This window comes from Candidatus Sericytochromatia bacterium, from assembly GCA_035285325.1.
Lineage (GTDB): Bacteria > Cyanobacteriota > Sericytochromatia > S15B-MN24 > JAQBPE01 > JAYKJB01.
The window spans coordinates 114,937-161,931 of sequence record JAYKJB010000021.1 but is presented as its reverse complement, the minus strand read 5'-3'; the positions used below and the strand labels follow the sequence as shown (position 1 = coordinate 161,931).

The following is a 46,995-nucleotide window of genomic DNA, read 5'->3' as shown; positions in this document are numbered from 1 at the left end:
TAGCGCGCGGAAAGCTTGGGATGGGCCGCTACCGCCCGCTTCACGAGGCGTTCCGGGTGCACGGCCGGTGCGAGGCCGAAACATTCGGCCAGCCACGTCACGAACTGCGTGTGGCCTGCGCTGGGTTTGTGCGGGCGCTTGGCCTCGTCGTAGTACATGCCGAGGTCGGTCACATCCAGGGCCAGCAGCGAGAGGAATTCCTCCAAGCTGTCTGCCAGCACGGTGCTGCCGCTGTGGCCCACGTTCAGGTAGACGATCGGCGCGTTGGCCGGGGTGCGCCCGTCGTAGAGCCAAAAGCCGTACTGGGAGCCGTCCGCATCGTGGCCGAAGAGGGCGAAATCGCCGGCCATTTCGGAACTGCCCAGCCAGCCGCTGGCATCCTCCGGCGCCAGCTTGAAGCGGCCGCTGAAGTAGCCCTTGATGTCGGCGGCAAACTCGCCGAGGTCATCGAGCAGTTGCGGCACGGGATGGGCGCCGAAAGCGGGGCGGAAGTCAGGTTTGGCCAAGGTGATTCCTCGGGCGCGCCCGTTGGGCTGCTCAGTAGAGGTTGACGTCGCCGTCGGTCGATTCCACCACTCGGCCGTAAAACGGGAACCAGCCCGGGGGGCCGAAATTCGATTTGCCGACGAATTCGATCATACACCCTTCTGGAAGGTCCAGATTCACGCTGTTGTTGACGACGGCTCCCTGCGAAAACAGGGTGCTTTGCCCGAAGAGTCGCACGCCCACTTCGGTCATCGGAGGCGCCGCCGGGTTGAGCAAACACTTGTGTTTCCCGACGCTGTCGCAACCGGCGGGCACAGGTGCCCCCCCACCACCGGAAGCGGGTGGCGGAGTCGGCGTAGGGGTGGGCGTGGGCGTGGGAGTTGGTGTGGGGGTCGGGGTTGGCGTGGGGGCTGCCGCGCTGGGAAGCACCACAGGGGCCTTGGTGGCCGCAGGGGCACTGGGGGCCCCGGCCACCTGGCTGGCCCCGGGCTGAGGCGTGTTGTTTGGGCCGAGTGGCGTCGCGCCTGGCGCCGCGGGGACCACCGGCGTGCTCGCCCCCGCCGTGGGCAGGGCGCCCGGTTGCTTCAAGGCGTCGAGCGAGGACTTGATCTCGGCCAGGTCCTTGCGCAGATCGAGCAGCAGGCTGCGCAGCTCTGCCACCGCCTTCACCAGTTCCTCCATGCGCGCCTTGATCGCCAGCGTATCGGTGAAGTCCGGCAGCTTGTCATTGGTCAGGTTGCGATCGGTGGCTTCCACCGCGGTCTGGAATTTGCTGGGGTTGAATTCGCCCAGTGCGCCGCCCGGCAGGCCTTCCAGCACGTTGAAGCTGACCAGCGTGCTGGCGGCATCCACGACGGTCGAGGCGCCGTACTTGCCGACCTTCACGACGGTCCGCAGCTGGGCGGTCTTGCCGGTCGAGGTGGGAATCTCCGCCACGATCACGAAGGTCTCATCAGCCGGCACCTGGTCCAGCGAGAATTTGGCCCCGCCATCGGTCTTGACGTCCGGGATGTCTGGGATGGGTCGACCGGCCGAATCGGCCAGGTAGACGCGCACGCCCTCGACCACGCCGCTGTCGACCGCTTGCAGGCGACGGGTGGCTTGGAGACTCAGGGCCCCGTTCGACACGATGCCCCCCGCATGGTTGGCGATCAGGGCGTTGCTCCGGTCGCTGATCAGTTTGACGCTGCTGCCGAGCGAGATGTTCCTGGGCACGCGGACCTCGCCCAGCACCTTCACGCGGCCCGGCAGGGCAGCGGCGGCGATCGCCGCACTCGGGGCTGCGGTGGGCGTCGGGGGTGTTGCTGCCGGTTGGCTACAGGCCACGAGCAGCACCCCCAGGGTCAGGACGGCGGAAAGTTGGCGCACGAACAACCTCGTTCCAGAACAGAAGGCATCACGTATCCTGCTTCCTACCCGTCCAACCGACCGCCGTCACGACCATCAGGCGGGCCAGGCCACGGGCTGGCGACGAGAACACCGGGAAACGCGCCTCAGGCGCGCCGAGGGAGCACGTCCTGACCAGCCGCAGGCCCGGACGTCCGGAGCTGCGGCCCATCATCCCGGGGAAAGGTCAAAACATGCCCGCTTCGAGGCTTTCGAGACTGGCCTCCAACTTGCGCACCACCGCCTCGCCCAGCGGTTCGAAGCGTTTCAGCAGGTCGCTTCGCTCCTCTGGCGGCCGGTCCGCTTCGTCCAGTGCCAGGCCGTGGAGCAAGCCCTCCACCACCGCCGGTCCAATCTCCAGGTTTTCCAGCAGCGGAGCCACCTGACGCAGCCATCCACCCGTGACCAGGCTGCCCCCCAACACCGGCACGTCGGTGCGTCCGGGCATCCAGGCCGACAGGGTGGCGCCTGGGTGGGCTTCCACGAGGCGACGCACCACAGGGCCCGCGGCCTCGTCGCCCACGGGCAATTCGAACCAGCGGGCCAGCAACAGGGCTTCTTCGGGGTCGCGTTCAGCCACGTGGTGAAGGCCCTCCACCCAGTCCGGTGACCACCAACTCCCGTGGTATAGCCCCTCCTCCGCCACGCCGACGGCCAGGGGCGGCGGGCTCTCGCCACTCAGGGGAAACCGCCAGACCGCCGCATTGCCCTCCTCCGCCACGGCCCAGAGCCGATCGATGCCGCCATCGTGTCGCCAGACGACGACCTCGTGCTGGGACGCGTCGAACCCGATCGCGCCTGCCAGATGCAGACGGGCAAAATCCTCTCCGGGTTGGGGCAAGGTCAGGCCGCTGACGAAGCCGGCCCGCCTGACCTGGGAGGTGTCGCCAGGCTTGGCCGCCTGCACCGGCTCCGGCAGCAGGCGCGGGCCGGAACGAAGGCCTTCCTCGCGCAGGCGGTGAAGGTCGTCGCGTAGCAAACGCAGGCTTTCACGTAGTTCCTCGTGGGCCTGGCGGAGCTGGCCCTGCTCGCCTTCGAGGCTCTGGTGGTGAGTCTCGAAGGCCTGTAGCAGCAGCTGGAGCGCGCCGCTGGTATCGTGGACCGACTTGAGCCCCTGGCGTAGCTTTTGCTGTTCGTCGCGGAGCACCTTGAAGGCCTGACGAAAGGCCTGATTCTCCTCGTGCAGACGCCGCAGCCCACGGAGGGTGGTCTGTCGCTCCTCCTGCAACGTCAGCAGGCTTTTCTGGGCCGATTGATGCGCTTCCTGCAAACGTTGGAAGCCTTGGAGCAGCGTCTGGGTCTCGTCGCGTTGCTTGCCCTGGGCCGCTTGCTCGATTTGTCGCTCCGCGCGCAGCGCCTCCAGCGCCTGTCGCAAGGCGTCCTGTTGGTCCGTCAACGATTTGAAACCATCCTGAAGTTGCTTCAGACCCTCCTGAACGGCCGGCGGCATCGGCCACTGACCAGATGGTTCCTGAGCGGGGCGCGCCCGGGCGTCTCGCAGTGACGCCACGTCGCGCAGAAGGGCATCGAGCGTCTCTTTCAGCCCTTCGGCGGGCTGCACCGGTGCGACTGGCTGGGGCGGCGCCGGGGGACGGGCCGCCATGTCGGCGATCGCCTGCTGTAGCCCCGCTGCCTGCTGTCGCAGACGCGCCACCTCCTGCTCCAGGGCAACGGTCTGGGGCGTCGGTCCGGCGGCAGCACTGGCCGGCGCGGGGGGCGGGACGGGGAATGGAATCGCGACGGGCGGGGATGCAGGACCGGCGACAGGGGCGCTGGCCGACGCGGGGGTTGGGAAGCCAGGTGGGAAGCCGGCCGTTGCGGGCGGAGCAGCGGTGGTGAGCGGGCTGACCGGGGCGAAGGGGGGAGCTGCTCCAGGCGGTGGGACAGCGACCGAGCCTGCCCCCGGGGAGGTGGGCATCGGGGAGTCACCGAGGTCGATGATGAACGCGTCGGATTCATCAAACGGCAATCCCGCCAGGTCGGGGGCTGCGAGCGCTGAAGGGCTGGGCGAGGCCAGGGACGGCTGCAACGGCGCGTTCAGGAAGTCCGGGATCGCGTCCTCGTCGGCTCCCTGGGCGGAGTTGAACAGGGCGAAGGGGTCCGCCGCTCCACTGGGCGCTTGCGGGCCCGTCGGCGGGGCAGCCTCCAGAGCCGCGAACAGGGCAAACGGGTCCAGCTCGGCGGGGCTCCCACCGGACGAGGCGTTCGGCGCGCTGGGCATCGCCGGAATGACGCTGGCAAACTCGGAAAAGGGATCGTTGGGTGTTGCCGTGGGCAGCGCGGTTGGGCTGGTCGACCAGCTGGCCAGGGGCGTGTCACCCCGAGGCGGCTCCGCCTCGGCCCCCCAGCTTTCCGGCAGGGCAAGCGTGGCCAGGGCGGCCAGTGTTGGACGGCTTGCCGGAGTGCCGCGCGTGCTTTCCAGCAGGACGAGCGTGTCGCGCAGGGACGGGGGGAAGCCCGTTTGCGCGAGCGGCTCGGGCAGACCCGGCGGATCGAAGCCCGAGAAACTTCGCCAGAGGGTCATGGCCAGGCCGAACACATCCGCCGACGGATGTCCGTCCTGTCCGGTCAGCAATTCGGGCGGGGTGTAATTCGGGGCGAACAGTTCGGCCGGACCTCCCAGCACCCGCCCGAGTTGATAGCGGGCCACCCCACCACCCAGCAGCCAGACCTGATTGTCTTGCGTGAGAAAGATGCTGCGCGGCGCCACATCCAGGTGGGGGATCTGAGCGTCCGCGGCCACTTGGAGTTTCTCCAGCAATCTGACGGCCAGGTCGGCGAGTCGTTCCGGGCTGAGCCGTCGCACGCGCGAAAGATGGGTCTGCAGCGGTTCTCCCTCGGCAAACTGAAGCAGCAGGTAGGCGGTGTTGTTTGCCTGGCAGTGGTGCAGGAGGGGCGGCCCCAGGGGAACGGGCAGGCGCGCCCGCAGGTAGGCCTCCTGCAGGAATTCGTCACGGGCTGCCTCGAACCGGGTGTGCCCCAAGCCTGGAGGCGGAATGACGGCGAGACCGTTGCGAGAGGAGCCGTGCGGAAAGAATTCCTTGACCACGTAGGAGCGACGCTGGGCATCCGCCACCAGGTAGGTGATGCTGGTGGGGCCCTGTCCCAGCGTGGGCCCCACCAGCAGGTTCAATCCCTCGAGGATGGTGCCTCGCGGGAGAATGTTGAAGTTGGTCTGGTGGGGGTCGAAGGTCATGCGGCGCCCTGGTGCTGTGCCCAGAGTACCCGTCCAGCGCGGCTTGGAAACCTCCCGGCGATCCTGACGCCATGTCGTTAGAAGGGAGCAATCACGGGGAACGCCATGGGGGATTGTGTCGAACCTGCAGACGACCGGTGCGGGTTCCTGTGCGCCGAGGTGTCCGGGCTTGTTGGCATACGAGGATCAGTTCCTGGGGGCGGGGCCTTTGGCAACCGGTCAACTCGTTCGCGCCCTGGACGGTGACTGGGGCGTTGGTCAGGTGGCTGGCGTGCAGGGCAGTCGGGTCGAGGTGCGCTACATGGCGGCCCTCGACGTCGAGTGGACTCATTTTCACGACCTTCGCCACGTGGTTCGTGTTCGCCTGGCGGCCGGCACCCCCTGCCTGATTCCGGACGAGGGGCAACGGGGGTGGCGGGCTGGCTGGATACGGGCCTGGCGCGAGGATGCCTACGAGGTGGCGGCGCCGGAGGGGGGGCTCGAACGCCTCGAGGAGTCGAACCTACGGGTCCTGTGCGCGCGTCTGATGGATCGCCCGCAGCAACTGTTGGCCTTGCGTGGGCACGGCAACCCGCTGGCCACCGAACGGAGGCGGGAACTGGTGCGTCAGCTGGTCGCCTGGCGCGGCAGCAGCCGTGGACTCTGGGGCCTGCTGTCCGCCAAGGTCCCGCTGGAACCTCATCATGTCGAGATCGTGCGTCGGGTGCTGGAGGATCCGGTTCCCCGCTACTGGCTGGCGGACGCGGACTGGACCGACCGGGCCTTCGAGGCAGCGGCGGTGATTCGTCAGCACTGCCTGGAAGAGGCCCGCACCCAGGTGGTCTTGCTGGCACCCGAGGGCCTGCTCGCTCGCTGGCGCGCCCTCTTGATGGGACCTTTTCGCCTGGAGTCCTTGGTGGACCGCCTGCTGCTCCACGCGCTGGAGCAGCCTCTTGCCCCGGCGATGCTGCGTGACTGCACCCTGCTGGTTCTTGATGAGCCGCTCACCCTGCTGGAGGCCTCCGAACGGGAGGGGGGAGGGCGGCACGATTTTGAGCGCCTGCGCCAGCTCGCCCATCAGGTTCCAGGGCTCTTGCTGATGGAGGCGCGTGCGCAGGAAGTCGGGGACTCCGCCAGTCAGGCTCTCCTTCACTTGCTGGATCCGTCTCGTCACTCGTGGCCCTTGGGCCCAGACCTTCCTCCCTCACGCCTCGCCGACGGGCCCTTGCCCGCTGCGTCGGCAGGTCGACGTCTGGAAACCTCCTTTCAGGCCTTGCAGCATCATCGCCTGGTTCACCTGCTGCAACCTTCGCACGCCTCGGAGCCGCTGTGCTGCTGGGACGAGCTGACCTCCGCGGGAAACCTGGGTTTGCTGCTGGAAGCCTGGCGAGAAGCGGCCCAGCGTCACGCCGCCAGCGGGGGGGGCGACGCGCTCGCTGGTTTGGCCGCGCTGTGGCGTCGGATGGTGCAGGCGGCAGCCGTCTCCCCGACCCTGCTGCGGAGCCTGGTCCGGGCGCGGCTGCGGGGGCGATCGCCCGCTCCACTCCCACAGGACTGGCCGGCAGAACCGCTGCTCGGCGTCCCTGACGCGGCCCCCTTTCCTGGTGAAGCAGACCTGCTCCAGGCCCTCGAGGCCGCCCTGGGCACACACGACCGAGATGGCCTGAATGGGCTGTGTGACCGACTGATCGAACTGGCGGTGTCCGGTAAGGTGGTCGTTTTCAGCTCACATCCCGCCGTGGCTCTGGCGTTGTATCAGCGGTGCGCCACCGAGATGGGGTTGACTGCCGTGGCCTTTCACATTCACCCCTCGCCTCCGGGCGAGCGGGAAGAGGAGCGGCGGCGTTTCGATGAAAACGAGTCGTGTCGCGTGATGGTCTGTGACCCCGCCTCCGAGGGAGCCTTGGGGCTGCTTGAGGCGACGTGGTTCGTCCACGCGGACCTCAGCGGTTCGCTGGCTCAGGTGGTGCCCCGCCTGGCTGGCCGTGCGCGCCTGGCTCAGCGCGCCCGTGCCCGTCATCTGGTTTTCCTGGGCGCCACGGCCACGCTCGCCTATCAACGGGCCCTGCTCCAGGCCCTCCACCGCCATCTCGACGTGTTTGCCGGGGAGTCCCCCTTGTCGGGTGCGCTGCTGAACGAGCTGGAGAGCGTTCTTCAGTGCTTGTTTCTGAGCGGAGAGCCGGACCTGCCGGAACGTTTGGGCCAGGCCATCCTTGGCGCGAAGGAGCGAGCAGAGGCGGCACGTCAGGCCAACCCGGTGGGCGACGGCTGTATTCACCTGGACGATGGGGTGCGTCAGCGTTACGAGGCGTTGATGGCCTCGGAACAGGCTTCAGAGGCTTTTCGGGCCGCCTTTGAAGGCTGGATGTTCGACGTCTTGAGGATCCCCTTCAGCGTGGCAGGCTGCGCCCCCGAACGACCGGTCGGGATGGCCGCCTGGTTCTGGCAACGGTTGGCCGGCGTGCTCCAGACCACCGGCACCTTTGACCGCGCAGAGGCGCTGAGCCGGCCCGACCTCGCCCTGTTCCGTCCGGGCGATCCGCTGGTGGATCAGGTCCTGCAGACGCTGCGCTGGAACCAGCGGGGACAGGCTTCGGCGCTTTGGCGCCAGACAGGCGCCTGGTCGAGCGAGCCGGGGCAAGAATGGCTGGGCTTGCGCGTGGAGGTGGTGGTCGAGGCGGATGATGAGCCATTCACTCGCCTGGCTCAGGCGGCCCAGTGGCGAGAGGCTGACATGGCCTGGGTCCGCCGCCGGGCTGACGCTCACTGCCCGCCGCGCGTGGAACAGGTGTTTCTAGGCGCGGACCTCCGCGAGGTGACGGCGCCCGAGTTGAAGGCGATCCTGGAAGCCCCCTATTCGGAGGAACCAGGGGGGCATCAGGATTGGCCGCTCGTGCGCGATCTGCTGGCCTCGGGCTATGACGTGTTGCCCGTCCAGAACTGGTCAACCTTCGTGGAGCGCGGCAGCGAGGCCGCCCGCGGCTTGATTGCCGCCCGTTGGGAGGTTCAAGACCACCTGGCGCGCCAGCTCGCTTTGCCTGAAGGCGAGTTGGAGTCGCCCGAGGTTCGTGAGGGGGAGTTGGCCTGGACGCCTGCCCCGCCAGCAGAGAACACGTGGTTGCTACAGGAAGCCTTGCTCGAGGCCGTGCGTCATCCACGCCTGCGCATCGACTCCATCACCCTGATGGTGGTGTCCGGCCGAGCGCCGCGCGGGGTCAACCACAAGACCATGCCAGAGGGGCCGCGGCACTTGAATCGCCAGCGGCCGGCCTTGGCGCCGTTGGCCGCCAGTGAAGTGGCGCTGCGCGTGGCGCGTCGCGAGGCGCGGGGATTGAGCATCCGGGCTCTGGCCAACCTGACGGGGGTGGCGCTCGAGCGTTTGGCGGCCTTCGAGGCCCGGGGCACCACGCTACCGCAGGACGCCCTCGCCCGCTTGGATCGCACCTTGGAGGTCCTGGCCGAGGTGGCCACGGAGGACGCTCGGGATGCGCGCGTACCCGCCGATGGCCGCCTGACGATGCGTCGCCAGGCAGCCGGTTTCAGTCAGGCTGATTTGGCGGCGCGATTACGCGTGCCTTTGGGCGTCGTCTCGGCCCTGGAAATGGGCAAGGTTTCCCCGTCGCGGGTCTTTCTGACGGAGCTCGAGCTTGCCCTCGGCCAGACGCCACGCACACCGGCGCCGCCCGCCCCGGCTCCCGAGGTCGAGAGTCCGCCGGCGCCGCCCGCCCCGGCCGCCGAGGTTGTGAGTCCGCCGGCGCCGCCCGCCCCGGCCACCGAGGTCGTGAGTCCGCCGGCGCCGCCCGCCCCGGCTCCCGAGGTCGTGAGTCCGCCGGTGCCGGCCGCCCCGGCTCCCGAGATCACGCGCCCGCCGGCGCCGTCGGCCGCTCAGGCGCCGCTGGATCCTCGCACCCTGCGCAAGCAAAAGGGGGTATCCCAGCGGGAACTGGCCGATATGCTGGGCATCTCGACGGCGGCGCTGTCCTTTCACGAACGTGGCACCAAATCGCTGGCTCCTGACAAGGCCGAAGGCCTGACGCGGATCCTGCACTGCCTGGCCGATGTCTCCAGCGTGGATTTTCTGGGCGATCGCCTGGCCCGCCGCCTGGCCGAGCGGGGCTGGGACGCGGCGGTGCTGGCCGAGCGCTCCGGGGTGGCGCTGGACACCATTGCCGCCCTGCTAGCCAAAGGCTTCGACAACGCCGCCCGAGAGGACCTCCGCCGCATGGCGGCTGCCCTGGGGAGCCAGGACACCCCGTGGCATCAGACGGCGCACGGCTGGCAGGGCCCAACCCCCGAGCAGCTGGCCGAGCTGGGGGTGCCGCTGGCTTTGTTGACGCATTTCAGAGCGGGCACCATGATGCCGGCCCCCGATCTGCTGAGACGCCTTCAATCCTTAAGGTCAGGCGACGCCTGAACACGCGCTCTCCCCGCTGTCGTTGCCCCTGGCGCGGCCACGCGCGCGGGGGGCGTGAACGCCTGTTCGCTGCCGCAGGGCTGCCGGGTGGCTTCCCTCCACGGGCACTGTCAAGGGCGCGGGGTGTTCGTTCGCACCGGTGAAGGGAGAGCGTTCGTTGGGGGCGGCACCGGAGCGACGGCCGCCGTGGCGATCGCCTCGGCCTGGAGGACCAGCGGGAAGGCCGGGGTGTCGGATTCCCCCTCCTGCTGCAAGCGCAAGACGCCCAGGTCCACCTGGAATCCGCCTCCCTCTGCAGAGGGGGGGGCTGCCCCCTGAGGGGAGGGGGCGTGCGTCACGCGGCGCTTGTTGTCGAGCATCAACGGGACGATCACGGGCCGGTAACCACCGGCCGATACGGTGAGCGTGTACTCTCCCGGCAACATCCGGTCCAACGTGAAGACACCTTGGGCGTCGGAAAATTGGTTCTCCGTGACCGGCGGTTCGCACTGGGCCAGGGCGCCGTCGATCGGTTGGCCCCGCTCGTCGCGCACCTCGGCCGTGACCTTGCCGAAATAGGTGACCAGGCTGCCCAGACGGGTGCTGCCGACCTCGACGGGAGGGCCCTCATTCAAGCTCACGCCGCGCCGGGGCGGAAGGTGGTGGAAGGCCCGGAAAATCTGCAGCGAGTAGTCGGCGGGTGGCAGGTCGCTGATCTCGTAGCGCCCTTGCGGGTCGGTCACCACCGTGACCGGCTCGCTCTCCGTTTCCGCATCGAGCAGACGCAGGCGGGGTTGCGGGAAAATTGAGACGGAGGCCCCGACCAGCGGTTTGCCGTCGCTGCCGAGGGCCGTCCCTCGACAGCCGGCCAAAGCCGATGGGGCAGGGCTCAGGACGATGGGCTGGTCCAGCAAGATGGCCCCGCCCGGCTTGACCATCACCCCGCGGATGCGCTGCCGACGGTATCCCGGCTTCGACACCACCACCGTCCAGCTACCCTCCGGGACGTGGGCCAGCGCAAACCGCCCGGTCTCGCTCACCTTGGCGGCCACGATGCCTCCACCGCCCAGACATACGTCCGCGCCTTCAGAGCGATCGCCGGCACGGGGGTTGCCGAGGTCCACGCGGCCCTGAATCGTGCCCGTCTTTCGCGTGACCAGGTCGCGCACCTCCACCACGGGCGGTAGCTTGGCGGCCGGCACGGTGATCGGAAGGGGGGTGATGGCCTTGGTCACGCCGCCCCTGCCGTCCGGTACGGTCGCCTCCAGCGTGTAGGTCGCGCCGGTGGGCACCTTGGCGCTGTAGGTGCCGGTTGAACTGAGTTCGACCTGGCTGGTGTGGCTGGCGCTGCGGCAAACCAGCGTGCCACCACTGGCGGGTGTGGCACCTGGCTCCTTGCCGGCCGGCTGTCCTCCGGCGCTTGGCGCCTGCTCGACCAGGACCTGCCCCGTGAGCGTGCCGGTGCTGGCCAGAGGCACGGCGGGTGACGAGCCACGGTCGCCCAGGATGCCCCGCAGGGCCTCGCAGCCGGCGAGGGTCAGAAGGGCTGCGGTCAAGCCGCTGGCGAGCAAGGTGGGGCGCCCCATGGATTCTCCCAACCGCACACCGTCCTGGGCGGACGCGGCGGGACCATCGTACCCGATCTTGCCTCGGCCGTCTGGTGCGTTGCCGCGGTCGCTGCCGGCCTGGCCGACGCCGTGGTGTTCAGCTCTGCGCCCCGCTGGTCTCGCGATAGGCCGCGTGACAGCGCGTGATGTAGGCCTTCGCGTGGGCGGCGTCGAACCAGCCATCGACGGCTGGCAGCGAGTGGTCGAGCATCTTGTAGGTTTTGAAGAAATGCTCGATCTCGGCGAGCTTGTGCGGCGAGACGTCCGACAGGTCGCGGGCGCCCGCATAGCGCTTGTCGTGAACCGGGACGGCCAGAATTTTGAAGTCCTCGCCTGCGTCCTCCATCTTCATCATGCCGATCGGTCGCGCGAGCAGCAGGCAGCCGGTGAAAGTGGGCTCCTCCATCAGCACCAGAGCGTCAGCCGGATCGCCATCGCCCGCCAGCGTCTGCGGCATGAAACCGTAGTCGGCCGCATAAACCATCGAACTCGAAAGCACCCGATCAAGTTCGAAAACGCCCAGTGCGGCGTTGTACTCGTACTTGTTGCGGCTGCCCTTCGGAATCTCGACCACGACGTGGACCTCGTCGGGGGCGAGCGGGCCGAGTGGAAGGTGGTAATGATGGAGCAAGCCGGTTTCTCCTCGACACGGCCGCCAGCGGGCGGCGGGCACGCGATTGAACCGTGCCGGCTCGAAGCCGGTCAAGGGGCGGCCGATCGGGTGCCTGGGTTAAATCAATCTTAGTCTTGTCGACAAGACTTGGAACCCGGATGCATGCGTCCAAGGCGACAATCCGTCATCACGTCATGTGCCCACCCGCTCCGTGTCCGGATCGGCTTCCCTGCAGGACATTGCCCGCCCATGAAAGTCGCCATTTCATCCATCCTGGCACCGGTCCGGAGGCTGTTGCGCCGCGCCGACCAGCCCCGGCGTCTGGCCGGGATGGCGCAAGACCAGTGGCTTCGAACCGCGCGGGGAGCCGTCGAGGTACGCCCACTGGGCAGTCTGGCGGAGTATCGCCGCCTGCTGGCCCGGCAGGCGGCTGGCGACGCGATCGATATGAATCGGGTGGTTCGGCCTGGCATCGTGGGCTATGCCGCCTCGGCGCGTCAGCCTTGGGGGGTGGTGCAGGGGGCTGGCCGCTACGAGAAGCTGCCAGGCAATGGCTACTTCGACGCTTTCATCGACGCGGCGGCTCCGCTGCCCCCTGGGGCCATCGTCGTCGCGCAGGGGGTTCCGGGCGAACTGGTGGCCGCGGCCAACACGCTGTCGAGTCGCGGAGCCAGTGGGGCCAACCCCGAACTGGTGGAAATCTTGACCGAGGGACGGGTGTTCCGGCGGGCCCTGTTTCCGGCCCGGGGCGTCAGCGCCTCGACCTCCCAGGTGCTCCACGAGCTCGGGCGGCTGGAGGCCAGTTTGTCGCAAACCCTGGGCAAGGCTGGATTGCAGCGTCGACTCGGCAGCCGCTACGCCGACCTGGCGCCGGTCGAACGTCTGGCTCGCCTGAAGCAGCTGGCTGGATGAGACGCGCAGTCTGGATGGCGCTGGCGAGTGGCGCCGGGGTCCTGGCGATCGCCGCCTGTGGCGTGGGGCCGCGCGGCCCCGTGACTGGGAACGGCGGCGCCTTGCACGCCGTAGGACGCCGTAGCGTCCAGGTCTGGCCTGACGTTCCGGCGCCCGCGGACAATCCGCTCACGCAGGCTAAGGTCGAACTGGGTTTTCGCCTGTGGTTCGAGCCGAGGCTATCCGGTAACGACCGCATGAGCTGCGCGACGTGTCATCACCACACCACCGGCTATTCCAATGGCGAGCGTCACGCCGCGGGCATTCGGGGGCAGCGAGGGAACCGCAACGTTCCGACCATTCTGGCTGCGGCCGGCAGTCAGGAACAGTTCTGGGACGGGCGAGCAGACAGCCTCGAAGCCCAGGCCCTCGGGCCGATCGAGAACCCGATCGAGATGGACGCGCGGCTACCCGACGTGCTGCGCAAGCTGTCGGAGCATCGCTATTATCCGCAAAAGTTTCAGGAGGCCTTCGGCAGCGGGGTCACGGCCGAGGGGCTGGCCAAGGCGATCGCCTCCTTCGAACGGGCCCTTCGCACCAAACCTTCGGCCTATGAGCGTTATCTGGCCGGGGACAGCGGGGCCCTGACACCGCAGCAGGTCCAGGGCCTGCGCCTGTTTCAGTCGGAACGGACGCGCTGTCACACCTGCCACAGCGGACCGGACCTGACAGACCGACGCTATCACAACACCGGGATTCCCCTCGACCCGCAGGCTCCCGATCTCGGGCGCTATCTGGTCACGGGCCGGCCGGTCGATCAGGCAGCCTTCAAGACGCCCACCCTGCGAAACGTGGCTCGCTCGGCGCCCTACATGCACGATGGCTCGCTGCCCACCCTGGCCGCGGTGGTGGAGCATTACGACCGTGGCGGCAGCGCGCACCCTCAACGCGATCCGTTGCTGGCGCCGCTGGGGCTCTCGCCCGAGGAGAAGGCCGCGCTGGTGAGTTTCCTGGAGGCCTTCAGCGCGGAGGACAACCTGCGCGACCTGAGCCGGCTGCCGGGGATTCGGAATCCGCGGGATCCGCGCGATCGCCCCGTGCTCCCGGCCGATCTGAACTGACGACATGAACCAGACGCCACGCTGTCCAGATTGCCAGCACGAACGCGGGTGGCTGACGCCGAGCCTGCACGGCTATAGTTTTCAGTGTGCCGCCTGCTACGCCCGCAGTGACGTGCGCGTCTTCTGCCCCCGTGCCGGGCACCGACCGCGGGTCGTGCGCGAGGGCATTCGCTACTATCTGGTCTGCGAAGCCTGTGCGCGGCGGGAGCTGATCTACCAGGATTCTTGATCGATGGGGCCCCTCGCTCCGATCGCGCAAGCGTTCGGAGCGAGGGACCGGCTCAAGTTACTGCAGGCTGGCGCGACCCTTGGCGCCGGGGCGATCGTCGCCCGCGTACTGGTCGATGCGGTTGATCGGGCCGCGTCGAGCCGGGCTGCGGGCCGGCGTCGGCTTGCTCGGGACGGCGGGCTCGGGCGCAGCGGGGGCAGGCTTGGGCTTGCCGGTGACTGGCTGGTCAGCCCCCGGAGCGGCCTGGGGCCGCCGCGGGCGGGAGGGGACATCCAGATCGATCGACCAGTCGGTGCGGGGCGCTTGGGGGGGGAGCGGCGCATCTGGCGACCGGGGGGGGCGGGCAGGGGAGGGATCCGGCGAGCCCTTGAACAGGCTGACCAGGCCGACCACCAACCCGAGGGCCGCGGCGATCGGGCTCACACCGGGCGGCACCGCACCAGGAATGCCCCACGGACCCGGGACAGGGGGGTAGCCGGGATAAGGGCCGGGGTAGCCGACCGGGGGGCGGCCCGGGTAGGGCGCGGGGTAGGCGATCGGGGGGCGCGAAGGATAGGGTTGCGGCAGCCCCACCGGCGGGGCCACCGGTCCGGGAACCGGATAGACCGGAGCCGGGTAAACCGGCGCCGGGTTGACGGGCGGGTAGACGTCACGCGGGGGGCGCTGCCACGGCCAGGTGAAGCGAGGCGTCACGGGCTGCGGTTGGACCGGCGGCAGGGCCGGCGAGGGCAGCTGGGGGGTGGGAACGGCCGGCGGCATGAACACCGGTGGGGGCGTCACCCGCGGAACGACCGGGGCCACGGGGGCGGGCGCCACAGGCGGCGGTGGAGCGATGGGAGCGGGCGGCACGGGCAACGTGGGGGCCACCGGCGCCGGCATGGTGGGGGGCACGTAGACCGGCGGCGGGGTGACGCGCGGCGGGAAGGCTGGCGCCGTGCCAGGGTTCCCAATGTACACATCGCCCGGCATGGACGGCGCGGGCGCGGGCTTGTTGCCCGGCTTGCCCAGGTTGCGGAAGAACTCCGAGAGCCGATCGAGCAGCGAGGGCCGCGGCGCTTGCGGATACGCCGGGTACACGTTGGGCTGCTGGTAAATGGGGTAGGTCATCTCGTCCGGGCCTCTCTCGCATGGAAGGATGCGATCCTTATCGCGTCCCGACCCCCGAAACTTCCGGCCAGATGACCCCGATGTGGTTAAAATTGCTTGAATGCGACTTTAATTTTCGCCATTCTCGCGTGGTGGCTCGGGCGGCAGCCCCCAGGTCAGGGGCGGGTGGTGCATCCCCATGCGGCGCAAGAGGCCCCTTCCCGGCGGCTGGCTGTGGCGCCGGATGTGCATCGTGTGCGCGGCGATCGCGGCGATGAGGGCGAAGGCGCCCACCACGTGAAGGCCGATCGCGCCATCGCGAGCCCAACCCACCGTGACGGCTTTTCTCGCGGCTTCGACGTGAGGGGCGTGGCTGACCTCGCCCAGGTGAAGGTAAGGGGCCAGCCCGTCGAGGTAGAACAGGCCGAAGAAAGGGGTGTAGTAGCCACCGAAGTGCTCGACCACGAGGCCGCTGAAACCCAGCCCGATCAAGCAGGCGTAAAGAGCCCATTCCAGCCGGCGGGAGGCCCGGCGATCCCAGGTCGCCAGCGCGGGGGGATCATCGGGACGAATTGAAGTGGCCCGCCAGCCAAGCCGCAGCAGGACCAGCAGGAGCAAACCAAGTCCCACGGCCTTGTGGGCGTTCAAGATTTCCCAGGTGGTGGCGGTGCCCGCCTCGTGCCAGACCCGAAATGCCAGGATGCTCCCGAGCTGGAAGGCCACGCCGGCAGCCACGCTCAGGTGCAACGCGCGGGCGATCCCGCCCCAGGCAGATCGGGTATTGCGCCAGCTCGATGGTGGCGTGGTGGTCACGTCGCTGGATTCGCTGGGGCTGGAGGCGAGCGTCATTGGAACGACACGCGCCAGTTTCCGCTGGCCCGTTCAACGGCCAGGAAGTACCAGCCGCTATTAAAGACCATGTAGGGGAAGGTCAGGTCGAGCGGCCCGGTCGCACTGTACACGTTGTCTCCCACGGCCCCGTCCGCCGTATAGAGCGAGAGCTGGAAGGCGCCTCCTGGTGCGCTGCCCGTTTCGTGGCGCACCTGGAAGGCGTGAATCCCGGCGGCCAGATAGACCGGTCCGAACACCTTGAGGGTGCCGGCAGAACCGCTGAAGGTCGTTTCCCCGGCGACGGGGGCATCCGCCACGCCCGGCGCGCTCCCGCTCGATTCGTCTCGGCCAGACTCCCCCGTCGAGGGAACCTCTCCCATGCCGTCGGAGGCGGGGGGCGCGTCGTCGGATGGTTCGAACGCCGCCTCATCGTGGTCGGCCACCAGATGGCTCGGGACGGCGGGCCGGGGTGTCCGGGCCTCGGGCGCCGCGGCCTTCGCGAGCGCCTGCTTGTCCTTGACGATGGTCAGTTCCGCCAGTCCCTTGATGCGTGGGTTCTGCGCGTATCCGGCCACGATCGTGACACGGCCTTCACGCAGGGCCGTCACCTTACCCGTGCTGCGGTTGACGGTGGCGATCGTGTCGTCGCTGGAAGACCAGAGCACGTTGCCATTGATCTGCCCATCGGCGAAGCGCACTTCCGGGGTCAGGCTGACGCTCTCCCCCGGCTCCATCACGGGCTTGCTGGGGGACACCAGCACTTTCAGGGCTTCGTTTTCCTCGCGGGCCACCGGGGCGGGTCGGGTGGCCTGGGGCGTGACAGGCTGCCCCCAGACCGCTGAGTCTTCGCTGGGCGCCGGAGGGGGCGGTTCGGGCGTGATCACGCCCAGAATACAGCCTTGCAGACTAGCCAGCAGGCCGATGGCCAAGACCCGACGAAGCAACATCGCGCGATTCCTTTGCACAGCGGGCACAGCGCCCCCCCACAGGAGCATCATACCAGCGTGCCCGGCGGGCCGGGGCGATCGGCTGAGATGCGCCACCGGCCTCTCCACCGAGGGGCCCGGCGTTGGGCCTCACGGGGCCTGGCGGATCGTCTCGCTGCTGGTTCGGTTCACGACGCTTCCGGCCTGAATGATCAGGCCAAGACTCGCGCAGGGAGCATATTCGTCCGGGATTGGCGTGACGGCAGGGGGGGCTGGCTTGAGCGCAAGCCAGCTTTCGTCGGGAGGGCCCGGAGGCGGCGCGCTGGCTCGGAACGGCGGGGACCAGCCCGAGGTGGCCAGCCCGAACTGCACCAGTTGCGCCACCAGCGGCACGGCGGCCAGCGTGGCGGGCACCCGAAACCAGACGTCACCGCCCCGCCCGGACCGTTCGACCCATTCGGGGATCACTTCAATCGCCTGCGCCGAGCTTCCCTCGGGGCGGATGCGCACGTGAAATTCATCCGTCCTCGCCGAGAGGCCCGAACCCACCTTCAGGGTACAGGGGCCGCCGAGCACGACCGGGCCCTGCGCGATCGGGGTGGTCACCTGGTCGAAGGCATCCATCTGCAAGGCCAGGCTGATCGCCGACGGACCGTTCTCGTCCACCGCCAGCTCGCGTGAACTGCGCCGTTCGAGCCGGATGCCGCCCGGCGTCTCACCGCTGGCATTGAGGCGCACATAGGTCAGGCCGACGGTCTGGGTGACCCGGAAGGCAAAGTGTCCCGTGCGGGTGCTGATGATGCCGCCGCCGGCGGCCAATCCCGAGGTCTGGACCAGGGATTCGCTGCATGTCGTGCGGGCGAACGCGCCACTGGTGGTGCTGGCCTGCACCCGCGCCCCCGCCACGGCGGTGCCCCGTGGATCACTGACCACCCCCACCACGAGGGTTTCCTGTGGCGCTGGCGCTGCTCCGGCCTGGGCCAGTCGGCGCGGCGTCGGCGCCACGGGCGCGAGCCCCACGTGGACGCCCTCCAAGGCTTGCCCGCTGGGAACGTGGAGCTCCAAGTCTGCGGGCGCATAGCCCGGCAGGGTCACGCTCAGGCGGTGGGCACCGGGTGAGAGACCCTCCAGCCGATAGTGACCGCGGGCATCAGTGAGGCCCTCCCCACTCGCCCCCTGCACCCTCACGTGAGCGCCTGAGAGCGGAACGAAACGGTCCGTGAGTGGATCGAATCCGTGAACCTCACCCGTGATCGGTTGCCCGCCATCCGGGCGGGGCACCACCCCGGGCTCCGCCAGACAGGCCGGCAGCGTCGGAAGCAGGCCACCGAGCAGCCAGGTGAGGGCTGTTCGAGCCACCGCCGGGCAGCTGCTCAAGGCCCCACCTCGATTGCCTCGCTGGCCGCGTAGCTGTAAGTGCCCGGCAGGATCACCGTCGCGGTGCTGCGTGCCTCGCCGGCAAACTCCCGGTCTTGCAGCTGAATCGGCAGGGTGGCCACCACGATCTGGTCGTCGCCGGCCACGTCGAAGGACACCGACGAGAGGGCGTTCACGCTGATCAGGCCCGTGGCGTCGTCATCGGGGCCGATATAAGCCTCGGCGACCGCCTGGTAGCGCTGGAAGCGTTTCAGGTCCCCGAAGATCAAAGGGTCGGTGAAAGTGGCTGGGTTGATCAGGCGGCTGGTGGCCACCGCCGACGTGGCGCCCGTGGCCACGCGTGACAAGGTGATGACGAGGTGGTTGACGTCCGCCGGCGTGTAGGGGTTGACCACGGCCTGGAGTCGCCGGGGGGACTGCTGAGAGGCGATCGCCGGGTTCAGCATCGCCGTGGTGGTGGCCACCTGCGCCCCCGATGTCTGGGACCGCCGCAGGCTGGGTTGGGACTTGGCCACCGGGGAAGCCTGGTTGACGCACCCCAGGGTGGCGGAGACCCCCAAGAGGGCCCCGACCGACCACGCAGTCAGGCGAGGGAGCGCGGGGGCAGGCATAAAATCGTCGAGAGGACGCCAAAAGCGCATTCGCATCACACATCCCCCCCTTGGTCATACCCAGGGGGGTGATGCCCCTCACGCGGCGCGCCACGTCTGCTGTCGCCACAAGGCCCCCCGCGCGAGGGGCACAGGGTGTTGGAGCGAGGGTTTCCAGCCGACCCCGAGCATCACGGGTGGCTCGGGGGAGCCCCGTCCGGGGTGGTGAAGGCCCAGGGATGTCGTGGACGATTCCAGCGGCCTGACGGCAAACCCCCGGTGATTCGGGCTGGTGCACCTAGCTCGCTGGCGTCTGGAGCTTGGATTCCACCAGGTCGAGCAGGTCCTGAACCGTGCGCACGGGTTCGAATTCTTCATGCATCAGCACGATGTCCAACTCTTCCTGCAGTGAAATGACCAGCTCGATCAGAATGAAGGATTCCGTCACCAGCTCTTTCAGGGGCACGTCTGGTTGAATTTTCGCCGGGTCCACCTGCAGCAAGCGCGCCAGGGTGCCTTTGAGATCGTGGGTCATTTCCAGCTCCTCCGGATGGTCAGTGGGACAGGCGCAAGGACAAGCCCTCGACGCGTTCCTCGTGTTCCTTGGCCGTGGCGGCATAGACCGCCAGATCCGCCGCGCTGAAGCGTTCCAGCGTTTGCTGGATGCGGGCCGCCCCGAATTTGGGCTCCAGCTCGATCAGGGCCTTGCCGATCCACTCGAGGTGCCACTTTTCTTCCTCGATGATTTTGCCGAGCGTCTCCCGTATGACGGGGTTCAGGTCCGGCGCGCTCAGATGCTTGACGTACTGACGGACCACGCGCCGCTCGAAGACCTGGGTCAGCGCGAGTACCTCCATCAGGTTGACGGGCATGCCGGCCGCGTTGATGTACTGGTCCTGGTAGGAGTTCGGCAACCGCATGGGCGTGGCGCCCAGTCGGTCCAAACAGTCGGTCCAGTAGCGGGCATGCTGCGCCTCGTCGGCGAAATGTCGGGTCATGTCCATCTGGACCGGTCCGGAGGGCAGCGTGCGCGCCAGGCGCCCGAAGAACAAGGACCCGCTGATCTCCGACATCCGATAGAAGCTCAGCAACCAGCGTTCGTTTTCCGTGAGGTTCATCCGCTCACCTCCTGGGGTTGTGCCTTGCCAAAGCGGGTCGCCAGGCCGTGACGGACGACGCCTCGGGCGACGGCGAGCCCATCCATCCGGGTGTAGTCAGCCCAATCCGCCTGCAATCGCCGGGTGTCAAAATCCTTGGTGATGAACAGTTGAGGCGCGAACGGCGTCAGCGTGGCCAGGGCCTGGGCAATCACGCTGCTCTGGAAGCCAGCCATCCCGCTGGCCAAGGCTTGAAAGGCGTCCAGGTCGGTGTAGAGCGGGCGAAGGACCCGCCGGCGCGCAAAGCCGGGGTCTTGTGAGAAGGCGTCGAAGGCCAGATCCAGCAACGCTTCCAAGCTCGGGTTGCAGTCCTGGGGATGGGCCAGATGATAGACCTGCCCACTCGCCTGCCGAGCGAGCAGGGCCGCGATGGCCCTGGCCACGAACTCCCGCGTGACCAGATAGAGCGGGGTCTCGGGCACGCCGGGAATCACGGAGATCAGCCCGTAATAAAGCAAGCGCAGCGTGTTGTGGACGGCGTTGACCTGGCTGTAGGCCCCACTGTCGTCATCCGCCATGACCGTGGCGATGCGCAAGATGCGCCAGGGCAGGTCGCGTTCGTTTGCCAGGAGGGCCTCCGATTCCCACTTGGAACGCTCGTAGTGGTTCGCGAAGCCAGGCGCCTCCGGCAGCAGGGCCTCGGCGATCGGGCCGGCCGCCAGGCCGGTCGCATAGAGCGAACTGACCAGCGAGAAGGCCTCGATGCGAGGGCAGGAGCGGGCGAAGGCGATCGCCTTGCGGGCACCGGCCACGTTCACGGCGTCGGCATCCGCGGCCTCGACGTTGAAGCGAATGATCGACGCCGTGTGCAGGACCTGGCTGACCTCGTCGCGGTCGACCTCGGCGAACGGCCGTTCGTCTCGCATCGTGCCGGCCGCAAAGCGGACGAGCCCACCATGACCATCGAAAAGTGGCTCGATGCGCGCCTGTTTGGCCGCCGCCTCGTCGCGGGTTTCGGCGTGCAGGAAGAGCAGCACCGGGCGTTCTTCCGCCACGAGTCGCTGCGCCACGGCCAGGCCGATGTGGCCTCCCGCGCCGGTGATGAGTGTGCGATTCAAAGGCTGGCCTCCCCGCCGAGCGGTTGGTCTTCCTCCAACCAGGCCGACACGCGCGCCCGGGCGTCTGTCAGGCCGTGGGTTTCAATCAGCGCAAACAGCCAGCGCTCCATGCCGAAGGCCGCGCAGCCCGTGTGAACCGGTTCCCCGTCGCGGGAGATGTCGAAAGCCTCCCCGAAGGTGCTGCGATGGTAGTTCAGCGAGCCGATCGCCAGATCGCCTGCAAACACCAGTTCCTCCTTGACCGGGTCGACGACCTGCATCAGGTACTTGCCGTTGCGACCAGGGTTGAAGAAGGGGTCCGTGGCGTGAGCGAACTCGGCCTTCAGCCCAAGTTTTTCCGCCAGGGTGCTCATCACGCCTTTGTGGTCGGCCAGGAAGGCCTTGACCTCGTCCGGGGTTCCGAGGCAAACGATCTCGCGCATCGAGAAGGCCCACTGGCGTCGCAGCGGCTGGTAATAGGCTTCGCGCCGGAAACAGCGGGCACAGAGCGTCACGTGGACCGGCCCGGTCAGGCGCTGGCCGATGCGGTCCAGGTAGACGTGGTAACAGGCCGCGGGCGTCAGGACGTCGGCCGTGGGCGCCAGTCGCCCCAACTGGAGCGCGCCCCGATCTTCATCCCACGGCGCTTTGGCGAAGTCTGCCAGATTGTCCGGCGTGTCTTCGTGGACGCAGGCAAAGGTGGCCAGGTGGGGGAAGGACGCGAAGTAATCGATCCGTTGCAGCGCTGCGGCCGGAAAGAGCGGCGGTACCTCCACCTCACTGGCCGACACGCGGGACGCCAGCACGCGGAAGCCCAGGTCGAGATCGCGATACAGGCCGAGCAGGTCGCCGCTCAGGGCGGCCTGGCCATTGCCGCGCCAGGTCAGGCCGGGAATGTCCGCCGCCGTGGTCATACCTTGACGCCCGCAAAGAAGGTGCGCCAGATGGCGTCGATCGAGGAGAAGGCGCCCTTCTTGATGCGGGTCATGTCGAGCGACGAGCCCAAGTTGTCCTCGATGAACAGGGCCAGGTCCATGACCTGGATCGAGGTGAGCAAGCGCTGTTCGATCAGCGGCGTGTCGTCCTGGATGGCCGCCGGGTCGACGCTCGGGTTTTTCTGCGCCAACCAATCGCGCAGGGTCGCCTTGAAGTGCGCCTCGGTCACCACGTTGGAACCTCCTCGAAAACGCCGATGTCGGTCAAGAACTTGATCGGTTTGGCTGACAACTCCCCGCGACGCTGACGCGCGGTGTCACTCTCAAAACTGGCCGTGAACAGGCCGTAAGCATCCGGCAAGCCCGCATCGCGGTAAACGGCCGGATTGTGGTACTCGCGCCAGACGCTGGTCAGATAGGTGAGCAGGTAGCTCCGGATGCCCTCTCGCACGGCGCCGTCCCATTCGCCGGCGTGGCGCTGCCAGGCGTCCCGCAGCATCTGTCGGCCAAAGGCCAGATGGCGACTTTCATCATGATGGTGCATTTTGTGGATGCCCCGCACCAGGGGGTGCAGGCGCTCATCCGCGGCCATGCGCACGTTGTAGGCGTCAGCCGTCTCCTCGAACAGCATCACCTTGGTCCAGAACAGAAAGTCTTCCTCGCCGTCGGCGTACTCGCGTTCGAAGACGAGCTTCTTGTCGGGATAGGTCTTGCCGACGTACTTCAGGCAAAAGGCCCCGAACGTGCGCATGTGACGGCTTTCCTCTTCCAGGAAGTGGTGAATGTAGCTCGTCACGGCGTGGGTCTGAGGCCGGTAGCACTGCCTGGCCAGGCCCTCAATCAGGCTCTTTTCACCATTGATGTTGAGGCTGAAGAAGTTGGCCGCTTCCAGCAGGGCCAGGCGTTTCAGCTGACTCTCCGAGAGCGTGTCGAGCACCGGCTGGCCGGCCAGCGACAGCATTTCGGGCGAGAAGGCCCAGGCATCCTCCGGGAACTGGTCGGGCCATTCCAACCCCCAGGTGGGGAGGGGGTAGTCACGTTCGGACGTCGCGTTGAGCTTTTCCACCAGCGTTTCAAGGCTGAGCACGGGTCACCTCTTTTCCAGGATGGTGCCCTGCCAATTCAGGCCGAAACCGGCCATCAGCAGGAGCAACCGCTGTCCCGATTGTATCCTTCCCGAATTTTCAAGTTTCAACAGGTTCACCACGTTGTCACTGCTGATGATGTGAGCCACCTCGCCGATGCTGTCGAAGTAGACCCGTTCCAGCGGGATGCGTAGCAGGCGCGAGAGCACCTCCCAGGTTTTGACGTGGGTGTTCTGCGGGACCACCCAGTCCAGGTCGTCCGCCCTCATGTCGGCCTTGCGGAGCAGTTCGGTCACCAGGCGATGCGTGTAGCCGAAATAGCTGCCCACCGTCTCGTCATCGGTGGCCTGAGCCAGCGCGCCGTTGGTCAATGCGTGGGTCGCGACGAGGCGGTACCCACGCGGTTCCCTGCCAACCCAGCAGGCCGCGGCCCCGTCGCTGATCAGATTGTAGGCTTGCTCGTAGATCGCCCCCGCGGGGAACCGGTCTGCGGACACGCACAGCACGCCCTCCATCTCGGGTTCCGCGAGCAGCAGGGCCCGGGCCATCCGCAGCGACCCCAGCATGGAGGTGCAGGCCTGCTGATTCAGCCCGATGACCGCGGCGTCCGGCAGGTCCAGATCGGCCTGCAGGTGGCTGGCCGGATAGTCCATCAGGTGTTTGACGTCTCGCGTGGTCCGAAACTCAGCTTCACTGCCGCGGTTGCCGTTGCACGTCAGACAGGTGGCATACAGGATCGCCCCCGTGCGGGCGAGGTCGATGCCGGGCTGCTCGCCCAGGGCCTGGGCCGCCCGCAAGCCCAGCATGTAGGCGTCGGTGCCGTCTGCGGCCACGTGGTGCTGGTGGAAGCCTGCCTCCCGGAGGGTCGTCAGGTCCGAGATCGTCCGGCCCGCCTGGACCGTGTCCGCCAGAGAAATGGCCTGGTCGCCCAGGGCGTAGGCCAGGCCGTGAACGTAAACTTCGCTCACGCCGCACCGCCCCCGGGGCGGGGAAAGAAGCGCCCGGTGCGCGCCAGGTAGGCCTGGTATTCCGCACCGAATTCAGAGGCCGCCAGGCGCCCTTCCTCCCGTTTGGCCGTCACGTGCAGGGCCACGAATTGATAACCCAGCAGGGCCGCCGTCACCAGCCCTGGCATCACGCACAGGCCGGCCGTGAACGCCATCAGGAATGAGGTGTAGAAGGGGTGGCGGATGTGCTTGTAGGCCCCGTAGGTCACGATCGAGCGGGGCGCGTCGTTGTCCTGATGCCAGAGAGCCAGCGGCACGCGGTGGGTGCCGAGGGCCAGCGTGATCAGGGCGATCGAACTGGTCGCCAGCAGCACGGCCACCGCATCCGCCAGCTGGTTCCAGGGCGCGGGCAGCGGCAGCGGCTGCCAGGCCGCTGCGACGAGGTCGAACTGAAGCGCCAGCGCATAGGCCGGTACCAGGAAGAAGGGCAAGCCCGTCAGCCACCAGCGCAGGTTGTACTGGCCATCTCGGCGGAAAAAGCCGAGTGGCAGATAGCCAATCCAGGCAAAGTTGACGCATATCAGGACCAGCAGGGGCAAGGTCAGTTTCACGTTGGGGGTCTCCAGACAATGAGGGGCCGTGAGGGGGAAGGCGGTCGGGCCGGGTGCGGGAGGCGCCGCCGCTAATGAGGCAGGGGTTCTGCGGGCCGAGGTAGGCGTCCCGCCACATAGGCATCGCGGGTGGCGAAGCGTGACAGCTTGCCCGTCGCCGTGCGCTCGATCGCACCCGGCGGCACCAGCACCACGTCGTGCGGCGTCACGTCCTCCTGGCGCAGGGCCAGGCGAATCCCTTCCAGAAGCGCCGTTCGGCCGGCGTCATCCAGGTCGGGGTCCACTTCTCCCACGATCACGAGCCGCTCGCCACGCTGGGCTTCCACCGCGAAGGCGACCGCCGTCTGGAGGGTTGGACGCAGGCATTCGAGGGCCTGTTCGAGATCCCCGGGGTAGAGGTTGCGGCCATTGAGGATGATCAGTTCTTTGATGCGGCCGGTCAGCACCAGGTCTCCCTCCACCAGCACGCCCGTGTCACCGGTGCGGAGCCAGCCGTCACTCCCTTCGAGCCGATGCCCGAAGGGATGGCTGGCGGTGGCGGGCTTCCAGTACCCCTCCGCGATCGAATCGCCGCGCAGCCAGACTTCTCCCACCTGGCCGGCGGCCAGGCGCGTGCCCGTCTCGGGATGCACGATCGCCAGTTGCAGGTTTCCCCAGGTGCGCCCGAGCCCCATCAGCGCACGGGCACGGGGGTGGTCCGCGGGCACCGCGAGGGCCCGCCCGGCCCCCAGTTCCTCCGCGTCGAAGTGATGGGTGCGCGCGCCTGACATCTTGGCGCCGCCGGTGACGAGTACGGTGGCTTCGGCCATGCCGTAACACGGATAAAACGCGCGCGGATCGAACCCGTGCGGGGCGAAACGTTTGGCGAAACGGGCCAAGGTGCTGGCCCGCACCGGCTCCGAGCCGGAAAAGGCGCCCACCCAGCGAGATAGATCGAGCCCCTCGGCCTCGGCCGCACTGGTGCGGATGGTCGCCAGGTCAAAGGCGAAGTTGGGGCCGCCGCTGAAGGTGGCACCCACCCTTGAGATGGCCTGCAGCCAGCGTCCCGGTCGCTCCAGAAATTCCAGGGGGCTCATCAGGTGGACCGGGAAGCCGATCCAGAGCGGCAACAGCAAGACCCCCACCAGGCCCATGTTGTGATAGTGCGGCAGCCAGGTGACACACACGTCATCGGCGCCGAACTGTGAGGCCTCGGCCAGTTGTTGCAAGTTGGCCAGCAAGTTGGCGTGGCTGACGCGCACGCCTCGCGGGGCCGAGGTTGAGCCGCTGGTGAACTGCACCACGGCCAGTTCGGCCGGTCGACGATTGGTTTCCGCCCCGTGTTCCGGCAGGGTCTCCAGGCTGGCCACGGGCACCTGGAGGGCTTGCCCGAGTGGCGCCAGCAGGGGCACGATCGGCGTGTCGGTCAGCAGCAGGCGGGGCTCGCTCTCGCGGATGATGGCCACCAGCCAGTCGCGCGTGCGGTCACTGGTGGGGGGGGAGGCGGTCACCACGATGCCGCCGGCCAGCCAGACGGCCAGCACGCTGGTCACGAAGCCCAGACCCGGTGCGTGAGCGAGCACCACCCGATCGCCCGGTGCGATCAGCCCCGCCAGACGCTGCGCGCCTTGTTGCGCGGCGTGATGCAGGGCCCCGCGCGTGAGTGACTGTGCCGGCACGGCCTGCGGATCCAACCGGGAGACCGCCAGCGCCTCCGGGGCGGCTTCCACGTGTTTGAGCCAACCATCCAGCAGGGTCACAGTCATGGGAGCGTCTCCTTCGCCAAGGAACCATTCGAGGGGGGCACGACCTTTCCGGGGAACCAGTTCCACTTACCCGAGATCAAAAGCAGGGGAACCGCCATCAGGGTGCGGATCAGACAGGCATCGACCAGCACGGCCGTGGCCAGCCCGAGTCCGAGCACCTTGACCACCAGGATGTCGGCGCCGATGAAGGCACCGAAGACGATCACCATGATCGCCGCGGCGTGGGTGATGACCGGGCCGGTGGCGGCCAGACCCTCCCGGATGGCCCGTGGCTGATCGCCGTGCAGCAGCAGGCGCTCGCGCACCCGGCTGAGCATGAACACCTCGTAGTCCATCGAGAGTCCGAACATGATGCAGAACAGCAGCAGCGGCACGAAGGGTGGAACCCTGACCAGCGGCTCGCTGAGCCCGATCAGGGAGGCCCCCCAACCCCACTCGCAGACGGCCGTGACCACCCCGAAGCCAGCGGCCACCGAGAGCAGGTTCAGGGCGATCGCCTTGAGGGGGATCAGCAGGGAGCGGAAGGCGATCGCCAGCAACCCCCCGGTCAGCAGCGCCACCCCCCCCAGCACCGGCAACGTGGCGTCGTGCAGGCGCGCTTCCAGTTCATTCAGGTAGGTCGGTTGGCCGCCCACGCGGAGCCGAAAGGCCCCCTCCAGCCGCTTGTCTCGGAGTTTCGATGCATAGGCCTGGATGTCGATCGTCGAGACCCCATCGCGCAGCACCACCGTGAGAAGCATGCGCTGACCATCCCGGCTGACCAGCAGGCGCCGGGCATCGGGCAGGCGCTCCAGCGCACGCGGCCAATCGTGCCAGAGCATCAGCACAGCCGGAAAGCTCATGGCCGGCTTCAGGCTCAGCGGACTCAGCACGCGGAGGGTGTGCTCGTCGCGTTCCAGTTCCCGCACGAAGGCGTGCAGCGTTCGGAGGTGCTGTCGGGCCAGGACGGGCGTGCCATCGGTGGTTTCGATCAGGATCGGAATGTCGAAGACCTGATTGCCCACCCCCATGCGCGCCAGCGCCTGCAGTCCCTTGGCGCTTTCCATATCCTTGGGAAAGTCCGACATCCGGGGTGCGCCGGTCTGAAAGGTCAGGGCCGGGGCGGCCAGCAAGGCGATCAGCAGCAAACCCAGACTCAAGGCCTGCCAGGGCCGGGCCGTCAACCTCTCGGCGAGCCGCTCCCAGCGCGCTTCACCCTGCGCATCGTGTGGCGCCGTGTCGGGGCTGGCAGGCCACTCCACCCAATCTCCCAGCAGCACCAGCAGAGCGGGTAGCAGGGTCACCGCGCCGGCCATTGAAAAGACCACCACAGCGCTGCCGCCGAGCGACATGCTGCGCAACTCCAGCAAGGGCGCCAGGGCCAGTCCGAGCGTGCCGCACAGGACGGCGCCGCCCGACACCAGGATGGCGGGCGCGGTGAAGGCCACGGCGCGCGCCACCGCCTCGGGCCCGGGGGTGGTGGTGCGTTCGTGACGCCAGCGCGACACGGTCAGCAAGGCATAGTCGATCCCCACGGCCAGGCCCACCATGGTGACCAGGTTCTCCATCAGGTCGCTGAGCGGTGTGAAAAGGCTCACGGTGAAGGCCACCGCGAAGGTCAGCGTGATCGCGAGCCCAGCGCTCAAGAGTGGCAGGAGGGTCGCCCCCACGGACCGGAAAGCGAACCAGAGCGCGGCCATGGTCAGCGGCGTGGCCCACAGCTCGGCACGCTGCCCATCCGCCTTGCTGCGCTGGCCGATGTCCTCGTTCACGGCGCTGCCACCCGTCACAACCAGCAGGGCCTCCGGATCGCCTTGTTGCACGGTGGCCGCCAAGGGGGCGATCGCCGCCCGCAGGGCCCGCACCGCGTCCTGAGAGGTGCGCGCGTCGCCGGCCTTCAGGCCGATGATCCAGCTGCGATGGTGCCCTCCGGCCTCTCCCCCCAGCATATCGCCGCGGTGGAAGGGGCCCTCCACCGCCCCCACGATCGGCACTCGACGCAAGGCTGGGGCCACGCCGGCCACCACGGGCGCCAGTTCGGGGGCGTCCACGGGGCGGGTCCGGGTTTCGAGCACCACCACGAGGCGACCGGCCAGGGGCGTCTCGAAGTGTTCTCGCAGGGTGCGATCCAGCGCGGCGGCTTCACTCCGAGGAAGTTCCCCACTGCCTCCCACCAGGCGTTTGAGGCCGAAGGGAGCCAGGCAGGCCGCGCCGATGAACAGGGCCAGCCAGACCCATGCGATCAGGCGGGCCCGCTGGGCCACCCAGTTGCCGAATTGTCGAGACCATGGGGTGCTCTGCATGGGTATGCGTGTACCCACGCCGGCCTGCTTCCTCGCCGGCTGTTCTCATCATCAAGGCGTGACGCCCATCCGGCGGAGTTTCTCACCCATCAACAGGATGGCCGGGTAGGTGACGAACTCTTCCCAGAGGGCGTGCTCCGACAGGCCCTCCGCGAAGCGCACCACGTCCGCGTGGCCCTCGGCGATCGCCGCCTCGCGCAGATTGGACACCGCATCCGTCAGCCCGTTGTGCTCGCGCCGCAGGCGCGGCCAGGCTCCCTTCAATTCTTCCGCCAGCGCCAGGGCGCGACGCCCCTGGGGCAGGGGGCGCCCTAGCACGACCGCCTGTAGGTGCAGCAAGGGAAGCCAGGTCAGGCGCTCCTCCTCCAGAAAATGGGGTTCGAGGATTGCCCGTAACTCCAGCGCAGCCTGCCCGGTGCGCCCGCCGCGCTCACTGGCGTCCGCCAGTTGTTCGTGCAGGCGGCGGTGCCCCGCGATCAGGGCGTGGACGAAGCGCAGGGACGCGTCGTCGTTGCTCCCCGATTGCTCCGCCGGGGCCGCCAGCGCAGCTCCCGTGAACAGCCCGAGCCCGAACCAGATCACGCCCAGCCAGCGCCAACACGTGCTCACCCCACCGCCCCCTCTGCGCGCGCCCCCCTTTCGGGGGCATCGCCCTGCGTCGCCGTCCCTCCACGCAGGGAGCCCTGCCTTGGGGACATCGTATGGGCCCGGGCCGTGGTCACCAACGCGCGAGCGCCCGGCGTCACCTCGCGGCGCTCGGCCCCGTTTCGCTTTGGCTTGCGAAGAGGGAACCGTCGGCATCTGGCCGGGGAGCACGGCGCGCTGCGCCTCCAGGCTTATCTCAAGAACTTAAACTTTTTATATCCTTTGCTTAGTCAAATGGGGCGCAAATTTCCCGCACGCTTCCCCGATAACCAGTGCATCTCGCGTCGGTCCCACCTGTTCCCGGGAGTTGTCCAGCCATGTCGCAACCGATCGTGTCCTCTCCCCGCGTTTCACGCCCACAGGTGGGCGGTCGTGCTCCTGAAATGCCGCCTTCCCTGGCGCCCTCCCCCGCGGCCAGCTGGTCGCTAGACCTCTTCACGATGGCCAGCGCGACCCTGGACGACATGGAACGGCTCGCGCCGGGAGCCAAGCTGCCCACCACGCTGGAGCCCATCGGCGGGAGTCTTCAGGCGAAGCGGGGCGTCCTGGCGCACGGCGATCGCGGCGAGGACGTGGCCACCTTGCAGCGCCAGCTGGAAGCCCGCGGATTCTCCGTGGGGGGCGTGGACGGAACTTTCGGGCCGCTCACGGAAGCCGCTGTGCGCGCCTTCCAGCGCTCGCGCGGCCTGGCTGTGGACGGCGTGGTGGGAGAGCGCACCTGGGGGGCCCTGGGCGGCCCGGCGCCGAGCAGCGCTGGGCAGTCCGGTGGCGCCACGCCTTCGAGTTCGAGCGGGTCTTCCTCGCGCCTGTGGCGCTACCTGAATAACCGCTACAAGGGCGCACGTCATCAGTGCTTCCGCTACTCGTGGACGCTTACGGGCCTGGCGGGCGGCCGCCCGCTCGGTTCCGCCAGCGTGCTACATCACGGGCGTGGCTCCTCCACGTCATACCTGTCCACCCTGGAGGCCAGGGGACTGTTGCGTCCTGGGGACGTGATCTACGTCAACCGCAGCCCGGGTGCGGATCCCAGCTCAACCAACCTGGCCTATGGCCCACACTGGTTCGTCTATATGGGCAACAACCAGTACGCCGACCAGTACGGGGTGCGCAGCGCGGCCGGCATGGCAGCCTTCGTGCCCGGGCGTCGCATCGACGAGATTCATCGCACGATGCCTTGACCCTGTCTCCTCGCTACTGGACCATCCCGTTTCAGGGTATGCTCCAGGCACGGAGGTGACCGTCGATGACCCAGGAACTCGCCCAAAAAACCTGTGTGCCCTGCTCCGGCGGGGTGCCAGCACTGGATGTCGTGACTGCGACTCAGTTGTTGCGCCAGGTTCCAGCCTGGCGCATCGCCGAGGCTGAACCGGCTCGGCTGGCGCGCCGCTTTGTGTTTCCGGACTTCGTGGCCGCCATGGCCTTCGTCAACCGCGTGGCCGACCTCGCCGAGGCCGAGGGCCATCACCCCGACCTCACGATTCGCTACAATCAGGTCGACGTGGAGGTCTGGACGCACGCCATCCAGGGGCTGACGGAAAGCGACTTTATCCTGGCCGCCAAGATCGATACTTTGCCAGTCTGAACGCCGCGTTTCCTCGATCAGGCCAGGGGTGGAGCAGACCACCAGGCTGTCGGCCGGCAAGAGGGACAGGTCGTCCTCGGTTTCCTCGGCGATCGCCCGCAGAATGTGGCGACAAAAGCGCTCGGTGCGGTCGAAATGGGGGACCCCCACGATGCGGTAACGAAAGCCGGTGAGCAGGCTGACGAGCACGACATCTTGGAGGATGGCCGGCCTGCGTTCGGGCGCGTTGCCACGGGAACCTGTCGTGTCTTACCCACCTCAGCCGAAAGCGCTGCATCGACCCGCTGGTTGGCCTGAGACCGCTTCGCCAGGGAGTGGCTGGCCTCAAAAGGAGCGCCGGCGCCCGTGAGGGTCGCCGGCGCCAAGCCCTTTGCCTTCAACAGGAAAGGACTGACGGGGCCGAGCTTTACCTTCCTGTTCAGGATGGAAAACGCGTTTCACCCGTCGATTTGCATCATAAGGACGCCGCAGGTTCCTGCCAATGGGCAAGCAGGTGTCGGGCGTTGCGGTCGGCCAGCGCCGCAATGGTGATCTGCGGATTGACCCCGAGTGAGGTCGGGAATAGGCTACCGTCCGCAATCCAGAGGTTCTCCATCCCGTGGACCCGACCAAACCCGTCCGTCACGCTGGAGGCCGGGTCACGGCCCATCGCGGCGGTGCCCATCTGGTGGGCGGAGAACAGGGCCAGGCGATTGGGGGAGAGGTCCAGCGAGGCGATCACCCGCTCCGCCTCTTCGGGCGAGCGGATCGGCCCGCAGGCGGCGTGCGGAATCAGCACCTCCCGCGCCCCGGCCGCCAGGAAGATGTTCGCCAGCGCGAGGAGTCCTTTGCGCATTTTGGCCTGGTCTGCGGCATTCAGCGCGTAGCGGACCCTTGCCCCTTCGGGGCCGGTCGCCTGAACGTCTCCCCGACTGTCGTCGTGCAGCAGGACGATGCCGCCGGCCCAGTGGTCATACTGCGACATCGCCCGCTGGGCCTCCCGGCCCCCGCGAAGCATGGTGGAGGCGGCCAGGGCAGGGTAGGCGAAGACCGATTCGATCAGGATGCCTTCCGGCTCCAGGTCGGGCACATAGGCCCCGTAGTGGATGCCTTCGAAGCCTCGCACCGGGTGATCGAAGATGGCCAACACCGCCGAGGTGGGGTGAAGGGCGAGGTTCTTCCCCAGGCGGCCCGAGGCGTTAGCCAGGCCCGCCCGCTGCAGCAGGGCCGGGGTTCCGAGGGCACCGGCCGCCACGGCCACGTGCCGGGCGCGCACCCGCAGGCGCCTGCGGGTGCCGGTGCTGGGGTCCGTCAGTTCACCGAGCACGGCGCGGATGCGCGGCCCCTCCCGTTCGAAACCCGTGGCGCGGGCCTGCGCCAGCAAGGTGGCGCCGTGACGAATCGCGCGGGGCACGTAGGTGACCAGCATGCTCTGCTTGCGGTCATAGGCACAGCCCAGGATGCAGAATCCGCTGCCCAGGCAGGCCGTGCGGCTGTGCTCGAAGCGCTCGCCGCGCATTCCCAGGGCCGTGGCGCCCTTGATCAGCAAGCGGGCGTTTTCGTTGAGCTCCTCCGCCTGCATTTTTTGCACGTTGAGCACGAAGCGCACCTTGTCGAGACTGGGGCGCCAATCGGCCAAGTGCATCGCGGGCAAGCCCAGGCCCTCGCGCCAGCTCTCGAGCACGCGCCCGGGGGGATCGAAACAGATGGCCCAGTTGACGGTGGTGCCGCCCCCCACGCAACGCCCGTGGAGCAGCGTGATGCCGCCGTCGTCCGTGGTGCGGCCCCCGCCGCGTTCGAACAGGCGGGGCATCATGGTGGCCTCGTCCTGGGTGAAGTCCCGGCGGGTGTACAGCCCGCCCTGCTCGAGCAGCACCACGCGAGTGCCTGCCTCCGCCAGTTCACTGGCAAAAACGGCTCCTCCCGCTCCCGTGCCGATCACGCAGACGTCGGTTTCCAGGTCCTGGTCCCGCGGGTGGGAGACCGGCTCATACGGCAGCCAATCACGCACGGACGGCGCCCTCCGGTTGGCGTGGGTAGGGGCGGTCCCAATGCGGGTTGGGATTGGCCCCCAGCACTCGGCGGTGGTCCAGTCCCACGCCGACGTCCAGGCGGCCGTACCAGGGCCCCGGAAACTGAATGGCCGGCCAGCTGGCAGGGCTCATGTAGGTGAGGGTGCCGGTGAGGCGCACCAGCCCTGCCCAGGCTCTGGCAGACAACGCGAGGGGAGCGTCTCGCCAGCCCGCCAGATAGCGCTCTCGCTGGACCTGAGGCCAGCTGCTCAGCGAGCCGCTTCGCCCGGATAACCAGCTGAAGCGGTCGAGCGTGTCCACCAGCAAACGCACCTCGTCCTGCATGTCCGCTGGTGCATGAACCAGCAGGGTTTGCGCACGGTTCGCCACCCGGGCGACCCGGCTGCCGGGTAGGCCGTGGACCGCCGGCCAGAGGGCCTCGCTCAAGGCCTCCAGGAGGTCGCCCTGAGGACCGGTCAGCACCCGTCCCGGCGCGGGTGGCGGGGAACAGGCCGCCAGCGGATAGCCCAGCGAAAGCGTCGCGAGGCCGCCCAGAAAGGCTCTGCGCGACACGCCGCGCCGGCGATCGCCGGCCTCACCACGGACAGGGCGCATAGTCTTTCAGGAAGACCCCGAAAAAAGGCACCTCAGGTTTGCTGAGACCGAAGGCCACGGGGTGATAAATGCGCGCCATGCCGTCGACGATGTCGAGGGGCGGGAAAAACCCGCGCTCGCGCTGGCCTCGTTCGCGCTTGGGGGTGGGATTTTCATCCGTGACCCAACCGGTGTCGACGCTGGTCATGTAGATGCCATCGCGCGCGAAGTCTTCCCCCGACGTGCGGGTCATCATGTTGAGCGACGCCTTGGCCATATTCGTGTGCGGGTGGTAGATGGTTTTGTGGCGGCTGAACTGGCCCTCCATGGCCGAGACATTCACGATGAAGCGGCGGGCGTTCGGGGAGCGCTGCATCAGGGGCCGCAAGCGACCGTTCAACAGGAACGGCGCCACCGTGTTGACCAGTTGCACCTCGAGCATCTCAGGGGCACTGACCTCGTCCAGGCGCAACAGCCAGCTGTTGCGGTCGCGCTGATCGGCCCGCTCCTCGTGGTCGGCCAGCCGGTCCACCGGTAGCACGTCCAGTTGGGTGGGCACCAGTTCAGGCCCGCCGGGCAGCTCACTGGCTCCGGCGGCCAGCGCCTTGATGAGCGGTTGGGCGGTTTCCTGGCAGACCAGGCGACGCGCTTCCTCCGGCACACTCAGCGACGGTTGCAGCTCCTGTTCCGCCAGCTCGCGGTAAAAGCCCGGGGGGCGCCGGATGGTCTGCGCGGCGTTGTGGATCAGGATGTCGAGGTGGCTTTCCGTGGCGCTCAGATGGGCCGCGAAGGCCTCCACGGCGGGAATGTTACGCAGGTCGAGCCCGTATACCTGCAGGCGATGCAGCCATTCGGCCGCGTCCGGTTCCTCGCGCAGGCGCTTGGCAGCCGCGTAGGGAAAGCGGGTGGTCACGATCACGCGCGCGCCGTCCCGCAACAAGCGCAGCACCGTCTGGTGGCCGATCTTGACCCTTCCCCCGGTGACCAGGGCGGTATGACCGCGCAGGTCCGCCCGGACCTGTCGCATCTCGAAATTGAAAGCGGCACAACGCGGACAGAGCAGGTGATAGAAGAAATGCAGTTCCGTGTATTCCTGTTTGCAGATGTAACAGGTTTCAGGCTGGTGGAGTTGCCGCACGATGTGCTCCGGCGGCGGCAGGGCCAGCGCGGGAGATGGCAGGGCATCGCGCTGAATCTGCACCATGATGGTCTGGGCCTGCTGGTCCAGGTCCGCCTCACGTTCTTGCCGCTTCTCCGTTTGCTTGTCGTGGCGGCGGCTCTCGCGATACAGCTTCGCAATCAAGCCGCTCAACCGATGGGCACGAGGAAACACCACCCGGGCATCTGCAATTCGCTGCAGGGTCGCCAGACAGGCTTCCAGTTCGGCGGCACTGAGTCCCGGCACATCGGGCGAGGGCGCTGACTCAGCCACGGTTGGAGCTGAACCGTTGGTGAATGTCGACGAAGGTTTTCAAGGCGGCCTCGTTGATCAGATTCAGTTCTACCAGCACCTGCTCGAGCGGTTTCCCGGACTCCTGCGCTTTCTCCATCGCGAGGTTCATGGGCACCGGCCGGATCACGTTGTGTTCGAGCAAGAACAGCGCCAGTGGCTTGGGCTGGTCCTCCTTCACCGAGACCCGACGCGACAGGGTCATCACGAAGCGCAACTGGTCAGGCGTCACGTACCCCAGCTCCAGCGCTACCTGGCCGAGAGCCACGGTCTGCCCTGCTTCCCGGCGTTTGGTGTGCTCCTCCGTCAGGCGGCCGTATTCGGACTGGTCGATGAACTCGCCGTTCAGCAGGATCATGCCTTGCACCGACCCGGCCTGCACGCGCGTGCGGCGGTCCACCTTGGATTCTCCCTCCGCGGCAGGGGGGGCGGGGCGTCGCGCTCCCCGCGCGGTGGCCTCGGCGACGGGCGGGGGCGCCGCGGCGTCCGGAGGGTTCACGGCCACCGGGGAGGCCTGGCTGGGCGCGGCGACCGGGACGGCCATGGGAATGGGGGCCACTTCCTCGGTCGTCGCGACCGGGACGGCCACGGGAATGGGGGCCGCTTCCTCGGTCGTCGCGACCGGGACGGCCATGGGAATGGGGGCCGCTTCCTCGGTCGCCGCGACCGGGACGGCCATGGGAATGGGGGCCGCTTCCTCCATCGTCGCGACCGGGACGGCTTGCGTCATCGAAACGTCTCCGTTTGGCGACGGGTTCGGGGCGGCCACGGGCACCGGGGCGACCACCTCGGAAGCGGTGGCCGTCCCGAATGGGACATTCACGGAAGCACCGTCGGCGATCGCTTCCGCCCGTGGGGCTTCGGCGGGAACGAGGGTCTCCTGGGTGCTTTCGGCCACGCTTGGCTGGTGCGCGGCGGTCACTGCATTCAACTCGCTCACGGCCTCCACCGCTGGCGGGCTGCCGGCCGCTTCCGCCACGGGGGCGAGGGCGGGCTGGCCCGATGATGATGCTGGCGCCGCGCCCACGCGCCCGCACACCAGGCTCGGGGCTTGGGCGGCGCCGTGCGCGAGCGCCCAGAGAAGCTCACTCACGGAGATCGCCGCGGGCACGTCCGGCCACATCCACCAGCGTCCCTCTTCCAGTGCCACGGGGTTGGCCATCTGGGTCCGCTCCAGGAGAGGCAGGAAGGCGGCGGGGCAGGCCACCGCCACCCCACCAGCCAGTTCGAAACACCAGCGGCGCCCGGCCAGGGGCATCACGCGCAACGCACGCGCCCCCGCGAACCCTTCCGGCGCGGCCGGTCGGGATCCCCACAAGCTCAGCAAATGCTCCCGCTGGCTCAGCAGATAGGCGACCGCGTCTCGGGCCGGACCTTCCGGAAAGCTGCCCGGGTCAGGGGCCGGGATCAGCGGGATGCGGAGCGTTTTTCCTTGGGCCCAGAGAAGCACCTCAGCCGGGTGTTGCCCGGGCTTCAGCAGCCAGATCAACGGAAGGGTCGGGGTGGGGGGCGTGCCCATGGGGGCCATCTCCAGAAGGGCTCGGACAGTTCGGGATGCCAAGCACCCCACGCCCCCTCTTATACCTTGTTACAACCACTTTGTTTCCGGCTTGTTCCGCATCCGTGGAGAAAATCCTGTGCCCCATTTCGCCACGCGCCTGGGCCATTCGCTGCCACGAGGCTCCGGGGGTCGATTTGAGCCGACAAACGTGCCGCACGGTTGGGAGCAGCCGGTGGCTGCTGAGGGCTTCAGTCCTCCTTAGTGAAAAATTAACCAAGGCGCGGGCGCTTTGAAACGTCGCGGTAACCACCCAGGTTCATAACGTTTTCAGCGGCGAGGCCTGGCTGGATCTCCAGCCCATTCCAGCCTCGCTGGCCACGTCCAGATTCCCACCGAATACTCGAGGTGTTTTCATGCTCGTTTCCTTCCGTCGACTGGCCCTCTTGCCCGGCGAATTCAAGGCCCCGTCGCCCGCCGCCCCGAGTGCCGCGCTGCCTGATGGGGGAGCGGGCATCCCCGCCGACCGTGTTCGAATCAGTCCGGATGAGGTCGCCGCCAGGTCTGCGGCCGACCGCTTGAAGCGGCTGATCGGCCAGCCGGCCAACACGACGCTGCCCTTCCTGCTCGACTCCGCTCGCTTGTTCCCATCCCCACGGGCGCGCCGCGAGTGGCTGGAGGCGGCCCTGCTGGACCACGATTTGCGCGCCACTCACACGGATCGTGCCGCGGCTCGCATCATGGTGGCGCGCTTGACCAGCGCGGCGATCGACCAGCAGATGTCCGCCCCCGCTGCCCGATCTCCCATGGGCCGTCTCCAGGCCTTGGACCTCTCACATCGCCTCGCGGAAGGCGCCTTCGCTTCGGTGAACGAACCGGAGGTGATGCGGCTGGCGAATTTCCTGCAAGATGGCCTGGCCATTCTGGAGACTCCCGCTGAGGGTCTCTCGTTGGCCAAGGAGGGGTTGGCGGCCTTGGAGGTGCTTCCGGAAGATGGCAACCCCGTCGAGGTGGCACTGGTGATGGCCAGTCTGGCTGTTTCGCGGGCGCCCAAACCCGGCAGCGCCGTGACCCCCGAGGAGTGGGAGCAACTCGGGCATCGGGCCTTGCAGGAGGCCACCGAGTTGCTCGGTACGCCCGTGCTTCAGACGCAGCTGGCTGCGGTGGAGGCGGAAAGATCACCCGGCCGCCGCCGCGCCCTGATTCACGAGGCACTTTCGGCATTGCTTTGAATCCACCCGTTTCGGTCCAACTGAAACGCGTTGGGTTGGAAAGCGGGGAGGAACCCTAGTCCAGCGGTTCCGCTTCGATGGAGACAGTGAAGTCGTCCTCGTCGAAGCGGATGAACAGCGTCATCGGGCGGCAGCAGACCTGACAGTCCTCGATCAGTCGCTGGGACATGCCCTGCGAGATGTCCACGCCGGTCACGCTGCACTCGCCGCAGGTGGGGCAGGTATATTCACCGGTGGTGTCCATCGGGCCTCCTTCGGGTGAAATGCCCCCAGGTCTCCTTGCCGCGTCGTTTCGGCACGGAATGCGGGGTCGTCACGAGTTCGTGCTGAACGAAGTCCTGGGCAAACAGGCGTTGGATTTCCTCAGGGCGGCTGTCAAACGGCGGACCACCCGCCTCACCGTGGGTGAAAAATACCCCGATCAGCTGGCCGTCGGGACTCAACAGCCTCGCGGCCTGGGCCACATAACGCGACCGCTCGGCGGGATCGATGGCACAAAAACAGGTATGTTCGAACCACAGGTCGAACTGGCCCACTCGGGCGGGGTCCAGGTCAAAAAGGTCGGCCTCGTGCACGGACACCGACAGGCCTTTCGCCGCGCTGGCCTGGCGCAAGGCGTCCAGGGCGCTGGCGGCGAAGTCCACGGCCACGACGGTGTAGCCCGCCTCCGCGAGCGCCAGCGCATCGTGCCCCCGACCGCAGCCAGGCACCAGCACGCGTCGCTGGTCACCCGGGTGGGTTTTCAGCCAGGTCAGCAGGGCCGGGGCAGGCTGCCCCAGGTCCCACGGCGCGTCCTCCGCCTCGTAACGGGCTTGCCAGAACGCGGCTTGCCTGGCTTCGGTCACCCGAGATTCCACCATCCTTTGCCCCCTTTGGCTTTGTGTAAATTTACCCCCGTATTAGTCGGTCCTTAACACGGTGGGGGCGTGGGGCGCACAAGCCGCAAGGCCCTGTCAGCGACAACCCATTGAAACACGTGTACGACGCCTGACGCGAGGAGGGCCCCCGATGCTGCCAGCCACTTCCTGGCTTCCCCCTTCTGCCCCAGTCCTGGGGCCGAGCCTTCCACCGCAACCGCTGGCCGCTCCCGCTCCCCCTGCGCCGCTGCCTCCGATGGCCCCGGACCAGTGGCTGGCCCCGCCTTTGCCTGCCCAGCCGGGACCCGTGCGCGTGACCCGCGGCGGGGGCGGATTCGATGATCTCGTGGCCGTGCTGGCGAGTTTCGGTCTCAGCTTCCCGCTGGCCGGCACAGGGGCGTTGGTGGGCGTTTGGGCTGCCAATCCGGTCCTGGGGGCCAGCTTGGCGGTGATCGGCGGCAGCCTGGTCGGAGTACTGATCGCGGCCGAGGAGATCTGGAAGGGCTCGCGGCCTGGCGCCTCCCCGCCGGTGCGCTGGAAGATGGTGACAGGCGCCCTGATTCCGGCGGGTCTGACGGCGGCTGGTGCGGCGATCGGAGCCGCCGTGGTGGGTACGGCCGGGGCCGTTGCGACCGGGGCGTGCATCGGCGTGGGGCTCCCCTTCGCGTTGTTGCTGGGCGCGATCATTCGCGCCCGCCTCGAGAATCGCAACGGCGGACCGACGCCGCCCGCTTGATTCGTGGCGCCGCTCAAACCCTGTCCGGATGACCAGTTTCGGGGGGACGTTTGATAGGCCTCAGGCCGGGTATGCGGATCATGGGTGTGCAGTGATCGAGCGGCCTCGCTGCGTGCGCTCGGTCTCCCCATCACTTGAGCTGCGAGGGAATCCACCGTGAGCGAGATATCCAGATTCCGGCCACTTTCGGATGGGGTGAAGAAAAGCCGCTCCGTGGCGGATACCGAGTTGCGGAACCGATCGGAAGCGCCGAGCGATCGCTCCGATGAGCGGGTGGGGCGTTCCCGGGAAGCCGGGTCGAACGGCCTTTCCGGTGGCGGATCGGACCGACTCAAGGCCGCCGCGCAGGCCGACCTTGGGGGAATGCCCTGGACGCAAAATGACATTCAGGAACGGCTGAGTATCATCGAGGCCCGTGGCAGGTTGTCGCCCGAACTACAACGGGCCGTGGACCAGTTTCTGGAGGAGGGCGGCAATCCGGACCACGCCCTCGCGGCCCTTCAGAGTATTGCCAAGCCCCTAACGAATGTCGACCAGATACCCGGGTGTTCCAGTTGTGCGGCCGCCAATGCGCAGCAGATGTGGGCGGCCACGGACCCCTCCGGATATTTCAAGGCGGCCACCGAGTTGATGAAAAACGGCAGAACCACGATCCAGCGGGACGGAGGGGAGGTGGACCTGACGGTCAACCAGGCGGGACCGCCGCCCAGTAACTCGGATTTCATTGCTGCTCAGCGCGGGCTCACGCCCGACAAGCAGCTCAATTACACGATGCAGGCGGCCCTGATGAATCACGGGGCCGGTCGTGGGGGCTACAGCTTGGCCCGTGACCAACGCGTCGAGGGGGGGGGCAGCGGCTTGGCCCTGCGCGAGGCCTACCGGCTGAATCGGGTGACAGGACTGAAGACGATCATGGGCACCTCAGTGCCGCCAGAGCAACGCAACGCGGGAGACGACGGCCTCCCCAAAGGTGCGTTTCAAGCCCCTGAGAGAGCCTGGCAAAGCTTGGAAAACAGCATGAATACGAATGGAATGGCTTCCGTGGTGATCAATCAGGGATCGGGCGGCCACGTCGTTTTGGTGAAGGACATCTCAGGCGGTCAGGTGACCTTCCGCGATGCCACCAAAGGGAGTGAAACCACCCTGTCAGCGGACCAGTTTCGCTCCGTGATGGACTTGGACCCCAACAACGTGATGGATGACGGCGTCGGAAACTATACTGGGTGGGGGTCTTCTGCCACCTCTTACGCGGGTCGCTATTCCTCTCCGTGGAGTCTTCCTGTATGGAGGCCCCCCGGATAGGCCCAGGGATCATCCTCAGCCCGGCTGCCCCTCACGCTTCTCCATGCGGGCCCACGCATCCTTCAAGGTGGCGGTGCGGTTGAAGACCAGCTTGCCCGGCGCGGAGTCGCGGTCGACGCAGTAATAGCCCATCCGCAGGAACTGGTAGCGTTCGCCCGGCTGGGCTCCGGCCAACGCAGGTTCGGCCAGGCAGCCCTGCAGAACTTCCAGCGAGTTCGGGTTGAGCTCGTTGTCGAGATCTCCGGAAGGCGAGGCCACAGCGAACAGGGCCTCGTAATTTCGCACCTCGACCGGCACGGCGTGGGCCGCCGAGACCCAGTGCAAGGTGCCTTTCACCACGCGATTGTCGGGCGTGCCGCCGCGGCTCTGGGGATCGTAGGTGCAGCGCAACTCCACCACCTCGCCCGTTGCGTCCTTGATCACCTCGCGGCAGGTGATGTAGTACGCGTGCTTCAGGCGGACTTCCTTGCCCGGGGAGAGCCGGAACCACTTTTTCGGTGCTTCCTCGCGGAAGTCGTCCTGCTCGACGTACAGCTCCCGCGAGAAAGGGAGCTGGCGGCTGCCGGCGCTGGCGTCTTCCGGATTGTTCTCGCCCTCCAGGTATTCCACCTGGCCTTCCGGATAATTCTCAATCACGACCTTGAGCGGTTTCAGCACGACCATGGTGCGGCGGGCGGTCTGGTTGAGGTCTTCCCGCACGAAATGCTCCAGCAGGCCGTACTCCACCACGCCATTGGCCTTGGTCACGCCGATCGCTGAGCAGAAATTGCGGATGCCGCGCGGGGTGTAGCCCCGACGACGCAGCCCAGCAATCGTGGGCATCCGTGGGTCATCCCAGCCACTGACCCGCTGCGTGGTCACCAGTTCGAGCAGCTTGCGCTTGCTCATGACGGTGTGGGTGATGTTCAGGCGCGCGAATTCGATCTGCTGCGGATGGGTGTCGATCGAGATGTGGTCGAGAACCCAATCGTAAAGCGGGCGGTGGTCCTCGAACTCCAGCGTGCAGATGGAATGGGTAATGCCTTCCAGGGCGTCCGAGATCGGGTGGGTGTAATCGTACATCGGATACAGGCACCAGGCGTCCCCTGTCCGGTGATGGTGCGTGCGCTTGATGCGGTACAGCGCGGGATCCCGCATGTTGAGATTCGGTGAGGCCATGTCAATCTTGGCCCGGAGGACATGCGCCCCATCGGCAAATTCGCCGTCGCGCATGCGCCGGAACAGGTCCAGGTTCTCCGCCACGCTGCGATCGCGATACGGGCTGTTGTGACCCGGTTCGGTCAGGGTGCCCCGATTGGCCCGCATCTCTTCCGGCGTCTGGCTATCGACGTAGGCCAGACCCTTGCTGATCAGTTCCACCGCGAAGTCGTAGAGCTTGCCGAAGTAGTCGCTGGCGAAGTAAAGATGGTCATTCCAGTCGAATCCCAGCCATTTGACGTCGGTCTGGATCGCGTCGACGTACTCTGTTTCTTCCTTGGCCGGATTCGTATCGTCGAACCGCAGATGGCATCGTCCGCCGTAGTCCTGCGCGATGCCGAAATTCAGGCAGATCGACTTGGCATGCCCGATGTGCAAGTAGCCATTCGGTTCGGGCGGGAACCGCACCACGACTTCTCGGTGCTTGCCGCCGGCCAGGTCCGCTTCGACGGTTTCACGGATGAAGTCCTTGGGGGTGCGTTCGCTGGCAGTGGTCTCGGAGGCGGATGACACGGATGACTCTCACGGGCGGAAAAAGGGTCCAATGAAGCACCCAATCTACCACGCTGAGCGACTTTCGGCCAGTCTCACCGGCTGACGCGAGGCCTCGCCGCCCGGGCTTGGGGGCGGCTGCCCGCTGGAACACAAATTTTTCCAAATATTAACCCTGATATCACCTTTCATCCGCACGTCCCCGGTCTGGTGGGACGACATGCCTCTTGACAGTCCGTGAACGCACCGAGGTGAGCCGTGGCCCCCGTCCAACTTCTCGATAACCTGCTTTCGGCCCGGCCCGGCGTGGTCGACGCGTCCGCCCTGAAGCGGCTGCAGTCCGCCGCGATGCTGGATGGCACGCTCGATGCCGCAGAACGCACCCGCCTCAGTGAGCTGGCTCGCAGTGGCGCGGTCGACGCGGCTCAGCGCCCGGGCCTGGATGCCTGGCTCGCAGCGCCCTCGAACCCCGAGGTGGCTTACGTGCGCAAGCGCTCCGCGAGCTTCGACGCTCGCCTGGCGGCCTTGACGCAGCACGCCCAGCCCGGCGACCTGATCTTCTGGCGCGACCCGCGCCCGAACAGTCGTCTGGCCGAGTATCTGGGCGAGTGGTCTCACGTCAGTCTGGCCCTGGGAAATGGCCAGGTGCTCGACACCATGTCGCTGGAGGGCGTCTCGATCGCCACCACCGAGGCGGTCGTGAGCAAGGTCGAACGTCGCATGGCCGGCGTTGAGGTGGCGATCGGGCGTCCGAAAAAGCCGCTCACGGAGGCCCAGCTCAAGCATCTGCGTGCCGCTGCCCACGCCTTGCAAGGCCGCGACTATGCCCTGCTCTCGCCCCTCAAGGACAAGGCGGCCGCCCTGTCCTGTTCCCGCTCGGTGTACGAGGCCCTGGCCGCTGCAGGCATCGAATTGGCCCCTGCCTCGCGTCGCCTGGCGCGCAATGCGGTGATGACGGGAGACCTCATGCGCCAGGTCAAGATCGTCGGGACGATCTCCGAGCAGGGTGTCTTCAAGGCGGGCAAAAGCGCTCTGGTCAAAGCGTGGGACATCACGTCCTGGCGCAAGTGGGTCTGGCAGGCCGGTGATGCTTTGCTGACCCACGTCCCGAGCCTCTGGTCGTTTGCCGAGAAGTACCAGCAACGTGCCTTGCAGAATTTGCGTCGTCTCTGAGGTTCGCGCCCCCGCGCCGGAAGGTCTGAGCCTGCCGGGCCGCTGCGCGTCGCCGCGCTGCCGCGCGCGTGCCGACCGGGGCAGTGCGCCATGACGCTCCGTCCCCATGCGGCCGTGCCGCAGCCGCTGGAGCTGCCGGTCCGCTACCTGGACGACGATCTGGTGGTGGTCGTCAAACCGGCCGGCATGGCGACCCATCCAGGTCCGGGTTGGTGGCAAGGGAGCTGCGTGAATGCCCTGTTGTTTCACATCCCGACCTGGCCTGGGGTCGGAGGCGTGGCCGGGCCTGGCATTGTCCATCGACTGGATGTGGAAACGAGCGGCCTGTTGCTGTTCGCCCGCAGTCAGCGGGCGCATCGTCCCTTGCTGGAGACGGTGGCCCAGCGGCGCATGAGGCGTGGCTATCTGGCCTGGGTGGAGGGACAGGTCGACGACGCGGGCTGGGTGGAGGCGCCGCTGGGGCGAGACGATCATGACACGCAACGGGTGGTGGTTCGCTCGGATGGCAAAGCGGCGCTCACGCACTATGCCCCGCTGTGTCAGCGGGAGGGGCGCAGCCTGTTGCGCTTGCAGCTGGAAACGGGCCGAACGCATCAGATTCGCGTTCACATGGCGCATCGCGGCTGGCCGGTCGTGGGCGATCGCCGCTACGGCACGGCGGGGCCGGTCATGGCCTTGCACGCTGGATTCCTGGCGCTGGCGCACCCCATCACCGGCGAGCCGTTGCAGTGGATCGAGGGGCCACCCGCGACCTGGGACCCCTGGGGGGAACTTCCGGATCCGGCCTGGTGCTGGCCTGCCTGATCGCGATGCTCACCTGACCGCCACGATCAGGCCCTTCCCCAACCGGAGGGGCACCCTCCATTCTCCTTCGCCAGGCCTGGGCCGTGCTTTCAAGCCGGGATGCGCACCAGCGTGACGTGCCAATCAGGCTCAAAGGCGGCCAATGGATGCTGGTAGGCCTCGTACCAGCTCACCTCCAGGCCCAGCTCAGCCAGCATGGCGTGTTGCCGCTCCCGTTCGGCCGCTCCCTGGTTGGTGATCAACAGGGTCCCCCCCGGTTTCAGGCATCGGACCACGTGGGCGAGCAGGCTCTCCGGTCTTAAAAGGTTGCGCGGCAGACCCCATTTGCGGTGGTCCGTCATGAAAATGAAGGGGAAAAACATGAACGCCACATCCACCTGGCGCTCGTAAGCAAGGCCATCCGAGGCCAGATAGGTCACGCCGGGGACATCACCGATGTAGGCCTCGGCCCAGTCGTGCCGGGAGCGCAGGTCGAGGTACAGGCGATAGGCATCCAGTTCCACCCCATCGAAGTGGATCGTGCGTGGCGTTGCGCTGCCCCAATGACGCAGGAACCCGATGATGGACTGGACGTAGAACCAGTCACACGGGCCGATGTCCACGGCTGTGAGCGGCTCCGGTAAAGCCACCCCGGCACCCTCGAAGGCCCGTTCGACCATGTGCAGATAGATCAGCGAACATTCGAAGGCCCCCCGGCCGGACGCCTCCGCCCAAGCCTCCAGCTGGTAACGAGACACCAGGCGGTTCACTTCGGGCTCGGCGGCCGGGTCGAACAGGCCTGTCTTGTCCTCGTGCGGGAGGCGGGGCGTGTTGCGACGCCAGCGGATGCGCGAGCGGACGGGGTAGTCGAGTTCGATCACGCCCAAGCGGTGAAGCAGGTAGATGCCGCCGAGCGGCAGGAGCCATTCCAGCATCCAGCGAAAGCAGGCGTCAGCGACGCGGCGGCGGCGGTTTGCCGGGGCCCTTGGCCGGCAGCTTGCCCGGGGCGGGCTTCTCGACCTTCGGCGGCGGATTGAGGTAGCGCGAGATGATGGCCAGCAGAACCTCGAGTTCCTTCCGGTTGGCCGGCTGGATCACGCGAGGTTCGCCCGTGTCCACGGCCAGCAGGAACCCGTCCGAGAACACCGTGACCCCGAGGAGCTTGTCGTATTTCAAGCGAAAGGCGTGCTGCCCGGAGTTGAACATGACCCGCTGGTTCGAAATCGTGAGCATGCCGGAGAACGCCTCTCCCAGTTCATCCTCCGCGAGGGGGTAGAGGCGCCCATGGCCCATGCGATAGGGGCTCCCGGCGCTGAAGAATGGGCCCGCACCGGCTTTGGCCAGGCGGGAACTGGCGTGAATGGGGAAAAACGAGGCGGGGACGGAAAGGTGAACCATCTCTCCCAGTTCCAGTGAGATGCCCGCCACCTGGTCAATCGGCAGATTGCCCTTATGAATCTCGTACAGGACCCGCATCTTGGCCAGCGTCGTGCGGTTGTGGGCCAGATGGGTGTCGTCCAGTCCGAGGTACTGCGCGATCTTTTCCAGGTCTTTCTCTTCCTTGGGAGAGAACAGCCCATCTGCCTTGACGGCCTCGATCGCGCGCTGGAAGGCTCTGACCCGGATCGAGCGAACCTCCTCGTCCTTCAGCTTCAGTTGCCGGCGCAATCCGTCCAGCTCATCGATCTCCGCCTGGGTCAGCACCCCGTCCTCCAGGGCCTCCAACAGCACCTTCTCATAGACGGCTTGTCGCTCCTGGAGCGAGCCGTGGAAAGACAATCCGATTTTCTGCGCAAGTGACTGAATAAGGCCCATGGGCGAACAAGAACTCCTGCGTAGGGGGAAGACTGCGCCATGGATATACCCCGTCGTCTTCCGTTCACTCCGGCTTTCAAACCAGGTGGGGGAGGCTTCTTCGCCGGGTAGAAAGCCGGCATGTCACATCCGATTCGCCTGCTGGGCTCCCGCCGCTTTGCGCCTCTGTTCTGGGCTCAGTTTCTGGGCTCGTTCAACGACAATGTCCTCAAGCAAGCCTTGGTCATCATGGTGACCTTCCAGGGCATCACGGTTTGGGGCATTGCCCCGGAGCAGATGGGCACCTTCGCCACCGCTCTGCTGGTCCTGCCTTACTTCCTGTTCTCTTCCCTGGCCGGCCAGCTGGCGGACAAGTATCCCAAGACCCTCCTGATTCAGCGATTCAAGCTGGCAGAGGTGTTCTTGATGGCATTCGCCTCGGCCGGGTTCATCCTTGGGATCCCAGCCATGTTGCTGACGGTGCTGTTCCTGATCGGCACCCAGGCCACCTTTTTTGGCCCGCTCAAGTACAGCGCGTTGCCGCAGTACCTCAAAGAGGAGGAACTGGTCACCGGCAATGCCCTGGTGGAAGGGGGCACCAACCTGTCGATCTTGCTCGGTGGGGTGGCCGGTGGGTTGCTGATCGCGTGGCGGGCCCCGGTGGCGGGTACGGCGATCGCCTCCGGCAGCGCGGCCCTCGCCGTCATCCTGTTGCTGCTCTCGCTGCTGGGCTGGGCCTACACCCGCTGGCTGCCCACCGTCGCGTCGGAGGCGCCTGACCTGAAGGTCGACTGGAACCCGATCACCACCACCTGGCGGATCTGCGCCTCGGTGGCTGCTGACAAGGGCCTCTGGAACTCGATCCTGGGGATTTCCTGGCTGTGGACGTTCGGCTTTGCCTTCCTGGGACTGATGACGCCGTGGGTCAAGGATTCCCTGCACGCCAACGAGGCCGTGGCCACCTTTTTCCTGGCCCTGTTTTCGGTCGGCGTCGGGGTCGGCTCGCTGCTGTGCGAGCGGTTGTCCTTCAACAAGCTCGAACTGGGCCTCGTGCCCCTGGGCTCGCTTGGCGTCAGCCTGTTCACGCTGGATCTGGCCTTCGCGTCATCCACCTCGGCGGCGCTGGCGCAGACGCTGACGGTGCCGCAGGGCATCTCCC

Annotated in this window: 42 protein-coding genes (1 of these 42 only partly in view); 12 read left to right on the top strand and 30 right to left on the bottom strand. The window is 67.5% G+C overall.

The window, feature by feature from the left end:
• The 3 genes from VKP62_04035 to VKP62_04025 all read right to left on the bottom strand — a co-directional run.
• A partial coding sequence (locus VKP62_04035) for a hypothetical protein (GenBank protein MEB3196354.1) occupies positions 1-506 on the bottom strand: 506 nt, incomplete at its 3' end.
• Between the two features lie 31 nt (positions 507-537).
• Complete coding sequence (locus tag VKP62_04030) at positions 538-1,854, bottom strand: hypothetical protein (protein ID MEB3196353.1); 1,317 nt, start codon at positions 1,852-1,854, stop codon at positions 538-540.
• 205 nt (positions 1,855-2,059) lie between these two features.
• Complete coding sequence (locus VKP62_04025; protein ID MEB3196352.1) at positions 2,060-5,068, bottom strand: protein kinase; 3,009 nt, start codon at positions 5,066-5,068, stop codon at positions 2,060-2,062.
• 169 nt (positions 5,069-5,237) lie between these two features.
• Between VKP62_04025 and VKP62_04020 the strand changes: the two genes are divergently transcribed.
• Positions 5,238-9,461 (top strand): helix-turn-helix domain-containing protein, encoded by a 4,224-nt coding sequence (locus VKP62_04020; GenBank protein ID MEB3196351.1) that lies wholly within the window; start codon positions 5,238-5,240, stop codon positions 9,459-9,461.
• 110 nt (positions 9,462-9,571) lie between these two features.
• Here the strand turns inward: VKP62_04020 and VKP62_04015 are convergent, their stop codons facing one another.
• Both VKP62_04015 and VKP62_04010 read right to left on the bottom strand, forming a co-directional pair.
• Complete coding sequence (locus VKP62_04015; protein MEB3196350.1) at positions 9,572-11,026, bottom strand: carboxypeptidase-like regulatory domain-containing protein; 1,455 nt, start codon at positions 11,024-11,026, stop codon at positions 9,572-9,574.
• A gap of 118 nt (positions 11,027-11,144) precedes the next feature.
• Positions 11,145-11,678: an inorganic diphosphatase gene (locus tag VKP62_04010; protein ID MEB3196349.1), complete on the bottom strand. Its 534-nt coding sequence runs from the start codon at positions 11,676-11,678 to the stop codon at positions 11,145-11,147.
• Between the two features lie 231 nt (positions 11,679-11,909).
• On the opposite strand from VKP62_04010, the gene VKP62_04005 reads away from it, so the two are divergent.
• Genes VKP62_04005 through VKP62_03995 form a run of 3 tightly spaced genes read left to right on the top strand, consistent with a single transcriptional unit; the run spans position 11,910 to position 13,901 of the window.
• Positions 11,910-12,572: a hypothetical protein gene (locus VKP62_04005; GenBank protein MEB3196348.1), complete on the top strand. Its 663-nt coding sequence runs from the start codon at positions 11,910-11,912 to the stop codon at positions 12,570-12,572.
• Entirely contained in the window at positions 12,569-13,672 is a 1,104-nt protein-coding gene (locus tag VKP62_04000) for a cytochrome c peroxidase (protein MEB3196347.1), read from the top strand. Before VKP62_04005 ends, VKP62_04000 begins: the two co-directional genes overlap by 4 nt.
• A gap of 4 nt (positions 13,673-13,676) precedes the next feature.
• Positions 13,677-13,901: a hypothetical protein gene (locus VKP62_03995; protein MEB3196346.1), complete on the top strand. Its 225-nt coding sequence runs from the start codon at positions 13,677-13,679 to the stop codon at positions 13,899-13,901.
• A 57-nt stretch (positions 13,902-13,958) separates the two neighbouring features.
• Here VKP62_03995 and VKP62_03990 read toward each other — a convergent pair whose 3' ends face one another.
• From VKP62_03990 to VKP62_03915, 16 genes are all read right to left on the bottom strand, one after another.
• Entirely contained in the window at positions 13,959-15,008 is a 1,050-nt protein-coding gene (locus VKP62_03990; protein ID MEB3196345.1) for a hypothetical protein, read from the bottom strand.
• Between the two features lie 108 nt (positions 15,009-15,116).
• The gene (locus VKP62_03985) at positions 15,117-15,836 is read right to left on the bottom strand and encodes a cytochrome b/b6 domain-containing protein (GenBank protein ID MEB3196344.1); all 720 of its coding nucleotides are present in this window, start codon (positions 15,834-15,836) and stop codon (positions 15,117-15,119) included.
• The gene (locus VKP62_03980; protein MEB3196343.1) at positions 15,833-16,765 is read right to left on the bottom strand and encodes an Ig-like domain-containing protein; all 933 of its coding nucleotides are present in this window, start codon (positions 16,763-16,765) and stop codon (positions 15,833-15,835) included. Before VKP62_03980 ends, VKP62_03985 begins: the two co-directional genes overlap by 4 nt.
• Before the next feature lie 129 nt (positions 16,766-16,894).
• Positions 16,895-18,103 carry a carboxypeptidase-like regulatory domain-containing protein gene (locus VKP62_03975; protein ID MEB3196342.1) on the bottom strand — a complete coding sequence of 403 codons (1,209 nt, stop codon included), beginning with the start codon at positions 18,101-18,103 and terminating at the stop codon, positions 16,895-16,897.
• Positions 18,104-18,117: 14 nt separating this feature from the next.
• A complete protein-coding gene (locus VKP62_03970) occupies positions 18,118-18,768 on the bottom strand; it encodes a hypothetical protein (protein MEB3196341.1) in 651 nt (216 codons plus the stop codon).
• A 241-nt stretch (positions 18,769-19,009) separates the two neighbouring features.
• Entirely contained in the window at positions 19,010-19,246 is a 237-nt protein-coding gene (locus VKP62_03965) for a phosphopantetheine-binding protein (GenBank protein ID MEB3196340.1), read from the bottom strand.
• Positions 19,247-19,265: 19 nt separating this feature from the next.
• Positions 19,266-19,829 carry a ferritin-like domain-containing protein gene (locus tag VKP62_03960; GenBank protein ID MEB3196339.1) on the bottom strand — a complete coding sequence of 188 codons (564 nt, stop codon included), beginning with the start codon at positions 19,827-19,829 and terminating at the stop codon, positions 19,266-19,268.
• Entirely contained in the window at positions 19,826-20,926 is a 1,101-nt protein-coding gene (locus VKP62_03955) for an SDR family oxidoreductase (GenBank protein MEB3196338.1), read from the bottom strand. The genes VKP62_03960 and VKP62_03955 overlap by 4 nt, the downstream gene beginning before the upstream one ends.
• Positions 20,923-21,819 carry an aminoacyl--tRNA ligase-related protein gene (locus VKP62_03950; protein ID MEB3196337.1) on the bottom strand — a complete coding sequence of 299 codons (897 nt, stop codon included), beginning with the start codon at positions 21,817-21,819 and terminating at the stop codon, positions 20,923-20,925. The genes VKP62_03955 and VKP62_03950 overlap by 4 nt, the downstream gene beginning before the upstream one ends.
• The gene (locus VKP62_03945) at positions 21,816-22,070 is read right to left on the bottom strand and encodes a hypothetical protein (GenBank protein ID MEB3196336.1); all 255 of its coding nucleotides are present in this window, start codon (positions 22,068-22,070) and stop codon (positions 21,816-21,818) included. The genes VKP62_03950 and VKP62_03945 overlap by 4 nt, the downstream gene beginning before the upstream one ends.
• A complete protein-coding gene (locus VKP62_03940; protein ID MEB3196335.1) occupies positions 22,067-22,927 on the bottom strand; it encodes a diiron oxygenase in 861 nt (286 codons plus the stop codon). The genes VKP62_03945 and VKP62_03940 overlap by 4 nt, the downstream gene beginning before the upstream one ends.
• A gap of 3 nt (positions 22,928-22,930) precedes the next feature.
• Positions 22,931-23,893: a 3-oxoacyl-[acyl-carrier-protein] synthase III C-terminal domain-containing protein gene (locus tag VKP62_03935; protein ID MEB3196334.1), complete on the bottom strand. Its 963-nt coding sequence runs from the start codon at positions 23,891-23,893 to the stop codon at positions 22,931-22,933.
• Positions 23,890-24,483 carry an isoprenylcysteine carboxylmethyltransferase family protein gene (locus VKP62_03930; GenBank protein MEB3196333.1) on the bottom strand — a complete coding sequence of 198 codons (594 nt, stop codon included), beginning with the start codon at positions 24,481-24,483 and terminating at the stop codon, positions 23,890-23,892. The genes VKP62_03935 and VKP62_03930 overlap by 4 nt, the downstream gene beginning before the upstream one ends.
• A gap of 71 nt (positions 24,484-24,554) precedes the next feature.
• Positions 24,555-26,228, bottom strand: coding sequence for a fatty acyl-AMP ligase (locus VKP62_03925; GenBank protein MEB3196332.1), 1,674 nt, complete (start codon positions 26,226-26,228; stop codon positions 24,555-24,557).
• Entirely contained in the window at positions 26,225-28,510 is a 2,286-nt protein-coding gene (locus tag VKP62_03920; protein MEB3196331.1) for an MMPL family transporter, read from the bottom strand. The genes VKP62_03925 and VKP62_03920 overlap by 4 nt, the downstream gene beginning before the upstream one ends.
• 51 nt (positions 28,511-28,561) lie before the next feature.
• The gene (locus VKP62_03915; protein ID MEB3196330.1) at positions 28,562-29,119 is read right to left on the bottom strand and encodes a hypothetical protein; all 558 of its coding nucleotides are present in this window, start codon (positions 29,117-29,119) and stop codon (positions 28,562-28,564) included.
• Between the two features lie 353 nt (positions 29,120-29,472).
• Between VKP62_03915 and VKP62_03910 the strand changes: the two genes are divergently transcribed.
• Together VKP62_03910 and VKP62_03905 are read left to right on the top strand one after the other, a co-directional pair.
• On the top strand, positions 29,473-30,333 hold the full coding sequence (locus VKP62_03910; protein ID MEB3196329.1) for a peptidoglycan-binding domain-containing protein: 861 nt from the start codon (positions 29,473-29,475) through the stop codon (positions 30,331-30,333).
• 65 nt (positions 30,334-30,398) lie between these two features.
• On the top strand, positions 30,399-30,737 hold the full coding sequence (locus tag VKP62_03905; protein ID MEB3196328.1) for a 4a-hydroxytetrahydrobiopterin dehydratase: 339 nt from the start codon (positions 30,399-30,401) through the stop codon (positions 30,735-30,737).
• Positions 30,738-31,191: 454 nt separating this feature from the next.
• Here the strand turns inward: VKP62_03905 and VKP62_03900 are convergent, their stop codons facing one another.
• The 4 genes from VKP62_03900 to VKP62_03885 are packed head-to-tail and all read right to left on the bottom strand — an operon-like array spanning position 31,192 to position 36,291.
• A complete protein-coding gene (locus tag VKP62_03900) occupies positions 31,192-32,727 on the bottom strand; it encodes a GMC family oxidoreductase (protein ID MEB3196327.1) in 1,536 nt (511 codons plus the stop codon).
• On the bottom strand, positions 32,720-33,343 hold the full coding sequence (locus VKP62_03895; protein ID MEB3196326.1) for a hypothetical protein: 624 nt from the start codon (positions 33,341-33,343) through the stop codon (positions 32,720-32,722). Before VKP62_03895 ends, VKP62_03900 begins: the two co-directional genes overlap by 8 nt.
• Complete coding sequence (locus VKP62_03890; protein ID MEB3196325.1) at positions 33,324-34,754, bottom strand: SDR family oxidoreductase; 1,431 nt, start codon at positions 34,752-34,754, stop codon at positions 33,324-33,326. The genes VKP62_03895 and VKP62_03890 overlap by 20 nt, the downstream gene beginning before the upstream one ends.
• Positions 34,747-36,291: a hypothetical protein gene (locus VKP62_03885; GenBank protein MEB3196324.1), complete on the bottom strand. Its 1,545-nt coding sequence runs from the start codon at positions 36,289-36,291 to the stop codon at positions 34,747-34,749. The genes VKP62_03890 and VKP62_03885 overlap by 8 nt, the downstream gene beginning before the upstream one ends.
• A 395-nt stretch (positions 36,292-36,686) precedes the next feature.
• Between VKP62_03885 and VKP62_03880 the strand changes: the two genes are divergently transcribed.
• Positions 36,687-37,502, top strand: a complete 816-nt coding sequence (locus VKP62_03880) for a hypothetical protein (GenBank protein ID MEB3196323.1) — start codon at positions 36,687-36,689, stop codon at positions 37,500-37,502.
• A 55-nt stretch (positions 37,503-37,557) separates the two neighbouring features.
• On the opposite strand, the gene VKP62_03875 is transcribed toward VKP62_03880, so the two are convergent.
• Both VKP62_03875 and VKP62_03870 read right to left on the bottom strand, forming a co-directional pair.
• Positions 37,558-37,746 (bottom strand): CPXCG motif-containing cysteine-rich protein, encoded by a 189-nt coding sequence (locus VKP62_03875; GenBank protein MEB3196322.1) that lies wholly within the window; start codon positions 37,744-37,746, stop codon positions 37,558-37,560.
• Positions 37,730-38,362 carry a methyltransferase domain-containing protein gene (locus VKP62_03870; GenBank protein ID MEB3196321.1) on the bottom strand — a complete coding sequence of 211 codons (633 nt, stop codon included), beginning with the start codon at positions 38,360-38,362 and terminating at the stop codon, positions 37,730-37,732. The genes VKP62_03875 and VKP62_03870 overlap by 17 nt, the downstream gene beginning before the upstream one ends.
• A 148-nt stretch (positions 38,363-38,510) precedes the next feature.
• Here VKP62_03870 and VKP62_03865 point away from each other — a divergent pair, with 148 nt between their 5' ends.
• Together VKP62_03865 and VKP62_03860 are read left to right on the top strand one after the other, a co-directional pair.
• Positions 38,511-39,095 (top strand): hypothetical protein, encoded by a 585-nt coding sequence (locus VKP62_03865; GenBank protein MEB3196320.1) that lies wholly within the window; start codon positions 38,511-38,513, stop codon positions 39,093-39,095.
• 156 nt (positions 39,096-39,251) lie between these two features.
• On the top strand, positions 39,252-40,397 hold the full coding sequence (locus tag VKP62_03860; GenBank protein ID MEB3196319.1) for a hypothetical protein: 1,146 nt from the start codon (positions 39,252-39,254) through the stop codon (positions 40,395-40,397).
• 15 nt (positions 40,398-40,412) lie between these two features.
• On the opposite strand, the gene VKP62_03855 is transcribed toward VKP62_03860, so the two are convergent.
• Positions 40,413-42,107, bottom strand: coding sequence for a glutamine--tRNA ligase/YqeY domain fusion protein (locus VKP62_03855; GenBank protein MEB3196318.1), 1,695 nt, complete (start codon positions 42,105-42,107; stop codon positions 40,413-40,415).
• Positions 42,108-42,344: 237 nt separating this feature from the next.
• Here VKP62_03855 and VKP62_03850 point away from each other — a divergent pair, with 237 nt between their 5' ends.
• Together VKP62_03850 and VKP62_03845 are read left to right on the top strand one after the other, a co-directional pair.
• Positions 42,345-43,259 (top strand): hypothetical protein, encoded by a 915-nt coding sequence (locus VKP62_03850; protein MEB3196317.1) that lies wholly within the window; start codon positions 42,345-42,347, stop codon positions 43,257-43,259.
• Positions 43,260-43,349: 90 nt separating this feature from the next.
• Positions 43,350-44,063 (top strand): RluA family pseudouridine synthase, encoded by a 714-nt coding sequence (locus VKP62_03845; protein ID MEB3196316.1) that lies wholly within the window; start codon positions 43,350-43,352, stop codon positions 44,061-44,063.
• Positions 44,064-44,152: 89 nt separating this feature from the next.
• On the opposite strand, the gene VKP62_03840 is transcribed toward VKP62_03845, so the two are convergent.
• Both VKP62_03840 and VKP62_03835 read right to left on the bottom strand, forming a co-directional pair.
• Positions 44,153-44,977 carry a hypothetical protein gene (locus tag VKP62_03840; protein ID MEB3196315.1) on the bottom strand — a complete coding sequence of 275 codons (825 nt, stop codon included), beginning with the start codon at positions 44,975-44,977 and terminating at the stop codon, positions 44,153-44,155.
• A 16-nt stretch (positions 44,978-44,993) separates the two neighbouring features.
• Positions 44,994-45,821 (bottom strand): hypothetical protein, encoded by an 828-nt coding sequence (locus VKP62_03835; GenBank protein ID MEB3196314.1) that lies wholly within the window; start codon positions 45,819-45,821, stop codon positions 44,994-44,996.
• Between the two features lie 156 nt (positions 45,822-45,977).
• Here VKP62_03835 and VKP62_03830 point away from each other — a divergent pair, with 156 nt between their 5' ends.
• Positions 45,978-46,995, top strand: the 5' portion of a protein-coding gene (locus VKP62_03830) for an MFS transporter (GenBank protein MEB3196313.1). It continues 1,004 nt past the right edge of the window; the window shows 1,018 of its 2,022 coding nt (coding positions 1-1,018); the start codon lies at positions 45,978-45,980; its stop codon lies beyond the right edge, outside the window.

Bases quoted from the DNA above. Each gene is read 5' to 3' on its own strand.
- VKP62_04025 (MEB3196352.1), bottom strand. From the start codon at position 5,068: ATGACCTTCGACCCCCACCAGACCAACTTCAACATTCTCCCGCGAGGC.
- VKP62_04015 (MEB3196350.1), bottom strand. From the start codon at position 11,026: ATGGGGCGCCCCACCTTGCTCGCCAGCGGCTTGACCGCAGCCCTTCTG.
- VKP62_04005 (MEB3196348.1), top strand. From the start codon at position 11,910: ATGAAAGTCGCCATTTCATCCATCCTGGCACCGGTCCGGAGGCTGTTG.
- VKP62_04000 (MEB3196347.1), top strand. From the start codon at position 12,569: ATGAGACGCGCAGTCTGGATGGCGCTGGCGAGTGGCGCCGGGGTCCTG.
- VKP62_03995 (MEB3196346.1), top strand. From the start codon at position 13,677: ATGAACCAGACGCCACGCTGTCCAGATTGCCAGCACGAACGCGGGTGG.
- VKP62_03990 (MEB3196345.1), bottom strand. From the start codon at position 15,008: ATGACCTACCCCATTTACCAGCAGCCCAACGTGTACCCGGCGTATCCG.
- VKP62_03985 (MEB3196344.1), bottom strand. From the start codon at position 15,836: ATGACGCTCGCCTCCAGCCCCAGCGAATCCAGCGACGTGACCACCACG.
- VKP62_03980 (MEB3196343.1), bottom strand. From the start codon at position 16,765: ATGTTGCTTCGTCGGGTCTTGGCCATCGGCCTGCTGGCTAGTCTGCAA.
- VKP62_03970 (MEB3196341.1), bottom strand. From the start codon at position 18,768: ATGCGAATGCGCTTTTGGCGTCCTCTCGACGATTTTATGCCTGCCCCC.
- VKP62_03965 (MEB3196340.1), bottom strand. From the start codon at position 19,246: ATGACCCACGATCTCAAAGGCACCCTGGCGCGCTTGCTGCAGGTGGAC.
- VKP62_03960 (MEB3196339.1), bottom strand. From the start codon at position 19,829: ATGAACCTCACGGAAAACGAACGCTGGTTGCTGAGCTTCTATCGGATG.
- VKP62_03950 (MEB3196337.1), bottom strand. From the start codon at position 21,819: ATGACCACGGCGGCGGACATTCCCGGCCTGACCTGGCGCGGCAATGGC.
- VKP62_03925 (MEB3196332.1), bottom strand. From the start codon at position 26,228: ATGACTGTGACCCTGCTGGATGGTTGGCTCAAACACGTGGAAGCCGCC.
- VKP62_03920 (MEB3196331.1), bottom strand. From the start codon at position 28,510: ATGCAGAGCACCCCATGGTCTCGACAATTCGGCAACTGGGTGGCCCAG.
- VKP62_03910 (MEB3196329.1), top strand. From the start codon at position 29,473: ATGTCGCAACCGATCGTGTCCTCTCCCCGCGTTTCACGCCCACAGGTG.
- VKP62_03905 (MEB3196328.1), top strand. From the start codon at position 30,399: ATGACCCAGGAACTCGCCCAAAAAACCTGTGTGCCCTGCTCCGGCGGG.
- VKP62_03895 (MEB3196326.1), bottom strand. From the start codon at position 33,343: ATGCGCCCTGTCCGTGGTGAGGCCGGCGATCGCCGGCGCGGCGTGTCG.
- VKP62_03885 (MEB3196324.1), bottom strand. From the start codon at position 36,291: ATGGGCACGCCCCCCACCCCGACCCTTCCGTTGATCTGGCTGCTGAAG.
- VKP62_03880 (MEB3196323.1), top strand. From the start codon at position 36,687: ATGCTCGTTTCCTTCCGTCGACTGGCCCTCTTGCCCGGCGAATTCAAG.
- VKP62_03875 (MEB3196322.1), bottom strand. From the start codon at position 37,746: ATGGACACCACCGGTGAATATACCTGCCCCACCTGCGGCGAGTGCAGC.
- VKP62_03870 (MEB3196321.1), bottom strand. From the start codon at position 38,362: ATGGTGGAATCTCGGGTGACCGAAGCCAGGCAAGCCGCGTTCTGGCAA.
- VKP62_03865 (MEB3196320.1), top strand. From the start codon at position 38,511: ATGCTGCCAGCCACTTCCTGGCTTCCCCCTTCTGCCCCAGTCCTGGGG.
- VKP62_03845 (MEB3196316.1), top strand. From the start codon at position 43,350: ATGACGCTCCGTCCCCATGCGGCCGTGCCGCAGCCGCTGGAGCTGCCG.
- VKP62_03840 (MEB3196315.1), bottom strand. From the start codon at position 44,977: ATGCTGGAATGGCTCCTGCCGCTCGGCGGCATCTACCTGCTTCACCGC.